Source organism: Achromobacter sp. Marseille-Q0513 (assembly GCF_018195695.1).
Taxonomy (GTDB): Bacteria; Pseudomonadota; Gammaproteobacteria; order Burkholderiales; family Burkholderiaceae_B; genus Achromobacter.
In genome coordinates, this window is the sequence record NZ_JAGTJY010000026.1 from 1 (window position 1) to 47,500 (window position 47,500).

At 65.3% G+C, this 47,500-nt stretch carries 36 protein-coding genes, 2 tRNA genes, 3 rRNA genes and 1 other RNA gene (1 of these 42 cut by a window edge); 8 read left to right on the forward strand and 34 right to left on the reverse strand.

Features of this window, described 5'->3' with window-relative positions:
* The 4 genes from KDH83_RS08225 to pagP form a co-directional block, all read left to right on the forward strand.
* On the forward strand, positions 1-984 hold a 984-nt coding region (locus KDH83_RS08225; RefSeq protein ID WP_212314304.1), incomplete at its 5' end, for a YeiH family protein.
* A 92-nt stretch (positions 985-1,076) separates the two neighbouring features.
* A complete protein-coding gene (locus tag KDH83_RS08230) occupies positions 1,077-1,487 on the forward strand; it encodes an acyl-CoA thioesterase (protein WP_103272510.1) in 411 nt (136 codons plus the stop codon).
* A 10-nt stretch (positions 1,488-1,497) separates the two neighbouring features.
* Positions 1,498-2,970 carry a magnesium transporter gene (gene mgtE, locus KDH83_RS08235; protein ID WP_212314308.1) on the forward strand — a complete coding sequence of 491 codons (1,473 nt, stop codon included), beginning with the start codon at positions 1,498-1,500 and terminating at the stop codon, positions 2,968-2,970.
* A 135-nt stretch (positions 2,971-3,105) separates the two neighbouring features.
* Positions 3,106-3,660: a lipid IV(A) palmitoyltransferase PagP gene (pagP, locus tag KDH83_RS08240; protein ID WP_212314310.1), complete on the forward strand. Its 555-nt coding sequence runs from the start codon at positions 3,106-3,108 to the stop codon at positions 3,658-3,660.
* Positions 3,661-3,675: 15 nt separating this feature from the next.
* On the opposite strand, the gene KDH83_RS08245 is transcribed toward pagP, so the two are convergent.
* The 4 genes from KDH83_RS08245 to KDH83_RS08260 form a co-directional block, all read right to left on the reverse strand.
* Positions 3,676-4,308, reverse strand: a complete 633-nt coding sequence (locus KDH83_RS08245) for a gamma-glutamylcyclotransferase (RefSeq protein WP_212314319.1) — start codon at positions 4,306-4,308, stop codon at positions 3,676-3,678.
* A 194-nt stretch (positions 4,309-4,502) separates the two neighbouring features.
* Positions 4,503-4,961 (reverse strand): Lrp/AsnC family transcriptional regulator, encoded by a 459-nt coding sequence (locus KDH83_RS08250; RefSeq protein WP_212314320.1) that lies wholly within the window; start codon positions 4,959-4,961, stop codon positions 4,503-4,505.
* Positions 4,962-4,999: 38 nt separating this feature from the next.
* Complete coding sequence (locus tag KDH83_RS08255) at positions 5,000-6,259, reverse strand: D-amino acid dehydrogenase (RefSeq protein WP_212314322.1); 1,260 nt, start codon at positions 6,257-6,259, stop codon at positions 5,000-5,002.
* A 232-nt stretch (positions 6,260-6,491) separates the two neighbouring features.
* A complete protein-coding gene (locus tag KDH83_RS08260) occupies positions 6,492-7,274 on the reverse strand; it encodes an SDR family oxidoreductase (RefSeq protein ID WP_212314324.1) in 783 nt (260 codons plus the stop codon).
* Positions 7,275-7,486: 212 nt separating this feature from the next.
* Here KDH83_RS08260 and KDH83_RS08265 point away from each other — a divergent pair, with 212 nt between their 5' ends.
* Positions 7,487-8,044 (forward strand): cysteine dioxygenase family protein, encoded by a 558-nt coding sequence (locus tag KDH83_RS08265; protein ID WP_212314326.1) that lies wholly within the window; start codon positions 7,487-7,489, stop codon positions 8,042-8,044.
* Here KDH83_RS08265 and KDH83_RS08270 read toward each other — a convergent pair.
* The 6 genes from KDH83_RS08270 to KDH83_RS08295 form a co-directional block, all read right to left on the reverse strand.
* Entirely contained in the window at positions 8,029-9,723 is a 1,695-nt protein-coding gene (locus KDH83_RS08270; RefSeq protein ID WP_212314328.1) for a thiamine pyrophosphate-binding protein, read from the reverse strand. The genes KDH83_RS08265 and KDH83_RS08270 overlap by 16 nt on opposite strands.
* A gap of 56 nt (positions 9,724-9,779) precedes the next feature.
* A complete protein-coding gene (locus tag KDH83_RS08275) occupies positions 9,780-10,736 on the reverse strand; it encodes a tripartite tricarboxylate transporter substrate binding protein (RefSeq protein WP_249204944.1) in 957 nt (318 codons plus the stop codon).
* Positions 10,737-10,765: 29 nt separating this feature from the next.
* Positions 10,766-11,506 (reverse strand): GntR family transcriptional regulator, encoded by a 741-nt coding sequence (locus tag KDH83_RS08280; protein ID WP_212314333.1) that lies wholly within the window; start codon positions 11,504-11,506, stop codon positions 10,766-10,768.
* Between the two features lie 217 nt (positions 11,507-11,723).
* Positions 11,724-12,446, reverse strand: coding sequence for a VOC family protein (locus tag KDH83_RS08285; RefSeq protein ID WP_212314335.1), 723 nt, complete (start codon positions 12,444-12,446; stop codon positions 11,724-11,726).
* Between the two features lie 15 nt (positions 12,447-12,461).
* Complete coding sequence (gene secA / locus KDH83_RS08290; RefSeq protein ID WP_212314339.1) at positions 12,462-15,197, reverse strand: preprotein translocase subunit SecA; 2,736 nt, start codon at positions 15,195-15,197, stop codon at positions 12,462-12,464.
* 175 nt (positions 15,198-15,372) lie between these two features.
* Positions 15,373-16,359: a M23 family metallopeptidase gene (locus KDH83_RS08295; protein WP_212314364.1), complete on the reverse strand. Its 987-nt coding sequence runs from the start codon at positions 16,357-16,359 to the stop codon at positions 15,373-15,375.
* A 127-nt stretch (positions 16,360-16,486) separates the two neighbouring features.
* On the opposite strand from KDH83_RS08295, the gene KDH83_RS08300 reads away from it, so the two are divergent.
* Positions 16,487-16,891: a flagellar hook-length control protein FliK gene (locus tag KDH83_RS08300; protein ID WP_103272498.1), complete on the forward strand. Its 405-nt coding sequence runs from the start codon at positions 16,487-16,489 to the stop codon at positions 16,889-16,891.
* A gap of 349 nt (positions 16,892-17,240) precedes the next feature.
* Here the strand turns inward: KDH83_RS08300 and lpxC are convergent, their stop codons facing one another.
* From lpxC to rnpB, 16 genes are all read right to left on the reverse strand, one after another.
* Positions 17,241-18,164, reverse strand: coding sequence for a UDP-3-O-acyl-N-acetylglucosamine deacetylase (lpxC, locus tag KDH83_RS08305; RefSeq protein ID WP_212314340.1), 924 nt, complete (start codon positions 18,162-18,164; stop codon positions 17,241-17,243).
* Positions 18,165-18,465: 301 nt separating this feature from the next.
* A complete protein-coding gene (gene ftsZ, locus KDH83_RS08310; RefSeq protein WP_103272496.1) occupies positions 18,466-19,650 on the reverse strand; it encodes a cell division protein FtsZ in 1,185 nt (394 codons plus the stop codon).
* A gap of 185 nt (positions 19,651-19,835) precedes the next feature.
* Positions 19,836-21,062, reverse strand: a complete 1,227-nt coding sequence (gene ftsA, locus KDH83_RS08315) for a cell division protein FtsA (RefSeq protein WP_102775405.1) — start codon at positions 21,060-21,062, stop codon at positions 19,836-19,838.
* Positions 21,063-21,066: 4 nt separating this feature from the next.
* A complete protein-coding gene (locus tag KDH83_RS08320) occupies positions 21,067-21,891 on the reverse strand; it encodes a cell division protein FtsQ/DivIB (protein ID WP_212314342.1) in 825 nt (274 codons plus the stop codon).
* A gap of 12 nt (positions 21,892-21,903) precedes the next feature.
* Positions 21,904-22,854 carry a D-alanine--D-alanine ligase gene (locus KDH83_RS08325; RefSeq protein ID WP_212314343.1) on the reverse strand — a complete coding sequence of 317 codons (951 nt, stop codon included), beginning with the start codon at positions 22,852-22,854 and terminating at the stop codon, positions 21,904-21,906.
* Positions 22,851-24,257 (reverse strand): UDP-N-acetylmuramate--L-alanine ligase, encoded by a 1,407-nt coding sequence (gene murC / locus KDH83_RS08330; protein ID WP_212314344.1) that lies wholly within the window; start codon positions 24,255-24,257, stop codon positions 22,851-22,853. The genes KDH83_RS08325 and murC overlap by 4 nt, the downstream gene beginning before the upstream one ends.
* Positions 24,254-25,330: an undecaprenyldiphospho-muramoylpentapeptide beta-N-acetylglucosaminyltransferase gene (murG, locus tag KDH83_RS08335; protein ID WP_212314345.1), complete on the reverse strand. Its 1,077-nt coding sequence runs from the start codon at positions 25,328-25,330 to the stop codon at positions 24,254-24,256. The genes murC and murG overlap by 4 nt, the downstream gene beginning before the upstream one ends.
* Positions 25,327-26,520 carry a putative lipid II flippase FtsW gene (ftsW, locus tag KDH83_RS08340; protein WP_212314346.1) on the reverse strand — a complete coding sequence of 398 codons (1,194 nt, stop codon included), beginning with the start codon at positions 26,518-26,520 and terminating at the stop codon, positions 25,327-25,329. The genes murG and ftsW overlap by 4 nt, the downstream gene beginning before the upstream one ends.
* Entirely contained in the window at positions 26,517-28,049 is a 1,533-nt protein-coding gene (gene murD, locus KDH83_RS08345) for a UDP-N-acetylmuramoyl-L-alanine--D-glutamate ligase (protein WP_212314347.1), read from the reverse strand. Before murD ends, ftsW begins: the two co-directional genes overlap by 4 nt.
* Positions 28,046-29,215, reverse strand: a complete 1,170-nt coding sequence (gene mraY, locus KDH83_RS08350) for a phospho-N-acetylmuramoyl-pentapeptide-transferase (RefSeq protein WP_103272489.1) — start codon at positions 29,213-29,215, stop codon at positions 28,046-28,048. Before mraY ends, murD begins: the two co-directional genes overlap by 4 nt.
* Positions 29,205-32,060 (reverse strand): bifunctional UDP-N-acetylmuramoyl-L-alanyl-D-glutamate--2,6-diaminopimelate ligase MurE/UDP-N-acetylmuramoyl-tripeptide--D-alanyl-D-alanine ligase MurF, encoded by a 2,856-nt coding sequence (murF, locus tag KDH83_RS08355; RefSeq protein ID WP_212314348.1) that lies wholly within the window; start codon positions 32,058-32,060, stop codon positions 29,205-29,207. The genes mraY and murF overlap by 11 nt, the downstream gene beginning before the upstream one ends.
* The gene (locus KDH83_RS08360; RefSeq protein WP_212314350.1) at positions 32,057-33,784 is read right to left on the reverse strand and encodes a penicillin-binding protein 2; all 1,728 of its coding nucleotides are present in this window, start codon (positions 33,782-33,784) and stop codon (positions 32,057-32,059) included. Before KDH83_RS08360 ends, murF begins: the two co-directional genes overlap by 4 nt.
* Entirely contained in the window at positions 33,781-34,065 is a 285-nt protein-coding gene (ftsL, locus tag KDH83_RS08365) for a cell division protein FtsL (RefSeq protein ID WP_103272486.1), read from the reverse strand. Before ftsL ends, KDH83_RS08360 begins: the two co-directional genes overlap by 4 nt.
* On the reverse strand, positions 34,065-35,159 hold the full coding sequence (gene rsmH / locus KDH83_RS08370; RefSeq protein WP_212314354.1) for a 16S rRNA (cytosine(1402)-N(4))-methyltransferase RsmH: 1,095 nt from the start codon (positions 35,157-35,159) through the stop codon (positions 34,065-34,067). The genes ftsL and rsmH overlap by 1 nt, the downstream gene beginning before the upstream one ends.
* Positions 35,160-35,166: 7 nt before the next feature.
* Positions 35,167-35,595, reverse strand: a complete 429-nt coding sequence (mraZ, locus tag KDH83_RS08375; protein ID WP_062685149.1) for a division/cell wall cluster transcriptional repressor MraZ — start codon at positions 35,593-35,595, stop codon at positions 35,167-35,169.
* 425 nt (positions 35,596-36,020) lie between these two features.
* An RNA gene (rnpB, locus tag KDH83_RS08380) (RNase P RNA component class A) lies at positions 36,021-36,425 on the reverse strand.
* A gap of 112 nt (positions 36,426-36,537) precedes the next feature.
* Between rnpB and KDH83_RS08385 the strand changes: the two genes are divergently transcribed.
* Positions 36,538-38,367: an ATP-binding cassette domain-containing protein gene (locus KDH83_RS08385; RefSeq protein WP_212314358.1), complete on the forward strand. Its 1,830-nt coding sequence runs from the start codon at positions 36,538-36,540 to the stop codon at positions 38,365-38,367.
* A 79-nt stretch (positions 38,368-38,446) separates the two neighbouring features.
* Here the strand turns inward: KDH83_RS08385 and pyrC are convergent, their stop codons facing one another.
* Positions 38,447-39,511: a dihydroorotase gene (gene pyrC / locus KDH83_RS08390; protein WP_212314359.1), complete on the reverse strand. Its 1,065-nt coding sequence runs from the start codon at positions 39,509-39,511 to the stop codon at positions 38,447-38,449.
* 14 nt (positions 39,512-39,525) lie between these two features.
* Positions 39,526-40,719, reverse strand: coding sequence for a M20 aminoacylase family protein (locus KDH83_RS08395; protein ID WP_212314360.1), 1,194 nt, complete (start codon positions 40,717-40,719; stop codon positions 39,526-39,528).
* 148 nt (positions 40,720-40,867) lie between these two features.
* Here KDH83_RS08395 and KDH83_RS08400 point away from each other — a divergent pair, with 148 nt between their 5' ends.
* Positions 40,868-41,146: an SWIB/MDM2 domain-containing protein gene (locus KDH83_RS08400; protein WP_006217453.1), complete on the forward strand. Its 279-nt coding sequence runs from the start codon at positions 40,868-40,870 to the stop codon at positions 41,144-41,146.
* Between the two features lie 529 nt (positions 41,147-41,675).
* Here KDH83_RS08400 and KDH83_RS08405 read toward each other — a convergent pair.
* From KDH83_RS08405 to KDH83_RS08430, 6 genes are all read right to left on the reverse strand, one after another.
* A complete protein-coding gene (locus tag KDH83_RS08405) occupies positions 41,676-42,041 on the reverse strand; it encodes a hypothetical protein (protein ID WP_212314362.1) in 366 nt (121 codons plus the stop codon).
* Positions 42,042-43,192: 1,151 nt separating this feature from the next.
* Positions 43,193-43,305, reverse strand: a 5S ribosomal RNA gene (gene rrf / locus KDH83_RS08410).
* A gap of 195 nt (positions 43,306-43,500) precedes the next feature.
* A 23S ribosomal RNA gene (locus tag KDH83_RS08415) occupies positions 43,501-46,380 on the reverse strand.
* A 307-nt stretch (positions 46,381-46,687) separates the two neighbouring features.
* A tRNA-Ala gene (locus tag KDH83_RS08420) sits at positions 46,688-46,763 on the reverse strand.
* A 24-nt stretch (positions 46,764-46,787) separates the two neighbouring features.
* Positions 46,788-46,864 (reverse strand) — tRNA-Ile (locus KDH83_RS08425).
* A gap of 130 nt (positions 46,865-46,994) precedes the next feature.
* Positions 46,995-47,500: ribosomal RNA gene (locus KDH83_RS08430) — 16S ribosomal RNA — on the reverse strand; it runs 1,025 nt beyond the window's last position.
* Together the 16S, 23S and 5S rRNA genes with 2 tRNA genes alongside form the textbook arrangement of a ribosomal RNA operon.

Here is a 47,500-nt window from a genome sequence, read left to right on the forward strand (position 1 = left end):
CTGTTCGTCGGCCTGATGGCCGCCGCCGTGATGCAGCTGGCGGACCTGCCCGCCATCCGCCAGATGGGTTTCTCGCCGCTGGTGGTCGGCATCGTCTGCGGCATGCTCTATGGCAACTTCCTGCGCGGCACCATGCCGGCGGACTGGGGCGTGGGCGTCAACTTCACCGCCCGCCGGCTGCTGCGCATCGCCGTGGCCTTCTATGGCCTGAACATCAGCATCCAGCAGATCGTGGCCGTGGGCCTGCCCGGCCTGGCGGTCTCCGTGGCCGTGGTGCTGGGCACGCTGCTGATCGGTACCGTGGTCGGCCAGCGCCTGCTGGGCCTGGACCGCGACACCGCCATGCTGACCTCGGCCGGCAGCGCCATCTGCGGCGCGGCCGCCGTGCTGGCCTTCGAGCCCACCCTGCGCTCGGCGCCCCACAAGAGCGCGGTGGCCGTCGCCACGGTGGTGCTGTTCGGCACGCTGTCCATGTTCCTGTACCCGGTGCTCTACCACGCCGGCTGGCTCAACCTGGACACCCAGGCGCTGGGCATCTACATCGGCGGCACCATCCACGAGGTCGCCCAGGTGGTGGGCGCGGCCAGCAACGTGGACCCGGCCACGACGGAAGTCGCCACCATCGTCAAGATGACCCGCGTGGCCCTGCTGGTGCCGGTGCTGCTGGTGCTCGGCATGTACCTGCGCAACGCCGCCAGCCATGCCGGCGGCCAGGGCAAGGGCGCCAAGCTGCCCATCCCCTGGTTCGCCATCGGTTTCCTGGCGCTGGCCATCATCAATTCGCTGAACATCCTGCCGGCGGACGCCGTGGCCGCGCTGCGCCGCCTGGACGTATTCGCGCTGACCATGGCCATGACGGCGCTGGGCATCGAAACCCGCTTCGCGCAGATCAAGAAGGCCGGCCCCCGCGTCATGGCCCTGGGCCTGATCCTGTACGTCTGGCTGCTGGTCGGCGGCTACGGCATCGTCAAGCTGGCGTCCTGAGCCGGACCCGGCCCGCAACGACCGCGGCGCGCGCGCCGCGGTCTTGTTTTTCCTGCATAATCGGCTGGTTTCCAGGCATTGGAGCCAGCCGCATGTCCTCCAGCACCCCCACCCCCTTCACCACCCTGCCCGCCAATCGCGACGCCGTGCTGCGCGTCATGCCGATGCCGGCGGACGCCAACATCCACGGGGACGTGTTCGGCGGCTGGATCATGTCGCAAGTGGACATCGCCGGTTCGATCCCGGCGGCGCGCCGCGCCGCGGGCCGCGTGGCCACGGTGGCGGTCAACGCCTTCCAGTTCAAGGAGCCCGTGTTCGTGGGCGACCTGCTCAGCTTCTACGCCGCCATCGTCAAGACCGGCAACACCTCGATCACGGTGTCCGTCGAAGTCTATGCCGAGCGCCAGCGTCTGGACGCCGAAGTCGTCAAGGTCACCGAGGCCGTCCTGACCTACGTCGCCACCGACGAAGCCCGCCGCAGCCGTCCTCTACCCAAACTTTGAGCCGTAACGCATGACGCAATCCGCCGCCGCGCACAAGCTGCCCGCGACGCCCCGCCGCCTCGACCCGGAAGACGCCCAGCACGCACTGGCCGAAGTGCAGGAACGCCTGCGTCGCCAGCAGCTGGTCGCCGACCTGGTGCATCGTCAGGAAGAAGGCGACGCCAAGGCCAACCTGGTCGAGGACCTGGTTCACCGGCAGCACGAAGCCGAGCTCAAGACCCTGCTGGACGGCCTGCATCCGGCCGACATCGCCTTCATCCTCGAATCGCTGCCCAAGGACGAGCGGCAGACGATCTGGAAGCTGGTCAGCCCCGAACACGACGCCGACGTGCTGCTCGAGGTCGAGGACTGGGTACGCGAATCGCTGATCGAGGCGATGGACCGCCAGGACCTGGTGGCGGCGACCGGCAACATGGACGCCGACGAGCTGGCCGACCTGGCGCCGGACCTGCCGCCCGACGTGGTGGCGGAAGTCCAGAAGGGCCTGACCGAGGAAGAGCGGGCGCAGTTGCTGGAAGCCATGGGCTATCCGGAAGACAGCGTGGGCGCCATCATGGACTTCGAGATGGTCCGGGTGCGCGAGGACGTGACGCTGGAGGTGGTGCTGCGCTACCTGCGCCGCCTGCACGAGCTGCCCGACCATACCGACCAGATCTTCGTGGTCGACCGCCAGGACAAGCTGCAGGGCATCCTGCCGCTGTCGCGCCTGCTCGTCAGCGAGCCGGAAACCGAGGTGCGGGCGGTCATGAATTCCGACTTCCTGACGCTCAATCCGCTGGATTCGGACGCCGACGCGGCCGGCGCCTTCGAGCGCTATGACCTGGTCTCGGCCCCCGTGATGGACGACCAGGGCCGACTGATCGGCCGCGTCACCATCGCCGACGTGGTGGACGTGATGCGCGAAGACTCGCAGGAGCAGGCGCTGTCGCGCGCCGGCCTGCAGGAAGAAGACATCTTCGCCCCCGTGTCCACCGCGCTGCGCAACCGCGCGCCCTGGCTGCTGTTCAATCTCTGTACCGCCGCCACGGCCTCGTTCGTGGCGTCGCAGTTCGAGGGCACGGTCAGCCAGATCGTGATCCTGGCCTTCCTGATGTCCATCGTCGCCGGCATCGGCGGCAATTCCGGCAACCAGACCATGACCCTGATCATCCGGGCGCTGGCGATGGGCCGGATCACCGGACGCAACCTCTGGCAGCTGGTCAAGCGCGAGCTGTTCGTCACGCTGATGGTGGGGCTGTGCGGCAGCCTGGTCGCGGCGCTGTTCGCCTGGGCGATCTCGCACTCCATCGCCATCGCCCTGGTGATGATGGCCGCAATGATCTGCAACATGCTGGTCGGCGCCTCGGTCGGCGTGCTGGTGCCCATGGTGCGCGCGCGCTTCGGCAAGGATCCCGCCATGGGCTCGTCGGTGCTGCTGACCTTCGCCACCGATTCCCTGGGTTTCTTCATTTTCCTGGGCTTGGCGACACTCTTCCTGCTGTAGCAGCGGCCCCACAGATTCGGCTGAAAAGGGCTGCGCTGCACACTTGTTGACCAATCTTGACAGAAAACCGACAGGGAAAACCCTAGCCCATCAAGTACAGTAATAGGCTTGTCATCTCTTCTGCCTATTCCTGCCATGATCGCCAGACTCCGGACTGCCCTGCTCGGCCTGGTGCTCTCGGTTTTCACCGTCAGCGCCCAGGCTTGCGACAACCTGCCCTCCTGGGCGCAATCGGCCTGTACCCGGCTGGACCAGATCTGGTCCGAGGGCAACAACGATCTCTATATCAGCGGCTATTCCTGGCACAACCGCTCCATGTACAGCGCGGAAAAGATCCGCAGCTTCAATGAGCGCGCCTGGGGCGGCGGCTACGGCCGCAGTATCTACGACGAGGACGGCGACTGGCAAGGCCTGTATGGCATGGCCTTCCTGGACTCGCACAGCAAGGTCCAGCCGATCGCTGGCTACGGCTTCCTGAAGATCGGCCGGGTCAGCGAGAATTTCCGCCTGGGCGCCGGCTACACGGTGTTCCTGACCGCGCGCCAGGACATCATGCACTACATCCCCTTCCCCGGCGTGCTGCCGCTGGTCTCGGCCGGCTACAAGGACGCCATGCTCTACGCCACCTACATCCCCGGGGGCAAGGGCAACGGCAACGTGCTGTTCATGTTCGGCCGCTGGTCGTTCTGACGGCCAGCCCCGGTTTCAGCAGGGCTGCCCCAGGCGCCGCACCAGCTCGCCCAGGCGCATATCGTCGATGCCGTGAGCGCGCAACGCACGCTCGGTTTCGATCACATAGTCCAGGCACGGGCCGGAATGGCCCACCGCGTTGCGCACCGAAGCGAGCAGCCGGTCATCGCTGACGTCGGCCGCGTATTCCTGGCAGGCGCGGTTGAGCAGGAACACCAGCCCGCGCACGGGCGCTTCCTTGGTATGGCAGGTCAGCCAGCGCGGGCAGTAAGCGCCGGTCACCATCTCGCGACGCCAAAGCGTGTCGAATACCGTCCGCACGTCACTGGCGGCGATCTGGAAGGCGACGCCACGGCAACAGCCGCCGCGGTCCAGGCCGAACACCAGGCCGGGATTGTCCGGCGAGCCGCGATGGTCGTGCGACCACAGGCACAGGGAACGGTGATAGCCACGCACCGTCGCAAGCCGCCGCTCGCGCCAGGCGAAGCCGGGATGCCAGATCAGGGAGCCATAGGCGAATACCCAGAGATCGTCGCTGCCGTTCCAGCCGGTCAGAAGATCGTCCACCGACGCCGCGCGTCGGGCCGGGGATTGCTGCGACTGAGCCAGACCGGCGCAATCGCCGGCGGCGGGTACTGCCAAAGCCATGAGGACCCTTTGATATCCCGATTCATTCCCATGCGGGGAATGGGCGATATCCTACGCCGGCGCGCGCGCAAAAGCATTGCGAGATAGGGCTTAAGCAACGCACCGAAAGAAATTTGCGTTTCGCGGACAGGGCCGGAAAGGGAAAAAAATTGCGCGGACGGATTCCTCGCCCTTTTCGGGCGCGAAATCGGCGCTCAGACCGCGTCCAGCGGCAGCTCGGTGGTGCTCTTGATGACTTCCATCGAGAAGCTGGCGCTCACGTCCAGCAGGTCCACCGCTTCGATCAGGCGGCGGTAGAAGCGGTCGTAGGCGGCCATGTCCTCGACCACGACCTTGAGCAGGTAGTCGATATCGCCGGCCATGCGATGGAACTCGACCACATTGGGCAGCGCCATCACCGCGTTGATCAGGCTCTGCGTCCACTTGGCGTTGTGCTGGCTGGTCTTGATGGACACGAACACGGTCAGGTTCAGGCCCAGCGCCTTCGGGTCCAGCAGGATCGCGTTGCGCGCGATGACGCCATCGTCCTTGAGCTTCTGGATGCGCCGCCAGCACGGCGTGACGGACAGGTTCACCTGCTCGGCGATCTCGGCCACGGAACAGGTCGCGTCCTTTTGCAGCAGCGCGAGAATCTTGATGTCGGTCTGGTCCATGCCCTTTCCTCGACTTTCCAACGATCCGGCGGGCCTGGTCATGACGCGTAGCGCTCCGCCGTCAGGCCTTCCATGTCCACCTCCGGCGGCCGGCCGGCCACGATATCGGCCACAATCTTGCCCGTTCCGCATGCCTGCGTCCAGCCGTTGGAGCCGTGGCCGCAGTCCAGGAACAGGTTTTCGTAGCGCGTCCGGCCCAGGATGGCCGGGCCGTCCGGCGTCATCGGCCGCAGCCCGGCCCAGGCCTGGGCCCGGTCCAGCGCGATGCCCTGCGGGAACCATTCGCGCACCACGGACGTCAGGAAGGCCACCCGCCCCGCATCCACCTCCAGCCCATAGCCCTTCAATTCGGCCATGCCCGCGGCCCGGATCCGCGAACCCAGCCGCGAGATCATCACCTTGTTGTGCTCGTCCATGATGGCGGCCTGCGGCGCGCGGCCGGCATCGGTGACGTCGGCGGTAATGGAGTAGCCCTTGAGCGGATAGATGGGCAGCTTCAACCCCAGCGGCCGCAACAGGAAGGGGCTTTGCCCGCCCAACGCCACCACATAGGCGTCGGCCGCCAGCATGCCCTGATCCGTCTCGGCGCCGGCAATGCGGCCGCCCTGCCCGACCAGGCGCCGGATCTCGACGCCATAGCGGAAGTCGACGCCCTGGCCTTGCAGGTAAGCGCTCATCCCGGTGGCGAACTTGTAGCTGTCGCCGGAGCCATCGGCCGGCAGAAACAGCGCGCCCGCGACAGGCGCCTTCGTATGCGCCAGCGCCGGCTCGACGCTCGCCGCGTCGGCGCCCTCAAGGAAGCGCCACGGCACTTCGAACTCATCCAGCGCGCGGGTGATGCCGGGAACCGCCTTCAGGCCGGCCTCATCGCGGAACAGCTGCAGCGTGCCGTCCTGATGGAAATCGAATTCGATGGGCAGGCCCGCGCCGGCGATCTCCTTCAGGCAGGCAAAGCTGTAATGCGCCACCCGCTGCATGCGCAGCTTGTTGACGCGGAACCGCTCGGCATTGCATTGCCCCATCCAGCGCGCCAGCCAGGCCAGCTTGCGTGGTTCGGGCGTGAACGAGAAGCGGATGGCGGAATTGCGCTGCAGGGACATCTTCAGCACCTTGCCGATCATGCCCGGCGCGGCCCAGGGCCCGGCGAAGCTGGGACACAGCCCGCCCGCGTTGCCGAAGCTGGTCTCCAGCGCGGCAGCCGGCCGGCGGTCCGCCACGACGACCTCATGCCCGTCCCGCCACAGGTAGTAGGCCGCCGCCACGCCCGCGACGCCGGCGCCCAACACCAGCACTTTCATGAATGTCCTTTCTTTGTTCTCAATGTCGCACCATCATCCTCGGCACGGTGTCCGCCCCGATCAAGGCAAGCAGACCGGCCTTGCCAACAGAACTGCAAGGCCGGCGCCACCGGGCACGACGCCCCCCCTCTGGCACGGCCGCCCCAATCGGGGCCGCGCGGATCCGGCTCCGCCGGTCCGCCACCGGCGCCCCCTGGGGGGAAGCGCGCAGCGCTTCGGGGGGGGACCTAACCTAATACACTCCGGGATAGCCGCCGCCGTCGAGCAGGATGTTCTGCGCCGTCAGGTAGCCGGCCTGGGCGGAGCATACATAGGCGCACAAGGCACCCAGCTCCTCGGGCTCGCCGTAGCGGCCCGCCGGATTGGAACGCCCGCGCTCTTCCCAGACCTGCTCGAAGCTCTTGCCCGGGAACTGGTCCATCATGCCCCGGATGTGGCGGGCCTGCGCGTCGGTGGCGAAGACGCCCGGCAGCAGGGTGTTGATGGTGACGTTGTGCCGCACGGGCTGTCGCGCCCCGCCGCCGACAAAACCGATCAAGCCGGAGCGCGCGCCATTGGACAACCCCCGCTCGGCATGCGGCGCCTTCACGCTGCGCGACACGATGTTGACGATGCGCCCGAAGCGGCGCTCGACCATGCCGTCGACCACGCGCCGGATCATGTCGATGGGACCAAGCATCATGGCGTCCAGCGCGGCGACCCAGTCCTCGTGCGACCAGTCGCGGAAGTCCCCGGGCAGCGGCCCGTCGGCGTTGTTGATCAGGATGTCCGGATGCGGGCAGGCGGCGATGGCCGCGTCGCGTCCGGCCGGCAGCGTCAGGTCGGCCGAGACCCAGCCCACGCCGATGCCGGTTTCGCGCGCGATCTCGGCGGCGGCCTGCTCCAGGCGCTCCGGATTGCGCGCCGCGATCGTCACCGACACGCCCTCGCGCGCCAGTTGCTGCGCGCAGGCGCGCCCCATGCCACGGCTGCCGCCGAACACCAGCGCCGTCCTGCCCTTGATTCCCAGATCCATGCTTTCCCCTTGCTGGTCCGTGCCGCAGCCCCTGTCTGGCGGGCTTGCGGCATGGCCGGCTATCTGCGGCCGAAGGCAGTCAGTATAGGAGCGCGCCCCCGCCACCGGCGTGGAATTTTTTTCTAATCTTCACCGCCACATCCGCCGATTTGGCAAAGGCATTCCAGCCTGAACCCCTAAGATGAAGGTCTGTCCACATCGCGACCGATCCCATGTCCGACGTCCAAGCCTGCCCCGATCTGCGCACGCTGTGCGAGTCGGTTCAAGCCGCGCAGATGACCGCGGCCCGCGCGCTGCTGCGCGACCTCGCCTCCAGCGTCGCCAGCGTCAATGGCATCCTGCAGGGCCTGCCCGAAGCGCTGCGCGCCGGCCGTGCCGAATCCTATACGCGGCACATCGCCTACGCGGATCCGCACGGCGCCTTCACCATCGCCTACCTGGTCTGGCGCCAGGGACAGTTCAGCCCCGTGCACGGCCACAAGACCTGGTGCACCTACCAGGTCCTGCAGGGCGAGCTGTCCGAAACCCACTACCGCTGGGACGCGGATGCGTCCGCCGCCATTGCTTGCGGCGGAGCCACGCGCCGGCCGGGCGACATCGTCACGGCCACGCAGGGCCTGCACCAGATCCACAGGCTGGGCAACGCCAGCCCCGGCGTGGCGATCTCGTTGCACATCTACGGCGTCGATCAGGCCGATATCTGCACCGGCGTCAATCACCTGATCGACAAGGTCCTGGACGCATCGGCCACGCATCACCCCATCCACTGACTGACCGGCGCCGCCGCATCCTGCAGCGGCTGTGCCAGCACGTCGATCAGGGCCGGGCCATCATGCTCCAGCGCGGCCTTGATCGCCGCGTCCAGCTTGGCCGGATCTTCCACCCGCCATGCCTTCACACCATAGGCTTCGGCAATGCGAGCGTGGTCGGTGCGATCGAAATCCACGCTGTAGTAGCGCTTGTCGTAGCCGGCCTTCTGGCTGGCCTTGATCCAGCCATAGACCGAGTTCGAGAACACCACCATCAGCAGCGGCGCCTTGTGCCGCACGATGGTTTCCAGTTCGCCGACCGTGAAGCCGAAGCTGCCGTCGCCCATGACCGCGACACACTTGGACTGCGGCCGCCCCACCCACGCGCCCATGGCGGCCGACATGGAAAAACCCAGCGCCCCATGCGCGCGGTTGGTGATGAAGTGGCGGCCGGGACGCGACACATCGTAGTACGCGGAGAAATACGGGCACGGCGTGCCGGGATCGGCGCAGACCACCGCATCATCCGGCAGCAGACGGTTCAGCGACTGCACCACGCGCTCGGGCCGGATCGGCGTATGCAGGCCGGCGGCCAGCGATTCCAGCTGTTCGCGCCGCGCCTGCTTCGCGCGGCCGGCCAGCACCGAGCCGTCGACCGCGTCGGCGGGCCGATGCGCCAGGCGCTCGCGCACCTCGACGGCCAGGGCCTCCAGCGCCAGCCGGGCATCGCCCACCATGCCGACTTCGGTGCGGTAGTTGGCGCCGATCACCGAGGGATCCACGTCGATGTGCAGGATCGGCACGTCGCGGCTCGGAAAGCGCCAGTGCTCGGTGGACGTGGAGCCCGCGCGGCAACCCACGAACAGCACGGCGTCGGCGGCGGCCACCACGTCGCGCGTGGCCATGACGCCGCCGTTGGAGCCGACCACGCCGGCGTTGAGCGGATGCGTGTCGGCCAGGCTGCCCTGCCCGCTGACCGTCAGGCAGACGGCCGCCTTCAGCATCTCCGCCAGATCCTGCAAGGCGGTGCTGGCGCCGGCGATGACCACGCCGCCGCCGCAGATGATGACGGGCGAACGCGCACCGGCCAGCCGCTGCGCGGCCCGCGCCACGTCGGCGGGGTCCGGCGCGCAGCGCATGGCCGGGTAGCTGCCGTGCTCGGGCTGCGTCCAGATGTCAGCCGCGTCCACTTGCTGTTTCATCACGTCATAGGGAAAGCACAGGTGGGCGGCGCCCGGCTTGCCGGTGGTCATGTGGCGGAAGGCCGCCCGCACCATGCCCGGGATCTGGTCGGCGCGATCGATCGTGCGGTTCCATTTGGTCAGCGGGCGGTACAGCGCCTCCTGGTCCAGCTCGGTCAGCGGATACTTGCCGCGCGAACCGACCGCCACGTCCGAGGTGATGCCCAGCACGGGCACCGACGACTCGTTGGCCTCCACCAGGCCGGGCAGCAGATAGGTCGCGCCGCCGCCGCTGGGGCCTTCGCATACGCCCACCTTGCCCGTCACCCGTGCATACGCGTCGGCCATGTAGCCCGCGCTGCGTTCGTCACGCGTGAGGATGTGGCGCATGCCGTGGTCGAGCCGGTACAAGGCATCGTAGAACGGCAGGCTGGTATCGCCGCACAGGCCAAAAATATGCTGGACGCCGTTGTGCTGCAGCATGCGCACCATCGCTTCCGCGCCGGTCAGGGTATTCATGTCGTCTCCATGCTTGCTTGACGCTACGGGCTGCGGCCCGCCGGGCCGCCGGCGCGTCAGTTTTCGAGGTTGATGTTGCTGGTCTTGATGAAGGCGTTCCAACGCTCGTATTCGGCCTTCACATAGGCATCCAGCGCGGGACCGTCGGAGGCCACGATCTCGAAGCCCGCCTCGCCCAGTTTCTTGCGTACTTCCGGGTCGGCCAGCACGGTCTTGAAATCGCGGGTCAGCTTCTTGATGGTGGCCTCGGGCGTGCCCTTGGGTGCGAACATGCCGCTCCAGGAATAGGCGACGAATCCGGGAAAACCGGACTCCGCCACCGTGGGCACGTTGGGCAGGTCGGCCAGCCGCTTTTCGCCGGCGACCGCCAGGGGCTTGATCTTGCCCGCCTGGATCTGGCCGCGCAGCGCGGCGAAGCTGAGCCAGGTCATGTTGGCCTGCCCGCCCACCACGGCCTGGATCGCCGGCCCGCCGCCGCCATAAGGCACATGCAGCAGTTCCACCTTCGACAGGCGCTTGAGCTCTTCCGGCGCCAGATGGTTCAGCGAGCCCACGCCGGTCGACGCGTAGTTGTAGCGGTTGGCGGGCTGCTTGGTCGCGGCGGCCAGGAAGTCCTTCAGGTTGTCGCCGGGCACGGACGGGTTGGCGCCCAGCACCAGCGGAAAGCGCACGGTCTGCGTGATGGCGACGAAGTCCTTGAACGTGTCGTAGGGCAGCTTGGGTTTCACGGCGGGATTGATGCCGTGATTGTCGAAGCTCACCAGCAGCGTGTTGCCATCGGGGTCGGCCCGGGCCACGAAGGCCGTGGCGATCTGGCTGGCGGCGCCCGGACGGTTCTCGACCACTACCGCGCGTCCGCCCAGCTCCTGCGACAGGCGCGGCTGCAGGATGCGCGCCAGGATATCGGTGCTGCCGCCCGGCGGATACGGCACCACCAGGATCAGCGGCCGCTCTTCGGCCGCCGCATCGGTCGCCAGCCCCAGGCCGCCTATCGCCGCCACTGCGCAAGCCATGGCCAGCGCGCGTCTGTACAACGTATGGATCATCGGTGTTCCCCTGTTGTGGTGTCGGCCTGCGCTGCCTGCGCGGGGTCGGCCTGGTCCCGCATGTAGATATTGGAAAAGCCCGTGCGTATCACGTCGGTGATCTGATCCAGGCGGCGGCCGATGTGCGCCCCCATCATGCCGGGCAAGGCATCGATGTCGCGGCGTTCCAGCGCCTGCACGATGCGCATGTGCTCGGCCTGCGTGTGCGCGCGGCGCCCCTGCTGCATGTCGATCCAGCGCACGAAATGGATGCGGGCATTCACGCTTTCCAGCGCGCGCACGAATTCCTGGTTGCGCGAATAGCGCGCCAGCATCAGGTGAAAGGCCTCGTCCAGTTCCAGCAGACGCGTGGCCTCGCTGTCTTCCGGCACGTCGCGCGAGCGCTCGACGAAGGCCCGCAGCTCGGCCAGCTCCGCATCGCTGGCGCGTTCGCATGCCGCGCGCACGATGCCGGACTCCAGCACGGCGCGGTATTCATACAGCGAATGGATCTGCTTGGCGTCCAGCAGCCGGGCGATGAAGCCCCGGTTGACCGCCCGGGTCAGGAAGCCTTCAACCATCAGCTGGTTGAGTACTTCGCGCAGGGGCGTGCGGCTGACGTTCAGGCGCCGGGCCAGTTCGACCTCGTTGATGCGCTCGCCGGGCTTGAAGTCGAAACGCACCGCCATCGTCTTGACGGTGTTGTACAGCTCTGCCTGGCCTTCGGAGGTGCGGGACGCGAGGCGGGTCTGCGTCATGATTGGGTCTCCGGCGCGGCGCGCCTTGGGTTGAAGTGCATACTAAAGTGCATACACTTTGACCGACAACCCGGGTTTGCCCGGACGGCAACGCGCAGGCATGCGGCCGGATCGCCCGGCGTGCGGTGACCAGGACGATCCGACGGCCGAAGGCTGGCCGATCAGACGGAAAACACGCGGGAAGGAAATGCGGTTGGACGCCAACGGCGCCCGGGGATCAGAGCCCGGTATCCAGCGCGTAATGCGCGCCGTCCCGGTTCTCCAGCGTCAAGGCCGACAGGGTCGGATGCGCGGCTTGCGGGTCTTCGCTGACATGGATCCGCAAATTGGCCAGCGGTACGTCCCAGCCGCCATCCTTACCAGCTTGCGCGGTCACGCCGGCGACCAGCGCCAGGCGTTGCGCGGCGGCATGGGCGTCGGCCGCGCGGGCATCAATGCGCAGCAGGCTGCGCGCGCCATTGGGATGGGACATCAGCGCCGGAGACCAGACGCACTCGGGCGTCAGGTGACGACAGAAATACATGCGGATGCCGGGCAAGGGCTGCTCGGCAAAACGCACGGTATGAAAGCGCGCGGTGACTTCGCGCCCGTCCAGCAGGGCGGGACGGCTGAGTTCCTGCACCGGATTCACGGCAAAGCCGGCGGCGCGCAGCCGCTCGTAGGTGGCTTCGGCGTCGTGCGTGCGGAAGACCAGGGCTTCCAGCCCGAACGGCGAATCGGCGATTTCCTTGCGCGCCGGCGGCGCGCCGGGTGGCCAGCCCAGCAACTCGATGTACGTGCCCTCGAGCACGATCAGGCGGTTGCACGACCCCAGGTTGTGCACCGCCTTGTCGCTCAGGTGAAAGCCCTGGCGCTCGAAATGCGGCGCCAGCGCATCCAGCCGGTCGCGCACCATGACCACGGCGTGGTCGAATTCGGTGCGGCCGACTGCATGCAGCATGGTCTCAGGCTCCGCTCAGACCAGCTTGCCGTGGCACTGCTTGTACTTCTTGCCGCTGCCGCAGGGGCAGGGATCGTTGCGACCGACCTTCGGCAGCACGTTGCGCACCGGCTGGGCGCCGCTGTCGTCGGCGGAACTGGCCAGCGCTTCGTCGTAGTCGGAGTGGTGGTACTGCACGTTCTGCACGTGCGGCTGCGCCGCTTCGGCCTCGGCCTGCTCGACCTGCTCCTGCGACTGCACCCGCACCGTCATCAGCACGCGCACCACATCGTCGCGGATGCGGTCCAGCATGCCGGAGAACAGTTCGAAGGCTTCGCGCTTGTATTCCTGCTTGGGATTCTTCTGCGCGTAGCCGCGCAGATGGATGCCCTGGCGCAGGTAATCCAGCGAGGACAGGTGCTCGCGCCAGTGCGTGTCGATGGCCTGCAGCATGATCGAGCGCTCGAACTGCGACCACGATTCCGTGCCCACCTGCTCGACCTTCGCCGTGTAGTTCTGGCGCGCGGCGGCGACCACGCGTTCGCGCAGGTCCTCGTCGGTGATGTTCGGCTCTTTCTCGAGCATCTCGGTCAGCGGCAGCTGGATCTGCCAGTCGGCTTCCAGCGCCTTTTGCAGGGCCGGCACGTCCCACTGCTCTTCCACCGATTCCGGCGGCACGAAGGTGTTGAACATCTCCGTGACGGCGGCGTCGCGCAGGTTCTCGACCATCGCGCCCACGCTGGCGGCTTCCAGCACTTCGTTGCGCTGCGAGTACAGCACCTTGCGCTGGTCGTTGGCGACGTCGTCGTACTCGAGCAGCTGCTTGCGGATGTCGAAGTTGCGGCCTTCGACCTTGCGCTGCGCGGTCTCGATGGAACGCGTCACCATGCCGGCCTCGATGGGCTCGCCCTCGGGCAGCTTCAGGCGTTCCATGATGGCGCGCACGCGATCGCCGGCGAAGATGCGCATCAGCGGATCTTCCAGCGACAGATAGAAGCGCGACGAACCCGGGTCGCCCTGGCGACCGGCGCGGCCGCGCAGCTGGTTGTCGATGCGGCGCGATTCGTGGCGCTCGGTGCCGATGATGCGCAGGCCGCCAGCGGCCTTGACCTGCTCGTTCAGCGGCTTCCATTCGGAACGCACCTTCTCGATGCGCAGCGTCTTCTCGGTTTCCGTCAGCGACTCGTCGGCGCGGATCAGGTCGATCTGCTTGTCCGCGCTGCCGCCCAGCACGATGTCGGTGCCGCGGCCCGCCATGTTGGTGGCGATGGTGATATGGCCCGGCTTGCCGGCCTCGGCGACGATCTCGGCTTCGCGCGCGTGCTGCTTGGCGTTCAGCACTTCGTGCTTGAGCTTGGCCTTCTGCAGCAGGCCGGCCAGCAGCTCGGAGTTCTCGATGCTGGTCGTGCCCACCAGCACGGGCTGGCCGCGCTCGTGGCAGTCGCGGATGTCGTTGAGGATGGCGTTGTACTTTTCCTCGTTGGTCTTGAAGACCTGGTCGTTCTGGTCCTTGCGGACCATGGGCTTGTTGGTCGGGATGATGACCGTTTCGAGCCCGTAGATTTCCTGGAATTCGTACGCTTCCGTGTCGGCCGTGCCGGTCATGCCGGACAGCTTCTCGTACATGCGGAAGTAGTTCTGGAAGGTGATCGAGGCCAGCGTCTGGTTCTCGTGCTGGATCTTCACGCCTTCCTTGGCCTCGACGGCCTGGTGCAGGCCGTCCGACCAGCGGCGGCCGACCATCAGGCGGCCGGTGAATTCGTCGACGATGACCACTTCGCCGTCCTGGACCACGTACTGCTGGTCGCGGAAGAACAGCGTGTTGGCGCGCAGCGCCACCATCATGTGGTGCATCAGCGCGATATGGCGCGGATCGTACAGCGACTCGCCCTCGGGCAGGATTCCCAGGCGCGCCAGGATGCCTTCGGCATTGACGTGGCCGGCTTCCGACAGGTAGACCTGCTGGCTCTTTTCATCGACCCAGTAGTCGCCTTCGGGTTCCGGCTCCTGCGGCTTGGGCTCGGTGGCCATGCGCTTGAGCAGCGGCGGCACCGCGTTCATGCGGATGTAGAGCTCGGTGTGGTCTTCGGCCTGGCCGGAGATGATCAGCGGCGTGCGCGCCTCGTCGATCAGGATGGAGTCCACTTCGTCGACGATCGCATAGGCCAGCGCGCGCTGGCGGCGGTCCTCGACGCGGTACTCCATGTTGTCGCGCAGGTAGTCGAAGCCGAATTCGTTATTGGTGCCGTAGGTGATGTCGGCGGCGTAGGCGGCCTTCTTTTCCTCGTTCGGCTGCTGCGGCACGACCACGCCCGTGGACATGCCCAGGAAGCGGTACAGGCGCCCCATCCAATCGGCGTCGCGGCGGGCCAGGTAGTCGTTGACCGTGACCACGTGCACGCCCTTGCCGGCGATCGCGTTCAGGTAGACCGGCAGCGTGGCCATCAGCGTCTTGCCTTCGCCCGTGCGCATTTCGGCGATCTTGCCGCTATGCAGGACGATGCCGCCCAGCATCTGCACGTCGAAATGGCGCATGCCGAACACCCGCTTGCCGGCTTCGCGCACCACGGCGAAGGCTTCGGGCAGCAGGTCGTCCAGCGACGTGCCCTGGGCATGACGGGAACGGAATTCGTCGGTCTTGGCCGCCAGTTCCGCGTCGGAAAGCGCGGCGATCTTGGACTCCAGTCCATTGATCTGGGTTACCAGCTTGCGATACTGCTTAAGCAGCCGATCGTTGCGGCTACCTATGAGTTTTTTGAGCAGAGAAACCATGCGTGTGTCGGCCGCACAGGCCACGCCGCGGCCATGCAGGCCTGGGCAGCGTCACCCGTGACTTTATGTTATTGGTTGAGCGGGGGTCCGCCGGGAAACGAACCAGTTTAACGCACCTGCGGCGTAATAGCCTGGAACTATGATCAGGCCATCACGCTTGCAACCGGCTGCGGGATCAGCGCGTGGCGCTGTCCGTGCCGGCCGCACGGGCCACGGCCGGCGGGGCGTTCTGCTGCGGCCCCAGGAACAGGCGCGGATCCAGCGGCTGGCCGGCCAGCCGCACCTCGAAGTGCAGGTGCGGACCGGTGGAACGTCCGGTGCTGCCGACGCGGGCGATCTGCTGGCCGCGATCGACCAGTTGCCCCTGCTTGACCAGCAGCGACGAGGCGTGCGCGTAGCGGGTGATCAGGCCGTCGCCATGGTCGATCTCGACCATGTTGCCGTAGCCCGGATGGAACTTGGACTCCAGCACCACGCCGCCCGAGGCGGCAAGAATGGGCGTGCCCGGCGGCGCGGAGAAATCCAGCCCTTCGTGCAGCGCCGAGCGGCCCGTGACCGGGTTGCGGCGCCATCCGTAGGACGAACTCAGATAGGGATAGTCGGTGATGGGCATGGCGGTCGGCATGCGCGCCTGGTCCGCCGAACGCTGCGTCAGCGCGGCGTCCAGCAGCTTCAGGTTGTCGGACTGCTGCGCCAGCCTGACCTGGATGTCGTCCAGCTGCCGGCCCAGTTCCTCGGCCGAGGCGGCCGTGGGCGGCGCCTGGTCGGTGAACAGATCATCCATGACGCCCGAGGCTTCGGGCTGGGCCGGCATGCTCGGCTGCGCCGAGGCAAGCTGCTTGGCCAGCTCGGGATCGGTATAGGCCACGCCCGCCACCTTGGCCACGCGCTGGCCCAATCCGTCGATGCTGACCAGCTTGGCCTGGAGCGTGCCGATCTTCGCCGCCAGCAGATTCATGTTGCCGCGCAGGAAATCGGCATCGCGCCCGGTGTCCTCGGCCAGCGGCCAGCCCACGGCGCGCACGGCCGGCAGGTCAGAAGTGAAGTATCGTTGGATGGCGGCGCCGAAAATGGCAGCCGTGACCAGCGCGCCCCCAAGAAACAAGGCCAGGTGCGCCCCGCCGAGGGTGAAATGCCCGTCCCGCCCGTCGCGGGCGTGCATAATCACGATTTTCAAGGTTGTGCTTCCTAATTCTAGAGACGGCATGAATAGACCCACTTCATTCCGCCAACGTTCCAATTCCAGCCGGCGAGGGGAAAATACCGCCCTGGGATGGCTGGGTCATGACATGCGGGGCGCCGGCGTCCTGGCGACTGCCCGCAAGCACTTGCAAATCCAGTACGCGGTGGCGGCGCTATTGCCGGCCCCGCTGGGCTCCGTCTGCCAGGTAGGCAAGCTGGAAAACCAGCGCCTGCTGCTGGTGGTGCCCGGCCCCGCCCATGCGGCGAAGCTGCGTCAATTGGCTCCGCGCATCGCGCAAAGCCTGGCGGACCAAGGCTGGAACCTTAACGAAATTGCCGTGAAGGTACAAGCCGGCCTGCCCAAGCCCGGCGCCCGTCAACCGAAGCCGCCGAAAGAAGCGCAACCGCTGGGCGATACCGCCCTGGGCGCGTTCGAGACCTTGCACCACAATTTGCGGCCCGGCCCGCTGGCCGATGCCGTGGCGAAGCTGCTGAAGCACCACAAAGAGTAGCCGAAACCCGCGGGCTTTGCCCGCCCCGTCCCCGCATCATGGAACCCGACGCCCCGGGCAATCAGGGACGGCTTGCTCGCCCGGATGCCGGGCGGACGATGCAGGAACCACCCGCGCCAGCGGCGCAAGCATCCCGCACGCCCTGCCTGGGCGCGCGGCGCCTTTCATAAGTGTGGCCGGCCATGGAAAGGTTCCCGGGAGGAACTCATTCGCCGCAACGAATGGCCGGAAATCACTGAATGATCGGCGGGAGCCTAGCTTCTCGAAGTGGACGACTTGAAATGGACGGCTCAAATAACAAGGCCGCCCCAAGGACGGCCCGCATCGGATTGGTCCGAGAAAAACAGCCTCAGGCCAGCTTCCACTCGTGGCGGAATGCCTGCGGGGCGTCCGCCTGGGATTCATAGGTGATCAATTCCCACGCATCCTGCTGCGCCAGCAGCGCGCGCGCCAGCTGGTTGTTCAGCCCGTGCCCGGACTTGCAGGCCACGTAGCGCGCCACCAGCGGCTTGCCCAGCAGATACAGGTCGCCGATGGCGTCCAGGATCTTGTGCTTCACGAATTCGTCGTCGTAGCGCAGCCCGTCGCTGTTGAGCACGCGGTACTCGTCCATGACGATGGCATTGTCCAGGCTGCCGCCGCGGGCAAGGCCCATCGAGCGCAGCGCCTCGACTTCGTTGACGAAGCCGAAGGTGCGTGCGCGGGCGATCTCGCGCACGTAGGAATGGGTGGCGAAATCGATCTCGGCAAAATTGGCCGTGGAGTCGATCGCGGGATGGCGGAAATCGATCGAGAACGCCAGCGCGAAGCCGTCATGCGGCTCGAGGCGGGCCCATTTCTCGTTGCGGCCTTCGCCCTCGCGGACTTCGACGGGCTTGAGCACGCGGATGAACTGCTTGGGCGCGTTCTGTTCGACGATGCCGGCCGAGCGCAGCAGGTAGACGAACGTGGCCGCGCTGCCGTCCATGATGGGGACTTCTTCGGCGGTCAGGTCGACATGCAGGTTGTCGATGCCCAGGCCGGCCAGCGCCGACATGAGATGCTCCACCGTGGAAACGCGGACATTGCCTTGTTGCAGCACCGACGCCATGCGCGTGTCGCCGACGCCGGCGGCTTGCGCGGGCAGGTCCACGACCTCGGGCAGGTCGACGCGGTGAAATACGATCCCGGTGTTGGGCTGTGCCGGGCGCAGGGTGAGCTCTACCCGCCGTCCGGAGTGGACGCCGACGCCTGTCGTGCGGACGAGATTCTGAATGCTGCGCTGTCGGAACATGACAATAAGGGATATTTAAGCCAGGAAGCTAGCAAGATGACACGCATATTGCCGGCATAACCGACGTATTGTAACTCTGTCCGATCCCCGACGCCAACGGCGGCGTCCGAATCGACCGGTAAAACCGTCCCTTTTTGATGCCGCGCAAGGGAAACGCGGACCGCTCCGCCTCCGGCCCGCCCGCGGGGACAGGCGGGCCGGAGATGAGGGAGTGCGGATGAGCTGCCAGGCCGCTCTTCAGGCTGATGCTGCGGCGCCGGGCGCCGAGCTCAATCTATAGAGCGTCCAGGCGGCTCCAGGTTCAATCCGCTTGCTTGCGCAGGAAGGCCGGGATATCGAAGTGATCCATACCCGAGCTTTCCAGCGCACGCACCTGGGCCGACGCCTGGCTGCGCGGGTTGCGCATGACAGACGGCATGTCCAGGTTGCGGTAATCGCCCTGGCCGGCGGCCGGCATCCCGCCCAGGGGCAGGTTGTCGGTGCCGGTGCGCAGCGCCTCGGCGGTGGTCTGCACCAGCTGCGGACGAGCTTGCGCACGGCCCAGGCCGGTCGCAACCACGGTCACGCGCAGGTTCTCGCCCATCGACTCGTCATAGGCCGTGCCGAAGATCACGGTCGCGTCTTCCGAAGCGTAGCTGCGGATCGTTTCCATGATTTCGCGCGTTTCGCGCATCTTCAGCGTGCGGCTGGCGGTGATGTTGACCAGCACGCCGCGAGCGCCGTTCAGGTCCACGCCTTCCAGCAGCGGGCAGGCGATGGCCTGCTCGGCGGCGACGCGGGCGCGGTCAGCGCCCGATGCCGAAGCCGTGCCCATCATGGCCTGGCCCTGCTCGCCCATGATCGTCTTGACGTCTTCGAAGTCGACGTTCACGTTGCCTTCGACGTTGATGATCTCGGCGATGCCCGCGCAAGCGTTGTGCAGGATGTCGTCGGCCGAGCGGAAGCAGTCTTCCTGGGTGGCGTCCTCGTCCATCAGCTCATACAGGTTCTCGTTGAGCACCACGATGAGCGAATGCACGTGCTTGGCCAGCTCGGAGATGCCGTCCTCGGCCATCTTCATGCGCTTGTTGCCTTCGAAGGAGAAAGGCTTCGTGACCACCCCGACGGTCAGGATGCCCAGCTCCTTCGCCACTTCGGCCACGACCGGGCCTGCGCCCGTGCCGGTGCCGCCGCCCATGCCGGCGGTGATGAAGACCATGTGCGCGCCGTTCAGGGCGGCACGGATCTCCTCGCGCGCGGTTTCGGCCGAAGCGCGGCCCTGCTCCGGCTTGGCGCCGGCGCCCAGGCCTGTGCGGCCCAGGCGGATCTGCACCGGGGCGTTGGTCGCCGCCAGCGCTTGCGCATCGGTGTTGGCGCAGATGAAATCCACGCCGTTCACGCCGTTGCGAATCATGTGCGAAACGGCATTGCCGCCCGCACCGCCCACACCAACGACCTTGATTACGGTCCCTTTGGTGTTGTTCTCAAGCATCTCAAAGTTCATCATGATGACTCCCTCACAAGTCCGTATATGCAAATCACAAAAATTCCCCAACAACCTATTTTTTGTGAATCGCCTCAAAGCCGAAGCCGATCTCAGGATCCGCAACGGGTTTGAAGCGCCTCCCCTTCTGGCCCGCCCCGCCCGACTGCTGCGGCGCGCGCCAAGGAACAGGCCCCTGCCCTGCCCCCTCAATTCATGAACCACTCCTTCATGCGCGCCAGCAGGCTCTTGAAGTTGCCGGTCTGCGCGGCGACCTTGCGGCCACGCACGCGCTGCATGCGCGCCTCTTGCAGCAGCCCCATCACGGTCGAGAAGCGCGGATTGCGCATCACATCGGCCAGGCTGCCTTCGTATTCGGGCACCGCCACGCGCACCGGCTTCAGGAACACATCCTCGGCCAGCTCGACCATGCCGGGCAGTTGCGCGGAACCGCCAGTCAGCACCACGCCGGACGCCAGCAGGTCTTCGTAGCCGGAATCGCGCACCACCTGCTGCACCAGCGTGAACAGCTCTTCGACGCGCGGCTCGATCACGGCGCCCAGCGCCTGGCGCTTGACCTGGCGCGGACCGCGGTCGCCCAGGCCCGGCACTTCCACGGACTCGTCCGGGCTGGCCAGCACCTGCTTGGCCACGCCGTAGCGCAGCTTGATTTCCTCGGCATCGGGCGTGGGCGTGCGCAGCATGGCCGCGATGTCGTTGGTGATCTGGTCGCCGGCGATCGGCAGCACGGCGGTGTGGCGGATCGCGCCGCCGGTGAAGATCGCCACGTCGGTGGTCCCGCCGCCGATGTCGACCAGCACCACGCCCAGCTCCTTTTCGTCGGCGGTCAGCACGGCCAGGCTGGAGGCCAGCGGCTGCAGGATCAGGTCCTGCACTTCCAGGCCGCAGCGGCGCACGCACTTGACGATGTTCTGCGCGGCGCTGACGGCGCCGGTCACGATGTGCACGCGCACTTCCAGGCGCAGGCCGCTCATGCCGATGGGCTCGCGGATGTCTTCCTGGCCGTCGACGATGAACTCCTGCGTCAGCACGTGCAGCACCTGCTGGTCGGTCGGGATGTTCACCGCCTTGGCGGTCTCGATGACACGGGCGACGTCGGTGGCGGTGACTTCCTTGTCCTTGACGGCGACCATGCCGCTGGAATTGAAGCTGCGGATATGGCTGCCGGCGATGCCGGTATAGACGTCGCGAATCTTGCAATCGGCCATCAGCTCGGCTTCTTCAAGCGCGCGCTGGATGGAGTTCACGGTGGTCTCGATATTGACGACCACGCCCTTGCGCATGCCGCGCGATTCATGCTGGCCTAGGCCCAGCACTTCGAACCGCCCTTCAGGCAGGATTTCAGCCACCACAGCCACCACCTTGCTGGTGCCGATATCGAGGGCGACGATAAGGTCCTTGATGTCACGGGTCATGGCGTTAGCGTTTCTTGGGAGGTTTCGGTATGGATTTGGACTTGGTTTCCGACGGCGGCAACGGGGCCAGCGCCAGTGCGAAACCATTGGGATAGCGCAGGTCGGCCTGGATGATGGTGCGCCCTTCCAGGCGTCCAGCCACGGCGGGCCACGCCTGCACAAAACGTTGAATGCGCGCCGCGAACGGCAGCGCGCCCGGCAGGCCGTGCGGATCCGGCGCGTCGGCGCCCGGATCCCGGCCCAGGTCCAGCAACATGCCGTTGGACAGCACGACGCGCCAGGCGTAGCGGGGACTCAGCTCGAGCTGCTTGACGTGCATGTCCAGCGGCGCGAACCAGCGCGCCAGCTCGGCATAGCGCTGCACCACCAGCGACTCGGTGCCCTCGGGTCCGGAGAACTGCGGCAACACGGTTTCGTCGTCCACCTCGCCCGTATTGGCCGTGAACGCCTCGCCCCAGGTGTTGATCATCTGGTTCTCGTTCCACAGCGCCAGCGGCTGCTGCTCCTCGATGCGCACGCGCAGCACGTTCGGCCAGATGCGCCGCACGGTGGCGTGCCGCACCCAGGGCACCGACTCGAAGACCGTGCGGGCGTCGTCCAGGTCCACGGTGAAGAAGTTGCCCTTGAAGCGACCCGCGATCGCCGCGCGCACCGCGCCCGGCGAGACATAGTGCAGCTCGCTGTCCGGCATCGGCTCCAGTTCGATGGCTGACAGCGTGAAGTACGGACGCTGCGCCACCCACGCCACGCCCGCCAGGAGCATGGCGCCGACCGCCAGCACGGCAAGCGTGTTGGCGATCAGGTTGGTAGTTCGGGCGTCGTTCCACACGGAAAATCCAGGTCAGGCGTTACGGGCGGGGCTGCGCATCTTGCACGCAGCGCCAGCGAGAATCGACACGCAGAGATCGGCATAGCTCATCCCCACGGCCTTGGCCGCCATCGGCACGAGCGAATGGCTCGTCATGCCGGGCGAAGTGTTCATTTCCAGCAACCAGGGCTGATTGGCGCGGTCCAGCATGAAATCGGCCCGCCCCCAGCCCTCGCAGCCCAGCGCGCGATAGGCGCGCACGGCGATGTCCGCGACCTGCGCCGCCACGTCCGCCGGCAGGTCGGCCGGGCAGAAGTACTGCGTGTCGTCGGAGAAATACTTGTGTTCGTAGTCGTAATTGCCGCCGGGCGCGGCGATCTCGATCACCGGCAGCGCGCGCGCGGTCTTGCCTGCGCCCAGCAGGGCCACCGTCAATTCGCGGCCGGTGATGAACTGTTCGGCCAGCACCTCGGCGTCAAACTTCGCCGCCGCCTCGTAGGCGCCCTTCATGTCGGAATAGCCGGCGACCTTGGTGATGCCCACGGTCGAACCTTCGTGCGGCGGCTTGATGATCAGCGGCAGGCTCAGGCGGTCGGGCACCAGGCGCAGCTCGGTGTCGGCGTCCAGCACCTCGAAGGCCGGCGTGGGCAGACCGTGCTGCAGCCAGACGCGCTTGGTCATGGTCTTGTCCATGGCCAGCGCCGAGGCCAGCGGGCCGCTGCCCGTATAAGGAATGCCCAGCAGTTCCAGGGCGCCCTGGATCGAGCCGTCCTCGCCATAGCGACCGTGCAGCGCGATGAACACGCGGTCAAAGCCCTGCGCGGCCAGGTCGGCCAGGCTGCGCTCGCCGGTGTCGAACAGGTGCGCGTCAACGCCGGCGGAGCTCAGCGCCTGCTGCACGCCCGCGCCCGACATCAACGACACTTCCCGCTCGGCGGAACGACCGCCATACAGCACACCCACCTTTCCGAATTGCGCGCTCATGCCAGTTCTCCCACCTGGGCCGGGACCTTGCTGATCGACCCCGCGCCCATCACGATCACCACGTCGCCGTCCCGCACGAAATCCAGGACCGCCTGCGGCAGTTCCGCCACGTCTTCCACGAACACCGGTTCGACCTTGCCCGCCACCCGCAGCGCGCGCGACAGGGAGCGGCCGTCGGCGGCCACCAGCGGCGGCTCGCCCGCGGCGTACACCTCGGTGAGCAGCACGGCGTCGGCCGTTCCCAGCACGCGCACGAAATCCTCGAAGCAGTCGCGGGTGCGCGTGTAGCGGTGCGGCTGGAACGCCAGCACGATGCGGCGGTCGGGCCAGGCGCCGCGCGCGGCGGCCAGCGTGGCGGCCATTTCCACCGGATGGTGGCCGTAGTCGTCGATGACGGTGAAGGTGCCGCCGCCATGCGCGGCCGGCACGGCGAATTCGCCCGTCTGGGTGAAGCGGCGGCCCACGCCCTTGAAGGCGGCCAGCGCTTCGCAAATGGCCTCGTCGGCCACGCCCAGCTCGGTGGCCACGGCGATCGCGGCCAACGCGTTGCGCACGTTGTGCAGGCCGGGCAGGTTCAGTTCCACCTGCAGCGGCGGCAGCAGCGTGTCCATATACGTGCGCTGCACGTTGAAACGCATGCGCGTGCCGTCGGCCTGGACCTCGTAGCCGCGCACCAGGGCTTCCGGGTTCAGGCCGTAGGTGGTGATGGGACGCGACACGAAGGGCATGATCTCGCGCACATTGGCGTCGTCCACGCACAGCACGGCGCTGCCGTAGAACGGCAGGCGCTGCGTGAACTCGATGAAGGCGCTCTTCAGGCGCGCCACATCGTGCCCGTAGGTGTCCATGTGATCCGCGTCGATGTTGGTCACGATGGCCATCACCGGCAGCAGGTTCAGGAAAGACGCGTCGGATTCGTCGGCCTCGACCACGATGTAGTCGCCCTGGCCCAGGCGCGCATTGGCGCCGGCGGAATTCAGGCGGCCGCCGATCACGAAGGTCGGGTCCAGCCCGCCGGCGGCCAGCACGCTGGCCACCAGGCTGGTGGTGGTGGTCTTGCCGTGCGTGCCGGCCACGGCGATGCCGCGCTTCAGGCGCATCAACTCGGCCAGCATGATGGCGCGCGGCACCACCGGAATGCGGGCGGCGCGTGCCGCGATCACTTCGGGGTTGTCGCCGGCCACCGCGGTGGACGTGACGATGGCGCCGGCGCCGGCCACGTTGCTGGCCGTGTGACCGATCGCGATCTTCACGCCCAGGCCCGCCAGGCGGCGCGTGACGGCCGACTCATTGAGATCGGAACCGCTGATGGCGTAGCCCAGGTTGAGCAGCACCTCGGCAATGCCGCTCATGCCCGAGCCGCCGATGCCCACGAAATGGATATGTCGAATTCTGTGTTTCATGATGAACGCCCCGCTGCTTGTTCACAGACGTCGGCGATATGAGCCGCGGCTTCGGGGCGCGCATGCGCGCGGGCCCGTTCGGCGACGGCTTGCAGTTCTTGTCGAGTGCGCCCGCCCAGCCAGTCCGCCAGCCACTCGGGCGTCAAGGCGGGTTGCGGCTGCAGCCAGGCGGCCTGCGCGTCGCTCAGGAAGCGCGCGTTGGCGGTTTGATGATCATCGATGGCATGCGGGAACGGCACGAACAGCGCCGCCACGCCGGCCGCCGCCACCTCGGACACCGTCATGGCGCCCGCGCGACAGATCAGCAGGTCGGCGTCGCCCAGGGCGCCGGCCATGTCCTCGATGAAAGCGCGGCAGTCCGCCTGCACGCCTGCCTGGGCGTAGGCCTGCTGCAACGCGGGCAGATGCTGTTCGCCGGCCTGATGGATGACCGTCGGACGGCGATCCGCCGGCATGCGGGCCAGCGCCTGCGGCACGGTGGTGTTCAGCGCCTGCGCGCCCAGGCTACCGCCCACGACCAGCAGGCGCAGCGCGCCGGCGCGCGCGCCATAGCGTTGCGCCGGATCGGGCAGCGCGCACAGATCGGCGCGCACCGGATTGCCCAACGCTTCGCCCTTGGGCAGCACGCCAGGGAAACCGCTGAGCACGCGGCGCGACATCCGGGCCAGCCATTTGTTGGCCGTGCCGGCCACGGCGTTCTGCTCATGCACGACCAGCGGCGTGCCCCGCAGCGCGGCGATCACGCCGCCGGGAAAGGCCACGTAGCCACCCATGCCCAGCACCACGTCCGGCTTGACGGCGGACAGCCGCCCCCAGGCCTGGGCGAAGGCGCGCAGCAGCAGGAACGGCAGCTTGAGCAAGGCCGCCGCGCCCTTGCCGCGCACGCCGGCAAAACGCAGCGGCACCAGCTCGATGCCGCGAGGCGGCACCAGCCGGCCTTCCATCTTGTCGGGATTGCCCAGCCACAGCACGCGCCAGCCGCGTTGGCGCAGCACATCGGCCACGGCCAGGCCGGGCATGATGTGGCCGCCGGTGCCGCCGGCCATGATGAGGATGGTCCGGGCGTTCGTCATACCCGTCCCCCGCGCATCATGACGCGATTTTCCACATCCACGCGTATCAGCATGGCAAGCGCGCACAGGTTCATGACCACGCCCGAGCCGCCATAGCTCATCAGCGGCAGCGTCAGGCCCTTGGTAGGCAGCAGGCCCAGGCACACGCCCATGTTGATGAAGGCCTGCACGCCGAACCACATGGCCACGCCATGCGCGACCAGGCCGGCGAACGTGCGTTCCATGGCGATGGCCTGGCGGCCGATGTCGAAGCCGCGATAGACGATGATGGCGAACAGCGAGATCACCAGCATGACGCCGGCGAAACCAAGTTCTTCGCCAACCACGGCCATCAGGAAGTCGGTATGGGCTTCGGGCAGGTAGTGCAGCTTCTCGACGCTGGCACCCAGGCCCACGCCCAGCCACTCGCCACGGCCCAGCGCGATCAGCGAATGCGACAACTGGTAGGCGCTGCCATAGGCGTTGTCTTCGTTCCAGGGATCCAGATAGGCGAACAGGCGCGCGCGGCGCCACGGCGACAGCCAGATCAGCATCAGGAAGGTGCTGACCAGCACGCCCAGCAGGCTGCTGAAATACTTGCCGTTGATGCCGCCCAGGAACAGGATGCCGATGGCGATGGCCACGATCACCATGAACGCGCCCAGGTCGGGCTCGAGCAGCAGCAGCATGCCCACGCCGGCCAGGGCGAAGGCCATGGGCAGGAAGCCGCGGGCGAAGGCCTGCATGTGCTCCTGCTTGCGCACGGTGTAGTCGGCGGCGTAGAGCAGCGCGGCCAGCTTCATCAGCTCGGAAGGCTGGAAATTCAGCGGACCCAGCGGAATCCAGCGGTGGGCGCCGTTGACCTCGCGGCCGATGCCCGGGATCAGCACGGCCACCAGCAGGATCATGGCCAGCACGAACAGCGGCACCGCCAGGCGCTGCCAGACGCGGATCGGAATGCTCAACGTGACCGCGGCGGCCAGCAGGCCGGCACTGATGAAGGCGCCGTGGCGGATGACAAAGTAATAGCGGCCATAGGACGCGTAGCGCGGGCCGTCGGCCAGCGCGATCGACGCCGAATACACCATCAGCAAGCCGAGCAGCAGCAAGGTCGACGCCGCGATGACCAGCGGCAAGTCGAAATTGCGCATGCGCGTACGGCCGGGCCGTACGGCGTTGACGCTGGCGGTGAGTTCGGCGAACAGGCTCATGCGACCTCTCCGCTGTCACGGGCGAGCTCGTCGACCTCTTCCACGAATACCTGGCCGCGATGCGGGTAGTTGCGGAACATGTCCAGGCTGGCGCAGACCGGCGACAGCAGTACGGCGTCACCGGGCTTGGCCAGTCCCGCGGCATGGCGCACGGCCTCATGCATCGAGGTGGCAGACACGAGTTCGACGCCGGTCTCGGCCAGCACGCGGCCGATCTCCGGACCGTCCTGTCCGATCAGCACCACGGCGCGCGCATGGCGCGACACCACCGGGATCAAGGGCGAGAAGTCCTGGCCCTTGCCTTGTCCGCCCGCGATCAGCACGACCTGCTGGCCCATGCCTTCCAGCGCGGCCACGGTCGCGCCGACGTTGGTGCCCTTGCTGTCGTTGATGTAGTCGACATCGCCGACGGTACGCACGAAGGCCGCGCGATGCGGCTCGCCCGCATAGTCGCGCAAGGCGCGCAGCATGGCACCCCAGCCCAGGTCCAGGCAGCGCGCCAGCTGCATGGCGGCCAGCGCGTTCAATGCGTTGTGCGTGCCGCGGATGCGCAAGGCGTCCACCGGCATCAGGCGGCTCATGCGGCCGTTCGGGCGCACGGGTTCCGGCGCATCCTTCTTGCGGCGCACGGGCGGCGCCGGCTCATCGAAATCGTTGGGCTCGGCGGCCACCAGCCAGGCCATGCCCTGGCCCGGCTCCAGGCCCATGTCGCCGACCCGCTCCGGCAGTTCACGACCGAAACTGCGCACATCCAGCGCATCCAGCTTGGCAACCATGGCCACGGTCAGCGGATCGTCGCGGTTGACGATCTTGACGCGCGCCATCTTCAAGAGGCGCGCCTTGGCATCGGCGTAGGCCTGCATGCCGCCATGCCAATCCAGGTGATCCTGGGTCACGTTCAACACCACGGCGGCGTCAGCCTGCAGGCTGTGCGTGGTTTCGAGCTGGAAGCTGGACAGTTCCAGCACCCACACCTGCGGCAGCGCATCGGCATCGAGCGCGCCCATCAGCGCGGTCAACGCGGCCGGGCTGATATTGCCGGCGGCCAGCACCGACATGCCGCTGGCATCGATCAGTTCGCGCGTCAGGGCGGTCACGGTGGTCTTGCCGTTGGTGCCGGTCACGGCCAGCAGGCGCGGGCGGTAGTCGCGCGATTCGGCCAGCTCGGCCAGCGCGCGGGCGAACAATTCGATTTCGCCCACGACCTCGATGCCGCGCGCGGCGGCCTCGTCGAGCAGCGCCTTGGCCGGCGGCTGGCCGGGCGCCAGGCCCGGGCTGATCACGACCTGCGACACGCCGTCGAGCAGCGTTACGTCGAAGGACGTGTCGCAACCCAGTCGGTACTCCACCTCGCTTTGCGCCAGCGCGTCGCGCAGGGCGGCGAGTCCGCCCGGCTCGGCGCGCGTGTCGGCCACGCGCAAGCGGGCGCCCTGACGGGCGCACCAGCGTGCGGCGGCGACACCCGACTCGCCCAATCCGAGGATCAGGACGAGCGGCGCGTCAGCGCGGGAGGATTCCATCGTATTCATCGCAACTTCAATGTCGAAAGGCCAATCAGCACCAGCATCATGCTGATGATCCAGAAGCGCACCACCACCTGGGTTTCCTTCCAGCCGCCCACTTCGAAGTGATGATGCAGCGGAGCCATGCGGAATATGCGTCTACCTGTTCCATAACGTCGCTTGGTGTACTTGAACCAGGTCACCTGGATCATCACCGACAGCGTTTCGACGACGAACACGCCGCCCATGATGAACAGCACGATTTCCTGGCGCACGATAACCGCGATGGTGCCCAGCGCGCCGCCCAGCGCCAGCGCGCCCACGTCGCCCATGAACACCTGCGCCGGATACGCGTTGAACCACAAAAATGCGAGTCCTGCGCCCCCTATCGCCGCGCACAGCACCATCAACTCGGAAGCGCCGGGGATATACGGGAACAGCAGATACTTCGAATAGTCGACGCGGCCGACCACGTAGGCGAAGATGCCCAGCGCGCTGCCCACCATCACGGTGGGCATGATTGCCAGGCCGTCCAGGCCGTCGGTCAGGTTGACGGCGTTGCTGGTGCCCACGATCACGGCCCAGGTCAGCGCCACGAAGCCCAGCACGCCCAGCGGATAGCTGACGGTCTTGAAGAACGGCACGATCAGGTCGGCGCGCGTCGGCAGGGACATGGTGAAGCCGCTGCCGACCCAGGCCTTGAACAACGGCCACAGATCGGCGTTGGCCGGGGCGGACACGGCGAAGGCCAGGTACACGGCGGCCACCAATCCGATGGTGGCCTGCCAGAAGAACTTCTGCCGCGCGGGCATGCCCTCGGGATCGCGGTAGACGACCTTGCGGTAATCGTCCATCCAGCCGATCCAGCCGAAGCCGAACGTCACCAGCAGCACCACCCAGACGAAGCGGTTGGTCCAGTCCGCCCACAGCAAGGTGCTGATGGCGATGGAAATCAGGATCAGCACGCCGCCCATGGTGGGGGTGCCGGTCTTGACCAGATGGGACTCGGGACCGTACGAACGGACGGCCTGGCCGATCTTCATCTCGGTCAGCTTGCGGATCACGCGCGGACCGGCGACCAGCCCGATCAACAGGGCCGTGGCGCAAGCCAGCACGGCGCGCAGCGTGATGTATTCGAACACGCCCAGGGCGCGCACATCATCGGAAAGCAGACGGGCCAGCTCAAGCAGCATGGTGGTCTCCCGGCGCCTGGGCCGTCTGTCCGTCGTTGGTGGAAAAAGCCGTCACTACCCGCTCCATGCGCATAAAGCGCGAACCTTTGATCAATACGCAGGACGGCCGCAAGCCGCGCAGGGCGGCAACCACTTCGTCTACCGATGCGCAGGCGCGCGCGCCCTCGCCGAATGCGGCGGCTGCCGCACGGCTGGCTTCGCCCAGCGTGATGAGCGCGTCGAGCCCCTGCTCGCGCGCGTAATTGCCCACCTCGACATGCATGGCGGGACCGTTGTCCCCGACTTCGCCCATGTCGCCCAGCACCAGCACACGAGTGCCCGCGATGCGCGCCAGCACGTCGATGGCCACGCGCGCGGAGTCGGGGTTGGCGTTGTAAGAATCGTCGATGAGCAGCGTTCCGTCGCTCATGACCTTGTGCTGCATGCGGCCCGCCACGGGGCTGAAGCCGGCCAGCGCGCGGATCGCCGCTTCCAGCGGCGCGCCCGCGGCGACGGAAGCGGCGATGGCCGCCAGCGCGTTGCGCAGATTGTGCAGGCCGGCCACGGGCAACACCAGGTCGGCCGTGCCCACCGGCGTCACCACCTTGCAACGGGTGGAAGCCACTTCCGCCAGGATCTGCTCGGCGTAGACGTCCAGGCCCGGCTGCAGGCCGAAGCGCAGCGTGCGGCGCGATCCCGCCAGCGCATCCCAGATGGGGGAATACGGCTCATCGCCCGGATAGACGGCCACGCCGTTGTCGGGCAAGGCAGAGATCGCCGCGCCGTTCTCGTGGGCCACCGCCTCGACGCTATGCATGAATTCCTGGTGCTCGCGCTGCGCATTGGTCACCAGGGCGACCGAGGGCGCGGCAATGGCGGCCAGCTGGGCGATCTCGCCCGGATGATTCATGCCCAGCTCGAACACGGCGGCGCGATGCGTGGCGCGCAGGCGCAGCAGCGTCAGCGGCACGCCGATGTCGTTGTTCAGGTTGCCGGCGGTCGCCAGCCGGTTGGTCTCGCCCTTCCAGGCGGCCAGCACGGACGAGATCATTTCCTTGGTGGTGGTCTTGCCATTGCTGCCCGTGACCGCCACCACCGGCAGCGAGTAGCGGGCGCGCCAGGCGGCGCCGATGCGCATCAAGGCCACGCGCGTGTCGCCCAGCACCAGCTGCGGCAGCTTCACGCCCGCGACGGGATGCGCCACCACCGCGGCGCAGGCGCCGCGCGCCTCGGCCTGATCCAGATAGTCGTGGGCGTCGAACTTTTCGCCGGCCAGGGCCACGAAGAGTTCGCCGGCGCCGATGCGGCGGGTATCGGTGGAAACCGTCGCGACCTGCGGCAACAGCAGCGCCAGGCGCGCCCATTCGCGGTCGTCGAACGGCAGTTTCTCGCCGCCGATGTCCTGATAGGTTTCATGGCCCTTGCCAGCCAGCAGCAGCACGTCTTCCGGCGCGCAGGCCCAGACGGTTTGCATGATGGCGCGGGCGCGGTCGACCTGCTCCACTGCATCCGCCGAAGCGGGCACGCCGGCCATGATCTGCCGGACGATGTCCTCGGGCACTTCGTGGCGCGGATTGTCGCTGGACACCACCACGCTGTCGGCCAGTTCCGCCGCGATGCCGCCCATGACCGGACGCTTGCCCGGATCGCGATCGCCGCCGCAGCCGAACAGGCAGACCAACCGGCCCGAGCGGGCGTTCGCCACCGGCCGCAGCGCGGCGAGCGCGCGCGCCAGCGCGTCAGGCGTGTGGGCATAGTCCACCACCACCAGCGGGCCACGGGCGCCCGCGGCCTGAACGGCCAGGGGCTCCACGGTCTGCAGCCGCCCATCGACCGGATCGGTGGCGGCCAGTTCGCGCGCGATCTGCGCGAACGGCAGGCCCAGGCGATAGAGCACGCCGGCGACCAGCAGCAGATTGGAAACGTTGTGCGCGCCCAGCAGGCGCGTGACGATCTGCGCCTCGCCATGCGGCGAGACCAGCGTGAATATCTGTCCCTGGGCAGTCGCCTGCAGGTCGCGCGCGCGCATCGTCGCGGGCACGGCAGCGTCATCGCTCAGGCTGTAGCCGGTGGCGGCCAGTTCCTGCGGCAACGTGGCCAGCAGGCGTCGGCCGGCCTCGTCGTCGGCATTGATTACGGCGCCGCCCAGCTCGGGCCAATGGAACAGGCGGGCCTTGGCGGCCTCGTAGCGTTCCATGGTGCCGTGGTAATCGAGATGATCGCGAGTCAGATTGGTAAAGGCAGCCAGCGCGACGCGCACGCCGTCCATGCGGCCCTGCTCGATACCGATGGATGACGCTTCCATCGCAACGGACTTGGCGCCGGCGTCGCGCATGGCGGCCAGCAGGCGATGCACGGTCAGCACGTCGGGCGTGGTCAGGCTGCCGCCCAGCGTCTGGCCGTCGGGCAACACCGCCCCCAGCGTGCCGATGGTGCCGCAGGCCTTGTCATTGCGGCTCAGCGCGTGCGCGATCCATTGGACCGAAGAGGTCTTGCCGTTGGTGCCGGTAACGGCGACCACGGCCAGCTCGGACGACGGACGGCCGTACCAGGTATCGCCCAACCCGCCCAGCAGGCCGCGCAAGCCGTTGACCTGCAGCAACGGAACCTCGCCGGCCTGGGCCAGCATCGCATCTTCCACGGGCGCTTCGCACAGCACCGCGCGGGCGCCTTGCGCCACGGCCCTTTCTATATAGAGACGTCCGTCGCTGGACAAGCCGGAGCAGGCGACGAACACGTCACCCGGCTCGATCTCGCGCGAGTCCAGCTTGAGATGCGCGGTCAACGACACGCGCTCATGCAACCACGCCACGGTCTGCTCAACCGTGGCGGCTTGGGAATTTGACTGGAAGCCTTTGGCGTTCATCTGCCTGGCTCCTTCAAACCAGCAACAATCGTGGATTCGAAGGGTGCGTCGGGACGCACCCCCATAAGCTGCAGACTCCCGCCGACAATGCGGGAGAACACAGGCGCGGCGATGGCGCCGCCGTAATAGCCGCCGACCGTCGGCTCGTCGATGGACACGGCCACGACGATCTTGGGATCGGACACCGGCGCGAAACCGACATACGAGCTGCGGTAGCGCTGCATGCTGTACTTGCCGTCGACGATCTTGCGCGCCGTGCCGCTCTTGCCGGCCACGCGGTAGCCACGCACTTGCGCGGCCTTGGTGCCTTCGGGGCCGGCGGCGGCTTCCAGCATGCCGCGCACCAGCGCGGTGGTCTTGGGCGTGTAGATGCGTACGCTGGTGGGATCGCTGTCGCGCTTGACCAGCGTCATCGACACCATGTCGCCGTTGCGGGCAAACACGGTATAGGCGCGCGCCACCTGCAGCAGCGACACGGACAGGCCGTAGCCATAGGCCATGGTGGCCTTTTCGATCAGGCGCCAACGCTCCCAGGGACGCAGGCGTCCGGGCGCCGCGCCGGGAAAGCCGACCTGCGGGGCCTGCCCCAGGCCCAGCTCCGTGAAGCGGTTCCACATCTCGCGTGACTCCAGCTTCTCGGAGATCAGGGTCATGCCGATGTTGCTGGACCTGCGCAACACGCCGGCCACGTCCAGCGTGCCGTTGCGGCTGACGTCGCTGATGGTGCTGCCCTGATAGACGAAACGACCGTTGCCGGTCTCGAACATCGTGTTGGGCGTGATCCGACCCAGGTCCAGCGCCAGCGCGGCGGTGAACGGCTTCATGATGGAACCGGGCTCGAACGTGTCGGTAATGGCCTGGTTGCGCAGCTTGGCGCCCTGGAAGGACTCGCGCTTGTTCGGATCGAAGGTCGGCACGTTGGCCAGCGCCAGGATTTCTCCGGTATGCACGTCCAGGACCACGGCGGTCGCGCCCTTGGCCTGGTGCTTGTCCATGGCGTCCTTCAGTTCCTTGAACACCAGGTATTGCAGACGGGTGTCGATGGACAGGCGCAGGTCGCGGCCATCGACCGGCAGGGTGACGGCCTGCACGTCCTCGATGACGCGACCCAGGCGGTCCTTGATGACGCGGCGGCTGCCGGGCCGACCCGACAGCTGCTGGTTGAAGGTCAGCTCGACGCCTTCCTGGCCCTGGTCCTCGACGCTGTTGAACCCGACCACGTGCGCCATCACATCGCCGTCCGGATAGTAGCGGCGCGTTTCAGGCTGCTGGTGCACGCCCGGCAAGCCGAGCTGCTTGATCTTGTCGGCCGCTTCCATCGAGACCTGGCGCTTGAGGTAGACGAAGTTCTTGTCCTCGTCGACCCGGTGCCGCAGATCAGCCGCCGGCATTTCGAGCAGCTTGGCCAGCGCGTCGAGCTGCGCCGGCGTGGACTGCTTCACGTCTTCCGGAATGGCCCAGATAGCGCGCGCCGGCACGCTCGAGGCCAGCACCGCGCCATTGCGGTCCATGATCTTGCCGCGCGTGGCGGACAGCGTCAGCGTGCGCTCGTAGCGACGCTCGCCCTGCTGCTGCAGGAATTCGGTCGACAGCCCCTGCAGGAACAGCGCGCGACCGGCCAGCACGGTGAAACCGCCGAACAGCAGGATCAGCACCAGACGGGCGCGCCACGTCGGCAGCTGACCGCGCAGCACGGGATTGTCGAAGAAAGGGACACGCTTCATTGAGCGCCTCCAGTGGCCGGCGCCTGATTCAGGTACAGCGTGCGGTCCGGCACGATGGAAATCATCTTGAGACTATCGCGCGCAATGGCATCCACGCGCGCGTTGCGCGCCAGTTCGGCACGCTCCAGCTGCAACCGCCGCCAGCCGACTTCGAGGTCGCGCTCCTGCGCCTGATCCCTGCCCAGCTCGACGAAGAGCTGGCGCGACTGATACCGACTGGTGACCAGTGAAATGGCCGACAGCATCAGCAACGCGGCAATGATCAGGTTGACGCGGCCCATCAGCGGCGCCCTCCCTTTCCGCCCTTGCGCGGGACGGCGAGGTCGCTGCCGGGCAAGGACCCCGCATGTACGAAGGCGGCTCCGCCTTCGGCCGGCAACGGCGTGGCGCTACGCTCGGCCGCGCGCAGCACGGCAGAGCGGGCGCGGGCATTGACCGCCACTTCATCGTCCTCGGCCTGGACGCGCCCAAGGGAATACAGAACGGGCTGGGGCATTTCGCTTTCACGCAGGGGCAGGCGTGCATACGCGGCGGCCGGCTTGGCCGCCGCCACGATGCATTGCTTGACCATGCGGTCTTCGAGCGAATGAAAGCTGATCACCGCCAACCTCCCCCCCGGGGCGAGCAGATCTAGAGCTGACGCGAGGGTGCGAGCGAGCTCTTCGAGTTCCCGATTGATGTAAATCCGTAGAGCTTGAAAGGTGCGTGTGGCCGGATGCTGCCCCTTTTCGCGCGTGCGGACGGCGCTGGCGACGCACTCGGCAAGTTCGAGCGTGGTGCGCAGCGGCCTTGTTGCGCGGCGAGCAGCAATCGCCTTTGCAACCTGAAAAGCAAACCGTTCTTCGCCATAATCCGCTATGACCTCCCGCATCTCATCCACACTGGCTTGCGCCAGCCAATCCGCCACCGTGGGACCACGGGTGGTGTCCATCCGCATGTCGAGCGGGCCGTCCCTCATGAAAGAGAAACCACGCTCGGCATCGTCGATCTGAGGCGATGAAACGCCCAGATCCAGCATCACGCCATCGACCTTGTCGATGCCGCGCTGCTGCAATTCTTCGGCCATGGTGGCAAAACCGCCATGCACCACTTGCACCCTGGAATCCTCCGCTGCCAGCGCGGTGGCCACGGCGATCGCCTGGGGATCCTTGTCGAACACCACCAGCCGCGCCTGCGGGCCCAGGCGGCTCAGCAGTTCGCGGCTGTGACCGCCGCGGCCGAACGTGCCGTCCACGAAGACGCCGCGTTCCGCCCGCAAGGCGGCATCCGGCCCGGACTGCGGATGCGACCGTGACGCCCCCTTGCCACCGAAATCGGCCAGCAAAAGCGCGTCCACCGTCGGCTCCAGCAAGACGGGCCGATGTTCGAATTCCATAGCTGTTTCAGAACGAAAACTGGTTCAACACATCCGGCATACCCTTGGCCAGGTCCTCGGCCTCGCGGCTGGCCAGGGTAGCGGCGTCCCACAGCTCGAAGTGCGCGCCCAGACCGAGCAGCATCACATCGCGCGTCATACCGGAAGCGTTGCGCAGTTCAGGAGCGATCAGGACCCGGCCAGAGCCGTCCAATTCCACATCCTGAGCGTTGCCCAGCAACAGCCGCTGCAGCGCGCGGGCCGACATGGGAAAGGCGGCAATCTGCTCGCGCTTCTTTTCCCACTCGGGACGCGGGTACACCAGCAGGCAGCCGTCGGGATGGCGAGTCAGGGTCAGCCGGCCATCGGCCTGCGACACGAGCGCGTCACGGTGCCGGGTCGGAATCGAGATCCGTCCCTTGGCATCCAGCGTGAGCGCGCTGCTTCCCTGAAACACCACTTTTACCCCACTTAATTGCACAATTTCCTACTATTTCCCACTCTACGGTATGGGGCAAACCGGGTCAAGCGCACGGTTGCAATTTTTTCAATCACAACAAGGACTTAGAGCAACTTGTAAAACATAAAAAAAGAAAACCTCCCAATAAATCAGGAGGTTGCGTCACTATCTAAAAGTCCTTCTTGAAAAGTGGCGGCTAACAATGGCTTTGCATTGTTTTGCAGAGTGCTCCCGCCCCCGGCGGCGCGGGCTTCGAACGCCGCGCAGGGCTTGCGACCTTCAGAAATTTGCCGCCTCAGGTTCGCCGACGTCGTGACCCACCATCGGCATCGGCCGGCCTCCCAAGGCCCCGCGGCACGGCACGGCGCCAAGACCCACTGTCGGCGCCCACGCCCGCACGGGGCCGCGCCGCGAAAATATCAATGCAAGACGGGCCTGTAGGCCGGATTCTGTACACCGGGTTGCCCCGGCGGACGATCATTCCTCTGCGCGGCTCATTGCTGAGCCGCTGTAGCCATCTACCCGCATGCTTGGACGGAGCCGCCCTTCGCCGCCCGAAGACCGCACGCATGCCTATTTGATGTTGCTCCGGGTAGAGGTTGCCGCGTTTCACCCTGCGATGCCGCCGCCCGTTACCGGACAGCGCGATACGGAGATGGCCGTACCTGTGCGCGTCGCCGCGCCCGCCCCGCAGACTCGTCTCTGTGGCCCTATTCCTCGACATCGCCCGAAGACGACACCGGACGGCCGTTAGCCGCTACCCTGCCCTGTGGAGTCCGGACCTTCCTCGATGGATTCGCATCCACCGCGATCGTCCAGCCCGCCTTGCGCTGCGTATTCTAGTACACCCCGCGACTCCGTCCCCCTGAGGCACGGGCCCAGGCTTCCTGCGACAATACGCGCTGACTCCCGCATAGACGCCGCAGACACGATTCCTACATGGCCCTCGCAACCCTCATCACCCTGACAGACATCCAGCTGGCCTATGGCCATCACCCGCTGCTGGATCATGCCGACTTCTCCATCCAGGCCGGTGAACGCATCGGCCTGATTGGCCGCAACGGCGCCGGCAAGTCCTCGCTGCTCAGGCTGCTCGACGGCCGGACCCTGCCCGACGATGGCGACATCGCCCGCAGCTCGGGCCTGCGCGTGACCACCGTCGAGCAGGAGCCCGAGCTCGACGAGAACGCCACCGTGTTCGACGTGGTCTGCAACACGGAAGGCGACCATGAAGACTGGCAGCGCCCGTCGCGCGTGCGCGCCGTGCTGGAAAAGCTCGGCCTGCCCGCGGACGCGCAGATCGCCGGCCTGTCGGGCGGCACGCGCAAGCGCGTGGCCCTGGCCCGCGCCCTGGTCGACGAGCCGGATCTGCTGCTGCTGGACGAGCCCACCAACCACCTGGACTTCGACGGCATCGCCTGGCTGGAAGACATGCTGCGCAACTGGAAAGGCGCGGCCGTCATCATCACCCACGACCGCCGCTTCCTGGACGCCGTGGCGACCCGCATCGTCGAACTGGACCGCGGGCGCCTGCTCAGCTTTCCGGGCAATTTCTCGCAATGGCAGGAGCGCAAGGCCCAGTGGCTGGAATCCGAGCGCCTCGAACAGGCGCGCTTCGACAAGCTGCTGGCCCAGGAGGAAGTGTGGATCCGCAAGGGCGTGGAAGCCCGCCGCACCCGCAACGAAGGCCGCGTGCGTCGGCTCGAGCGCCTGCGCGTCGAGCGCGCCGAGCGCCGCGAGCGCGTGGGCAACGTGTCGCTCGCGCTGGCAGAAGGGCAACGCTCCGGCAAACTCGTCGCCGAACTCGAACACGTCGGCAAGCACTTCGGTGACAAGACCGTGGTGGATGACTACTCGACCACCATTCTGCGTGGCGACCGCATCGGCATCATCGGCCCCAACGGCGCCGGCAAGACCACGCTGCTGAAACTGATCCTGGGCGAAATGACGCCCGACAGCGGCAACACCCGCATGGGCACCAACGTCGAGGTCGCCTATTTCGACCAGATGCGCGCCCAGCTCGACGAGAACGCGACGCTGGTGGACATCATCAGCCCGGGCAGCGAGTGGGTGGAGATCGGCGGCACGCGCAAGCACGTCATGAGCTACCTGGGCGACTTCCTGTTCTCGCCGGCGCGCGCCGGATCGCCGGTGCGCAGCCTGTCGGGCGGCGAACGCGCGCGCCTGCTGCTGGCGCGGCTGTTCGCACGCCCCGCCAACGTGCTGGTGCTGGACGAACCCACCAACGACCTGGATATCGAAACGCTGGAACTGCTGGAAGAGCTGCTGCAGGAATACTCCGGCACCGTGCTGCTGGTCAGCCACGACCGCGCCTTCCTGAACAACGTCGTCACGCAGACCATCGCGTCGGAAGGCGATGGTCGCTGGCGCGATTATGTGGGCGGCTACGACGAATGGCTGATACAACGCCCGGCGCCCAGCGAGCCTGCCGCTGACACGGACAAGGCATCCAAGCCGGCGCTCGACGAAGCCGCCGCGCGCGCCAAGGCCGCCAAGCCGAAGCCGGCGCGCGCCGCGAAGATGAACTCCTGGGAACTGCGCGAACTGGAAGGCCTGCCCGACGCCATCGCTGCGCTCGAGGCGCAGCAGGCCGAGCTGGCCGGCAAGCTGGCCGACGGCAGCCTTTACCGGGACGCGCCGGCGGAAGTGGAGCGGATCAACGGCGAACTGGCCAAGCTGGAGAGCGAACTGGAAGAGAAATTCGCCCGCTGGGAACTGCTGGAAGCGCGCCGAGAAAGCGCGCTCTGAGCATGAAAAAGCCCTGCTTATATATAAGCAGGGCTTTTTTCTGCGTGGATCATTTCGGCCGGCCGTCCCGGCCCGATGCTCAGACCTGGGCGCGCCAGGCCAATGCTTCGCCCGCGGCCAGCGGCACCAGGGCAGTATTGCCGAAAGGCAGTTCGTCCGGCACCTGATAGGTTTCGCGGACCAGCGTCAGCTTGCCGGTATTGCGCGGCAGCCCGTAAAAGTCAGGGCCATGGAAACTGGCGAAGCCTTCCAGCTTATCCAGCGCGCCCGCCGCGTCAAAGGCCGTTGCGTAGAGTTCCATCGCATGCAGGGCTGTGTAGCAACCGGCGCAACCACAAGCATGCTCCTTCAGGCCACGCGCATGCGGCGCGCTGTCCGTGCCCAAGAAGAAGCGCGGACTGCCGCTGGTGGCGGCCGCGACCAAGGCCTGGCGATGCGTCTCGCGCTTGAGGATGGGCAGACAGTACCAATGCGGCCGCACGCCACCCTGGAAGATCGCGTTGCGGTTGTACAGCAGATGCTGCGGCGTGATGGTGGCGGCGATCGGCCCTTCGGCGTCGCGCACGTACTCGGCGCCTTCCTTGGTCGTGATGTGTTCGAACACGACCTTCAAGGCGGGGAAGGCGCGGCGCAACGGCTTCATCACGCGCTCGACGAACACAGCCTCGCGGTCGAACACATCGATGGCCGGGTCCGTGACTTCGCCATGCACCAGCAAAGGCATGCCGCATTTTTCCAGCGCTTCCAGCGCCTTCGCACACTTGCCCAGCAGATCGGTAACGCCCGCGTCGGAGTTGGTGGTGGCGCCAGCGGGATACAGCTTCACCGCATAGACCTGGCCGGATTCATGCGCGCGGAAGATCTCCTCGCCCGACGTGTTGTCGGTCAGGTACAGCGTCATCAGCGGCGTGAAGGCGTCGGCATTGCCACCCGCCTTGGCCAGGGCCTCCAGGATACGGCCGTGATAGGCGATTGCCTGCTCGGTCGTGGTCACCGGCGGCTTGAGGTTCGGCATGATGATGGCGCGCGCGAACTGCCGCGCCGTATCGGCGACCACGGCTTCCAGCGCCGCGCCGTCGCGCAAGTGCAGATGCCAGTCGTCGGGGCGGGTGATGGTGAGTTGCTTGATTTGCGCAGTAGACATGGGTCGCTTCTTGCTTAATCCGCCAGGGGCATACCCCGCTCGGCCAGCGCGCAGAACATCGCGCTGCCCAAGGGAATGACGGCATCGTTGAAATCAAAATGGGAGTTGTGCAGCACGCAGCCGGAATCCGCTCCGCCCTGCCCCAGCCGGAAATACGCGCCGGGCTTGGTCTGCAGCATGAAGGAGAAGTCTTCCGAACCCATGGAAGGCGTCAGGTCACGAACCACGTTTTCCTTGCCGATCATCTCGGTCGCGATATCGGCGACGAGGTTGGCGTGCTGCGGGGTGTTCAAGGTCGCCGGATAGATGCGTTCGTAGATGAGCTCGGCGCTGCCGCCGAAGGCGCCCGCGATCGCCGTCACCAATTCGCGCATGCGCGTCTCGACCATCTCCTGCACTGATTTGCGGAAGGTGCGGACCGTGCCGACCAGCTTCGCCTCGCGCGGAATCACGCTCATGGCGCCGGGATGGCCGGCCTGCATGGAGCCGATGGAAACAACGGCCGAATCCAATGGATTCACATTGCGCGACACGATCGTCTGCAAGGCGGTGATGATCTGCCCGGCGATGGTCACCGGATCGATGGTCTGATAGGGATGGGCGCCGTGGCCGCCACGCCCCGTGATCTGGATCTCGAAGCGGTCTGCGGCCGCCATCATCGGACCGGGATTAATGCCCACCGTGCCCGGTTTCAGGCCAGGCCAGTTATGCAGGGCATAGATGGCATCGCACGGAAAGGTGTCGAACAAGCCGTCTTCCAGCATGGCGCGCGCGCCACCGCGGCCTTCTTCCGCAGGCTGGAAGATCAGCACGGCGGTGCCGTCGAAGTTGCGCGTCTGCGCCAGGTACTTCGCCGCACCGATCAGGATCGCCGTGTGTCCGTCATGGCCGCAACCGTGCATCAGGCCCGGCTTGGTGGACTTGTGGCCAAACTCGTTGTCTTCAGTCATTGGCAAGGCATCCATGTCGGCGCGCAAGCCGATCATGCGTCCACTATCGCAACGCTTGCCGCGAATCACGCCGACCACGCCGGTCTTGCCTATGCCCCGATGCACTTCGATGCCCAACGCTTCCAGCGAGCCGGCCACGATGCCCGAGGTGCGCACCTCCTCGAATCCCAGCTCGGGATGGGCGTGCAAATCGCGCCGCAGCGCTGTCAATTCGTCATGAAACAGCCGAATTGATTCCAGGGGAGACCTTGCGTACATAGGAGGTTACACAATGATGTGGTAGGAGGGACCAGTCTGTATATTTTAGTTGCTACAGAGGATAAATGGCTTTGTCTTTACGGGAGAGACACGTTATGCTCCGGCCGCAGGACAATTTTTCCAACAGCCAGAGAAGGAGCGCCGCATTATGGCCACAACCTCCAAACCCGCGACCGCGCGCAAGCCGAACGCTGCATTCATGAAGCCCCTGACCCCGAGCGCCGAACTGGCTGCCGTCATCGGTTCGGAAGCCGTGCCGCGTACCGAGGTCACCAAGAAGATCTGGGAATACATCAAGAAGCACAACCTGCAAGATGCCAGCAACAAGCGCAACATCAACGCCGATGCCAAGCTGCGCCCGATCTTCGGCAAGGATCAGGTCACGATGTTCGAACTGACCAAGCTGGTCAACGCGCATCTGAAGTAAGCAGGCTAAGGGCGTACGGCGTACGTCCCTGCCTCTTGCCATTGCGACGCCCAGGCTTTGGTCCGGGCGCATCGCTCACACAGCGCCGGCGGGTTCATCGCCAGGCAGCATCCCAGCCCCACGGGCAATCAAGCAAGCCAGCACCTCTCGCCTTTTGCACGGATGGAATCCGTGGCATTGCCGATTGCGTGGTGAGCCCCCACTGCCTCGAAACCCGCGTCGATATTGACTCTCCGCGTGGCTCTCAAAATTTGCGATGTGGATGCCGAGCATGCGGCGCCGTGCTTGGATCAGTGATGCCACGACGGTCGCGTGGTGCCATCGTCCCCGAACTGAGACTCCTGATGGACGCAGACTGCCATGTGTAGACATGCTGCCCGCACAGCGTCATAGGTGCTAGACCTCGCCATGCGATGGAACGCCGCGACCGGCAAGGCAGCGCTCATGCTGGGTCACTGCGCTCTGCATGCGTCGCGCCAATGACAAGGCCGGCAAGAGCCGGCCTTGATGTGATGGGCTCAAATCCGCATCAGGCGTAATGCGTCGGCGCGTTGCCCTCCAGCAGCGCCAGCAGGCCCTTGATCAGGCGGTACAAGACCCAGACCACCGTCGCGGCAAGGCCTATCCAGCCGATGAAGATATACACGGCCAGGGCACTGATCGCCATCCACAGCAGCGCCCACCAGAACGTGCGCAGCAACCAGTCGAAGTGCGCGGCGTAGACCGTGCCAGCCACGTCGGCGCGCTTCAGATACATCAGCACGACAGACGCCAGCGTGGCAATGCCCAGAAAACCGCTGCTGAGAAAGCCGAGCGCATACAGGCCATAGGCCACGTAGGTCAGCGTGCGCAGGTCCAGTTTCGTACCGGGCCCGGGGGTCTGGGTATCACTCACGATAACGCTCCAACGAATAGATTTCGGTCAATCTTACCGCACAAACACCCCCCATCCACGGGCGTTGTTATTTATGCACAATGAGGATTGGCGCGGGTTTCCAGGCCATCACGTATCGATCTCGGGCATTTGGACTAGGCGCTCGGCACTTCTGGCCAACATACTTTGCCATGCGAGCTCGGACCATCGGGAATCGGGTTGGCTTGCCTGGCGTTGGCGCGGGAAGCATGACTGGTGCATGTCCTGTCACGAACGGTGGCCAGTGAGCTTGGATTTTCGCGACCAGTGCATGCCTGAGTGTCGAAGACGGCGTGGCGAGGAAGTGTTGGCGGATGGATATCATTTGGAGCTCAGGGTGCCGGCCCCTGCCCCGTCTCGACGATAGCGGGCACCTGGATCAAACGAATACAGACGAACGCAAGTCGCAGTGCCCCTGAGCCCGCGGGCTAGATTCTTTGCGCGTTGCCGGGCTGACACACTCTTCTCCAGAGCGTCCATGCCAGGTGCAGGAACGCGCGCAATCGACGGGACGGCCGCTGGCGGACAAAGAGCGACCAGCCGAGCGCTGTAGTCGATGCTGTTTTTCGAGACGCTGGGGCGGCCACAGAGCTAGAAGCGCATCGGCATTTACACCTTTCTTGTCCGTTTTGGCTGGCATTACCATGAAGAGAGTGGAGGCACGCGGTGAACGTCAGCGTGCTGGCCGATCATGTGCCCATGCGACGGCTGAGCGGGGACTACCTGCCGCGCTTGCGACAGGTAGTGGAACAGATCCGTGAGCTCTTGGCTGCCTGACCTGGGCATGCCGTGGTCAGAAGCAGGCCTTGCCACGCTCAAGGACAGAATCTTGCGGAGGTAGCTGGCGCTGAAGAATCTCTGCAACCCCGTGGGGCTTTACCGCCCCGCATTCTCGATGGCCAGACGCGGCCCAAGTGCCTTCTCGTCCACGCCTAAAGCAAAGGCCCCGCGGCGCAAGCCGCGGGGCCTTTCTTGTATTCATGTCTGGTGCGTGCCATGGCTGGTACAGGCCTGGCCCGGCACTAGCCTGGCGACCGACGCGCAGCCCGTCCGCCCGCAAGGCGTCCCGGCATTTGCGTACCCGCAAAAACAAAACCCCGCAGCGGTAAGCTGCGGGGTTCTGAGCAATAAAAGCCTGACGATGACCTACTTTCACAGACGTCCGTCCACTATCATCGGCGCAAAGTCGTTTCACTGTCCTGTTCGGGATGGGAAGGAGTGGGACCAACTCGCTATGGTCGTCAGGCGTAACCGGTTGAGCGCGCGCTAAGGGCGTGCGCTCCAATCTTGGAAGAAACACAACAAGCGGATCAGAGAGTTATCTCGATGATCGCGCACTCGGGTTGTAATCGATGTTGGCTGGCTGCTGACGGGGCAGCCAGATTTTGTATTGAACGACACTTGTATACGCTATACACCAGGTCATAACCATCAGTGTTATAGGATCAAGCCTCACGAGCAATTAGTATCGGTTAGCTTAACGCATTACTGCGCTTCCACACCCGACCTATCAACGTCCTGGTCTCGAACGACTCTTTAGGGGGATCAAGTCCCCGGGATACCTAATCTTCAGACGAGTTTCCCGCTTAGATGCCTTCAGCGGTTATCTCTTCCGTACTTAGCTACCCGGCAATGCCATTGGCATGACAACCGGTACACCAGAGGTACGTCCACTCCGGTCCTCTCGTACTAGGAGCAGGCTCCGTCAAGTATCCAACGCCCACGGCAGATAGGGACCAAACTGTCTCACGACGTTTTAAACCCAGCTCACGTACCTCTTTAAATGGCGAACAGCCATACCCTTGGGACCGGCTACAGCCCCAGGATGAGATGAGCCGACATCGAGGTGCCAAACACCGCCGTCGATATGAACTCTTGGGCGGTATCAGCCTGTTATCCCCAGAGTACCTTTTATCCGTTGAGCGATGGCCCTTCCATTCAGAACCACCGGATCACTATGTCCTGCTTTCGCACCTGTTCGACTTGTCAGTCTCACAGTCAAGCACGCTTATGCCATTGCACTATCAGCACGATTTCCGACCGTACCTAGCGTACCTTCGAACTCCTCCGTTACACTTTGGGAGGAGACCGCCCCAGTCAAACTGCCCACCATGCACTGTCCCCGATCCGGATAACGGACCAAGGTTAGAACCGCAAACAAACCAGGGTGGTATTTCAAGGATGGCTCCACGTGATCTAGCGACCACGCTTCAAAGCCTCCCACCTATCCTACACAGGCCGGTTCACAGTCCAATGCAAAGCTACAGTAAAGGTTCATGGGGTCTTTCCGTCTAGCCGCGGGTAGATTGCATCATCACAAACACTTCAACTTCGCTGAGTCTCAGGAGGAGACAGTGTGGCCATCGTTACGCCATTCGTGCAGGTCGGAACTTACCCGACAAGGAATTTCGCTACCTTAGGACCGTTATAGTTACGGCCGCCGTTTACCGGGGCTTCGATCAAGAGCTTGCACCCCATCACTTAACCTTCCGGCACCGGGCAGGCGTCACACCCTATACGTCGACTTTCGTCTTTGCAGAGTGCTGTGTTTTTAATAAACAGTCGCAGCCACCGATTCTCTGCGACCCCATCATGCTAAGCGCGCAGGCGCTTCACACTACCGGGGTATACCTTCTCCCGAAGTTACGGTATCAATTTGCCGAGTTCCTTCTCCTGAGTTCTCTCAAGCGCCTTGGAATATTCATCCCGTCCACCTGTGTCGGTTTGCGGTACGGTCTCGTACAGCTGAAGCTTAGAGGCTTTTCTTGGAACCACTTCCAATCACTTCGCAAGCAATGCTCGCTCGTGCCATACCCTTGATTTACGCGCCCGGATTTGCCTAAGCGCCATCTTCGATACAGCAACAGGGACATCCAACACCCTGATGATCTTCCGCGATCCGTCCCCCCATCGCACTGTACGACGGTGCTGGAATATTAACCAGCTTCCCATCAGCTACGCATCTCTGCCTCGCCTTAGGGGCCGACTCACCCTGCGCCGATGAACGTTGCGCAGGAAACCTTGGACTTACGGCGAGGGGGCTTTTCACCCCCTTTATCGCTACTCATGTCAGCATTCGCACTTCTGATACCTCCAGCAGCCTTTACAAGCCACCTTCGCAGGCTTACAGAACGCTCTCCTACCGCGTGTACAAAGTACACACCCGCAGCTTCGGTTTATCGCTTAGCCCCGTTACATCTTCCGCGCAGGACGACTCGATCAGTGAGCTATTACGCTTTCTTTAAAGGATGGCTGCTTCTAAGCCAACCTCCTGACTGTCTATGCCTTCCCACTTCGTTTCCCACTTAGCGATAATTCGGGACCTTAGCTGGCGGTCTGGGTTGTTTCCCTCTTGAGTCCGGACGTTAGCACCCGGTGCTCTGTCTCCCAAGCTGTACTTGCAGGTATTCGGAGTTTGCCATAGTTTGGTAAGTCGCCATGACCCCCTAGCTATAACAGTGCTCTACCCCCTGCAGTAATACTTGAGGCACTACCTAAATAGTTTTCGGAGAGAACCAGCTATTTCCAGATTTGTTTAGCCTTTCACCCCTATCCACAGCTCATCCCCTAATTTTTCAACATTAGTGGGTTCGGTCCTCCAGCACGTGTTACCGTGCCTTCAACCTGGCCATGGATAGATCATCTGGTTTCGGGTCTACACCCAGCGACTGAATCGCCCTATTCGGACTCGCTTTCGCTACGGCTTCCCTATTCGGTTAACCTTGCCACTGAATGTAAGTCGCTGACCCATTATACAAAAGGTACGCAGTCACCCCTTACGAGGCTCCTACTGTTTGTATGCATACGGTTTCAGGATCTATTTCACTCCCCTTCCGGGGTTCTTTTCGCCTTTCCCTCACGGTACTGGTTCACTATCGGTCGATCACGAGTATTTAGCCTTGGAGGATGGTCCCCCCATCTTCAAACAGGATTTCACGTGTCCCGCCCTACTTTTCTTACGCTTAGTTCCACACTCAAGATTTCATCTACAGGGCTATCACCTGCTACGGCCGGGCTTTCCATCCCGTTCGATTATCCTGAATGCTAAAACGTAAAGGCTCTTCCGATTTCGCTCGCCACTACTTTCGGAATCTCGGTTGATTTCTTTTCCTCGAGCTACTGAGATGTTTCAGTTCACCCGGTTCGCTTCCACTGACCTATGTATTCAGTCAGGGATACTCCTTGCGGAGTGGGTTTCCCCATTCGGATATCTGCGGATCAAAGCTTGTTTGCCAGCTCCCCGCAGCTTTTCGCAGGCTACTACGTCCTTCATCGCCTGTGATCGCCAAGGCATCCACCATATGCACTTAGTCGCTTGATCCTATAACGCTGTAGGCTATAGGACCTGAGTATTAGCGTTTGTGCCGTTCATAAGTTTCAAAGCAGTCTGAAGTTATTCACTTCAGTCTTGAGAACTTGAAACAAAATTAATGCAATCACAACCCGTACCCATCTTCATCAGCGAAGCTGACTACTCGATGAGCACATTTTGTTGTGCTTCTTCCAGATTGTTAAAGAACGAATATAGCTGTTAGGTAAAACCTAACTCATAAGACCGTCTGCAATCTGCACACGACGCTATGAGTTAGCCTCTACATCTCACCAGGCGACCGACTCGCGTCAATCAGTGGTGGAGGTGAACGGGATCGAACCGATGACATCCTGCTTGCAAAGCAGGCGCTCTCCCAGCTGAGCTACACCCCCATATCCTGCTCAACGCAGAATACCTGGTGGGTCTGGTTGGATTCGAACCAACGACCCCCGCCTTATCAAGACGGTGCTCTAACCGACTGAGCTACAGACCCAAAACCTTCTCGGATCAGTAGTCAGAAGTCATGGACATAGGGAGGAATCCCTCTACCCAAGCCCACAACCGATCCCAGCTATATCAAACAACCGATAAGAGTGGACGCTTAACACGAGCACTAAGCTCTGAAAGGAGGTGATCCAGCCGCACCTTCCGATACGGCTACCTTGTTACGACTTCACCCCAGTCATGAATCCTACCGTGGTAATCGCCCCCCTTGCGGTTAGGCTAACTACTTCTGGTAAAACCCACTCCCATGGTGTGACGGGCGGTGTGTACAAGACCCGGGAACGTATTCACCGCGACATGCTGATCCGCGATTACTAGCGATTCCGACTTCACGCAGTCGAGTTGCAGACTGCGATCCGGACTACGATCGGGTTTCTGGGATTGGCTCCCCCTCGCGGGTTGGCGACCCTCTGTCCCGACCATTGTATGACGTGTGAAGCCCTACCCATAAGGGCCATGAGGACTTGACGTCATCCCCACCTTCCTCCGGTTTGTCACCGGCAGTCTCATTAGAGTGCCCTTTCGTAGCAACTAATGACAAGGGTTGCGCTCGTTGCGGGACTTAACCCAACATCTCACGACACGAGCTGACGACAGCCATGCAGCACCTGTGTTCCGGTTCTCT

Coding starts and splice junctions, on each gene's coding strand:
- KDH83_RS08230 (WP_103272510.1), top strand. CDS start 1,077: ATGTCCTCCAGCACCCCCACCCCCTTCACCACCCTGCCCGCCAATCGC.
- mgtE (WP_212314308.1), top strand. CDS start 1,498: ATGACGCAATCCGCCGCCGCGCACAAGCTGCCCGCGACGCCCCGCCGC.
- pagP (WP_212314310.1), top strand. CDS start 3,106: ATGATCGCCAGACTCCGGACTGCCCTGCTCGGCCTGGTGCTCTCGGTT.
- KDH83_RS08245 (WP_212314319.1), bottom strand. CDS start 4,308: ATGGCTTTGGCAGTACCCGCCGCCGGCGATTGCGCCGGTCTGGCTCAG.
- KDH83_RS08250 (WP_212314320.1), bottom strand. CDS start 4,961: ATGGACCAGACCGACATCAAGATTCTCGCGCTGCTGCAAAAGGACGCG.
- KDH83_RS08255 (WP_212314322.1), bottom strand. CDS start 6,259: ATGAAAGTGCTGGTGTTGGGCGCCGGCGTCGCGGGCGTGGCGGCGGCC.
- KDH83_RS08260 (WP_212314324.1), bottom strand. CDS start 7,274: ATGGATCTGGGAATCAAGGGCAGGACGGCGCTGGTGTTCGGCGGCAGC.
- KDH83_RS08265 (WP_212314326.1), top strand. CDS start 7,487: ATGTCCGACGTCCAAGCCTGCCCCGATCTGCGCACGCTGTGCGAGTCG.
- KDH83_RS08270 (WP_212314328.1), bottom strand. CDS start 9,723: ATGAATACCCTGACCGGCGCGGAAGCGATGGTGCGCATGCTGCAGCAC.
- KDH83_RS08275 (WP_249204944.1), bottom strand. CDS start 10,736: ATGGCTTGCGCAGTGGCGGCGATAGGCGGCCTGGGGCTGGCGACCGAT.
- KDH83_RS08280 (WP_212314333.1), bottom strand. CDS start 11,506: ATGACGCAGACCCGCCTCGCGTCCCGCACCTCCGAAGGCCAGGCAGAG.
- KDH83_RS08285 (WP_212314335.1), bottom strand. CDS start 12,446: ATGCTGCATGCAGTCGGCCGCACCGAATTCGACCACGCCGTGGTCATG.
- secA (WP_212314339.1), bottom strand. CDS start 15,197: ATGGTTTCTCTGCTCAAAAAACTCATAGGTAGCCGCAACGATCGGCTG.
- KDH83_RS08295 (WP_212314364.1), bottom strand. CDS start 16,359: ATGCACGCCCGCGACGGGCGGGACGGGCATTTCACCCTCGGCGGGGCG.
- KDH83_RS08300 (WP_103272498.1), top strand. CDS start 16,487: ATGCGGGGCGCCGGCGTCCTGGCGACTGCCCGCAAGCACTTGCAAATC.
- lpxC (WP_212314340.1), bottom strand. CDS start 18,164: ATGTTCCGACAGCGCAGCATTCAGAATCTCGTCCGCACGACAGGCGTC.
- ftsZ (WP_103272496.1), bottom strand. CDS start 19,650: ATGATGAACTTTGAGATGCTTGAGAACAACACCAAAGGGACCGTAATC.
- ftsA (WP_102775405.1), bottom strand. CDS start 21,062: ATGACCCGTGACATCAAGGACCTTATCGTCGCCCTCGATATCGGCACC.
- KDH83_RS08325 (WP_212314343.1), bottom strand. CDS start 22,854: ATGAGCGCGCAATTCGGAAAGGTGGGTGTGCTGTATGGCGGTCGTTCC.
- murC (WP_212314344.1), bottom strand. CDS start 24,257: ATGAAACACAGAATTCGACATATCCATTTCGTGGGCATCGGCGGCTCG.
- murG (WP_212314345.1), bottom strand. CDS start 25,330: ATGACGAACGCCCGGACCATCCTCATCATGGCCGGCGGCACCGGCGGC.
- ftsW (WP_212314346.1), bottom strand. CDS start 26,520: ATGAGCCTGTTCGCCGAACTCACCGCCAGCGTCAACGCCGTACGGCCC.
- murD (WP_212314347.1), bottom strand. CDS start 28,049: ATGAATACGATGGAATCCTCCCGCGCTGACGCGCCGCTCGTCCTGATC.
- mraY (WP_103272489.1), bottom strand. CDS start 29,215: ATGCTGCTTGAGCTGGCCCGTCTGCTTTCCGATGATGTGCGCGCCCTG.
- murF (WP_212314348.1), bottom strand. CDS start 32,060: ATGAACGCCAAAGGCTTCCAGTCAAATTCCCAAGCCGCCACGGTTGAG.
- KDH83_RS08360 (WP_212314350.1), bottom strand. CDS start 33,784: ATGAAGCGTGTCCCTTTCTTCGACAATCCCGTGCTGCGCGGTCAGCTG.
- ftsL (WP_103272486.1), bottom strand. CDS start 34,065: ATGGGCCGCGTCAACCTGATCATTGCCGCGTTGCTGATGCTGTCGGCC.
- rsmH (WP_212314354.1), bottom strand. CDS start 35,159: ATGGAATTCGAACATCGGCCCGTCTTGCTGGAGCCGACGGTGGACGCG.
- KDH83_RS08385 (WP_212314358.1), top strand. CDS start 36,538: ATGGCCCTCGCAACCCTCATCACCCTGACAGACATCCAGCTGGCCTAT.
- pyrC (WP_212314359.1), bottom strand. CDS start 39,511: ATGTCTACTGCGCAAATCAAGCAACTCACCATCACCCGCCCCGACGAC.
- KDH83_RS08395 (WP_212314360.1), bottom strand. CDS start 40,719: ATGTACGCAAGGTCTCCCCTGGAATCAATTCGGCTGTTTCATGACGAA.
- KDH83_RS08400 (WP_006217453.1), top strand. CDS start 40,868: ATGGCCACAACCTCCAAACCCGCGACCGCGCGCAAGCCGAACGCTGCA.